This is a genomic window from Streptomyces sp. NPDC020490, from assembly GCF_044335305.1.
In the GTDB taxonomy this organism is placed as follows: domain Bacteria; phylum Actinomycetota; class Actinomycetes; order Streptomycetales; family Streptomycetaceae; genus Streptomyces.
This window is the reverse complement of record NZ_JBIRUY010000041.1, coordinates 1-57,372: the sequence shown is the minus strand read 5'-3', so window position 1 is coordinate 57,372 and position 57,372 is coordinate 1. Positions and strand designations below refer to the sequence as shown.

The 57,372-nt window shown below is 72.5% G+C and carries 49 protein-coding genes, 2 tRNA genes and 1 pseudogene (1 of these 52 only partly in view); 38 read left to right on the top strand and 14 right to left on the bottom strand.

Annotation, left to right across the window (positions count from 1 at the left end):
• The 4 genes from ACH4ZX_RS33335 to ACH4ZX_RS33320 all read left to right on the top strand — a co-directional run.
• Positions 1-620, top strand: partial view of a TIM-barrel domain-containing protein gene (locus ACH4ZX_RS33335; protein WP_398281072.1) — the 3' portion only. It extends 1,618 nt beyond the left edge of the window; the window shows 620 of its 2,238 coding nt (coding positions 1,619-2,238); the start codon falls outside the window, past its left edge; it ends in the stop codon at positions 618-620.
• Positions 621-1,157: 537 nt separating this feature from the next.
• Positions 1,158-1,601 (top strand): ribosome silencing factor, encoded by a 444-nt coding sequence (gene rsfS / locus ACH4ZX_RS33330; protein WP_324785665.1) that lies wholly within the window; start codon positions 1,158-1,160, stop codon positions 1,599-1,601.
• The gene (locus tag ACH4ZX_RS33325) at positions 1,601-2,269 is read left to right on the top strand and encodes a histidine phosphatase family protein (RefSeq protein ID WP_398281067.1); all 669 of its coding nucleotides are present in this window, start codon (positions 1,601-1,603) and stop codon (positions 2,267-2,269) included. Before rsfS ends, ACH4ZX_RS33325 begins: the two co-directional genes overlap by 1 nt.
• A gap of 117 nt (positions 2,270-2,386) precedes the next feature.
• A tRNA-Ala gene (locus ACH4ZX_RS33320) sits at positions 2,387-2,459 on the top strand.
• Positions 2,460-2,544: 85 nt separating this feature from the next.
• Here the strand turns inward: ACH4ZX_RS33320 and ACH4ZX_RS33315 are convergent.
• Entirely contained in the window at positions 2,545-3,465 is a 921-nt protein-coding gene (locus ACH4ZX_RS33315) for a helix-turn-helix transcriptional regulator (protein ID WP_398281064.1), read from the bottom strand.
• Between the two features lie 237 nt (positions 3,466-3,702).
• Here ACH4ZX_RS33315 and ACH4ZX_RS33310 point away from each other — a divergent pair, with 237 nt between their 5' ends.
• From ACH4ZX_RS33310 to ACH4ZX_RS33295, 4 genes are all read left to right on the top strand, one after another.
• Positions 3,703-5,061: an MFS transporter gene (locus ACH4ZX_RS33310; RefSeq protein WP_398281140.1), complete on the top strand. Its 1,359-nt coding sequence runs from the start codon at positions 3,703-3,705 to the stop codon at positions 5,059-5,061.
• Positions 5,062-5,130: 69 nt separating this feature from the next.
• Positions 5,131-5,304 (top strand): hypothetical protein, encoded by a 174-nt coding sequence (locus tag ACH4ZX_RS33305; RefSeq protein ID WP_107057459.1) that lies wholly within the window; start codon positions 5,131-5,133, stop codon positions 5,302-5,304.
• Positions 5,305-5,307: 3 nt separating this feature from the next.
• Positions 5,308-5,541 carry a hypothetical protein gene (locus ACH4ZX_RS33300; RefSeq protein WP_003976229.1) on the top strand — a complete coding sequence of 78 codons (234 nt, stop codon included), beginning with the start codon at positions 5,308-5,310 and terminating at the stop codon, positions 5,539-5,541.
• A gap of 108 nt (positions 5,542-5,649) precedes the next feature.
• A tRNA-Ala gene (locus ACH4ZX_RS33295) sits at positions 5,650-5,722 on the top strand.
• A gap of 175 nt (positions 5,723-5,897) precedes the next feature.
• Here the strand turns inward: ACH4ZX_RS33295 and ACH4ZX_RS33290 are convergent.
• Positions 5,898-7,511: an NADH-ubiquinone oxidoreductase-F iron-sulfur binding region domain-containing protein gene (locus ACH4ZX_RS33290; protein WP_360745924.1), complete on the bottom strand. Its 1,614-nt coding sequence runs from the start codon at positions 7,509-7,511 to the stop codon at positions 5,898-5,900.
• Positions 7,508-8,842 (bottom strand): cytochrome b/b6 domain-containing protein, encoded by a 1,335-nt coding sequence (locus ACH4ZX_RS33285; RefSeq protein WP_398281059.1) that lies wholly within the window; start codon positions 8,840-8,842, stop codon positions 7,508-7,510. Before ACH4ZX_RS33285 ends, ACH4ZX_RS33290 begins: the two co-directional genes overlap by 4 nt.
• Before the next feature lie 407 nt (positions 8,843-9,249).
• Here ACH4ZX_RS33285 and leuS point away from each other — a divergent pair, with 407 nt between their 5' ends.
• The 8 genes from leuS to holA all read left to right on the top strand — a co-directional run bounded on the left by leuS (position 9,250) and on the right by holA (position 19,538).
• Complete coding sequence (gene leuS / locus ACH4ZX_RS33280) at positions 9,250-12,138, top strand: leucine--tRNA ligase (protein ID WP_398281056.1); 2,889 nt, start codon at positions 9,250-9,252, stop codon at positions 12,136-12,138.
• Positions 12,139-12,339: 201 nt separating this feature from the next.
• On the top strand, positions 12,340-13,080 hold the full coding sequence (locus tag ACH4ZX_RS33275; protein WP_398281053.1) for a hypothetical protein: 741 nt from the start codon (positions 12,340-12,342) through the stop codon (positions 13,078-13,080).
• Between the two features lie 72 nt (positions 13,081-13,152).
• Positions 13,153-13,998, top strand: coding sequence for a DegV family protein (locus ACH4ZX_RS33270; RefSeq protein ID WP_398281050.1), 846 nt, complete (start codon positions 13,153-13,155; stop codon positions 13,996-13,998).
• A 356-nt stretch (positions 13,999-14,354) separates the two neighbouring features.
• Complete coding sequence (locus ACH4ZX_RS33265; protein WP_398281047.1) at positions 14,355-15,260, top strand: helix-hairpin-helix domain-containing protein; 906 nt, start codon at positions 14,355-14,357, stop codon at positions 15,258-15,260.
• 44 nt (positions 15,261-15,304) lie between these two features.
• On the top strand, positions 15,305-17,872 hold the full coding sequence (locus ACH4ZX_RS33260; protein ID WP_398281137.1) for a ComEC/Rec2 family competence protein: 2,568 nt from the start codon (positions 15,305-15,307) through the stop codon (positions 17,870-17,872).
• Positions 17,873-17,941: 69 nt separating this feature from the next.
• A complete protein-coding gene (locus ACH4ZX_RS33255; RefSeq protein WP_360745943.1) occupies positions 17,942-18,187 on the top strand; it encodes a hypothetical protein in 246 nt (81 codons plus the stop codon).
• A gap of 40 nt (positions 18,188-18,227) precedes the next feature.
• Complete coding sequence (locus ACH4ZX_RS33250) at positions 18,228-18,410, top strand: hypothetical protein (RefSeq protein WP_398281044.1); 183 nt, start codon at positions 18,228-18,230, stop codon at positions 18,408-18,410.
• Between the two features lie 144 nt (positions 18,411-18,554).
• The gene (holA, locus tag ACH4ZX_RS33245; protein ID WP_360745946.1) at positions 18,555-19,538 is read left to right on the top strand and encodes a DNA polymerase III subunit delta; all 984 of its coding nucleotides are present in this window, start codon (positions 18,555-18,557) and stop codon (positions 19,536-19,538) included.
• Positions 19,539-19,783: 245 nt separating this feature from the next.
• Here the strand turns inward: holA and rpsT are convergent, their stop codons facing one another.
• Positions 19,784-20,050 (bottom strand): 30S ribosomal protein S20, encoded by a 267-nt coding sequence (gene rpsT, locus ACH4ZX_RS33240; protein WP_086168781.1) that lies wholly within the window; start codon positions 20,048-20,050, stop codon positions 19,784-19,786.
• A gap of 220 nt (positions 20,051-20,270) precedes the next feature.
• Here rpsT and lepA point away from each other — a divergent pair, with 220 nt between their 5' ends.
• From lepA to ACH4ZX_RS33215, 5 genes are all read left to right on the top strand, one after another.
• Positions 20,271-22,139, top strand: coding sequence for a translation elongation factor 4 (gene lepA / locus ACH4ZX_RS33235; RefSeq protein ID WP_398281039.1), 1,869 nt, complete (start codon positions 20,271-20,273; stop codon positions 22,137-22,139).
• Positions 22,140-22,432: 293 nt separating this feature from the next.
• A complete protein-coding gene (locus ACH4ZX_RS33230) occupies positions 22,433-24,307 on the top strand; it encodes an AMP-dependent synthetase/ligase (protein ID WP_398281036.1) in 1,875 nt (624 codons plus the stop codon).
• Between the two features lie 266 nt (positions 24,308-24,573).
• Positions 24,574-26,634, top strand: a complete 2,061-nt coding sequence (locus ACH4ZX_RS33225; protein ID WP_398281033.1) for a SpoIIE family protein phosphatase — start codon at positions 24,574-24,576, stop codon at positions 26,632-26,634.
• Positions 26,635-26,922: 288 nt separating this feature from the next.
• The gene (hemW, locus tag ACH4ZX_RS33220) at positions 26,923-28,155 is read left to right on the top strand and encodes a radical SAM family heme chaperone HemW (protein ID WP_398281030.1); all 1,233 of its coding nucleotides are present in this window, start codon (positions 26,923-26,925) and stop codon (positions 28,153-28,155) included.
• 100 nt (positions 28,156-28,255) lie between these two features.
• Positions 28,256-28,840 (top strand): Uma2 family endonuclease, encoded by a 585-nt coding sequence (locus ACH4ZX_RS33215; protein WP_398281027.1) that lies wholly within the window; start codon positions 28,256-28,258, stop codon positions 28,838-28,840.
• Here the strand turns inward: ACH4ZX_RS33215 and ACH4ZX_RS33210 are convergent.
• The gene (locus ACH4ZX_RS33210; protein WP_398281024.1) at positions 28,812-29,630 is read right to left on the bottom strand and encodes a DUF3097 domain-containing protein; all 819 of its coding nucleotides are present in this window, start codon (positions 29,628-29,630) and stop codon (positions 28,812-28,814) included. The genes ACH4ZX_RS33215 and ACH4ZX_RS33210 overlap by 29 nt on opposite strands.
• A gap of 31 nt (positions 29,631-29,661) precedes the next feature.
• Positions 29,662-30,393 carry an MBL fold metallo-hydrolase gene (locus ACH4ZX_RS33205; RefSeq protein ID WP_398281021.1) on the bottom strand — a complete coding sequence of 244 codons (732 nt, stop codon included), beginning with the start codon at positions 30,391-30,393 and terminating at the stop codon, positions 29,662-29,664.
• Between the two features lie 189 nt (positions 30,394-30,582).
• On the opposite strand from ACH4ZX_RS33205, the gene hrcA reads away from it, so the two are divergent.
• The 10 genes from hrcA to ACH4ZX_RS33155 all read left to right on the top strand — a co-directional run bounded on the left by hrcA (position 30,583) and on the right by ACH4ZX_RS33155 (position 41,378).
• Positions 30,583-31,599, top strand: a complete 1,017-nt coding sequence (gene hrcA, locus ACH4ZX_RS33200) for a heat-inducible transcriptional repressor HrcA (RefSeq protein ID WP_360745971.1) — start codon at positions 30,583-30,585, stop codon at positions 31,597-31,599.
• A complete protein-coding gene (gene dnaJ, locus ACH4ZX_RS33195; RefSeq protein ID WP_324784318.1) occupies positions 31,600-32,736 on the top strand; it encodes a molecular chaperone DnaJ in 1,137 nt (378 codons plus the stop codon).
• Between the two features lie 78 nt (positions 32,737-32,814).
• Positions 32,815-33,888, top strand: coding sequence for a nitronate monooxygenase (locus ACH4ZX_RS33190; RefSeq protein ID WP_398281016.1), 1,074 nt, complete (start codon positions 32,815-32,817; stop codon positions 33,886-33,888).
• Complete coding sequence (locus ACH4ZX_RS33185; RefSeq protein WP_398281013.1) at positions 33,885-34,643, top strand: 16S rRNA (uracil(1498)-N(3))-methyltransferase; 759 nt, start codon at positions 33,885-33,887, stop codon at positions 34,641-34,643. The genes ACH4ZX_RS33190 and ACH4ZX_RS33185 overlap by 4 nt, the downstream gene beginning before the upstream one ends.
• 32 nt (positions 34,644-34,675) lie before the next feature.
• Entirely contained in the window at positions 34,676-35,068 is a 393-nt protein-coding gene (locus ACH4ZX_RS33180; protein WP_398281010.1) for a VOC family protein, read from the top strand.
• A 121-nt stretch (positions 35,069-35,189) separates the two neighbouring features.
• The gene (locus ACH4ZX_RS33175) at positions 35,190-35,735 is read left to right on the top strand and encodes a hypothetical protein (RefSeq protein WP_398281007.1); all 546 of its coding nucleotides are present in this window, start codon (positions 35,190-35,192) and stop codon (positions 35,733-35,735) included.
• 76 nt (positions 35,736-35,811) lie between these two features.
• Positions 35,812-39,009, top strand: a complete 3,198-nt coding sequence (locus ACH4ZX_RS33170) for a S41 family peptidase (RefSeq protein WP_398281004.1) — start codon at positions 35,812-35,814, stop codon at positions 39,007-39,009.
• A 93-nt stretch (positions 39,010-39,102) separates the two neighbouring features.
• Positions 39,103-39,456, top strand: coding sequence for a histidine triad nucleotide-binding protein (locus ACH4ZX_RS33165; protein WP_398281001.1), 354 nt, complete (start codon positions 39,103-39,105; stop codon positions 39,454-39,456).
• A 6-nt stretch (positions 39,457-39,462) separates the two neighbouring features.
• Positions 39,463-40,368, top strand: coding sequence for a ribonuclease Z (locus ACH4ZX_RS33160; protein ID WP_398280998.1), 906 nt, complete (start codon positions 39,463-39,465; stop codon positions 40,366-40,368).
• A gap of 20 nt (positions 40,369-40,388) precedes the next feature.
• Entirely contained in the window at positions 40,389-41,378 is a 990-nt protein-coding gene (locus ACH4ZX_RS33155; RefSeq protein ID WP_398280995.1) for an adenosine deaminase, read from the top strand.
• Positions 41,379-41,435: 57 nt separating this feature from the next.
• Here ACH4ZX_RS33155 and ACH4ZX_RS33150 read toward each other — a convergent pair whose 3' ends face one another.
• Entirely contained in the window at positions 41,436-42,239 is an 804-nt protein-coding gene (locus tag ACH4ZX_RS33150) for an IclR family transcriptional regulator (protein ID WP_398280992.1), read from the bottom strand.
• 108 nt (positions 42,240-42,347) lie between these two features.
• Here ACH4ZX_RS33150 and ACH4ZX_RS33145 point away from each other — a divergent pair, with 108 nt between their 5' ends.
• Entirely contained in the window at positions 42,348-43,637 is a 1,290-nt protein-coding gene (locus tag ACH4ZX_RS33145; RefSeq protein ID WP_398280988.1) for a glucarate dehydratase family protein, read from the top strand.
• A gap of 112 nt (positions 43,638-43,749) precedes the next feature.
• Positions 43,750-44,880: a carbohydrate kinase family protein gene (locus tag ACH4ZX_RS33140; RefSeq protein ID WP_398280985.1), complete on the top strand. Its 1,131-nt coding sequence runs from the start codon at positions 43,750-43,752 to the stop codon at positions 44,878-44,880.
• Between the two features lie 653 nt (positions 44,881-45,533).
• Here ACH4ZX_RS33140 and ACH4ZX_RS33135 read toward each other — a convergent pair.
• From ACH4ZX_RS33135 to ACH4ZX_RS33115, 5 genes are all read right to left on the bottom strand, one after another.
• Positions 45,534-45,887, bottom strand: coding sequence for a cytidine deaminase (locus ACH4ZX_RS33135; RefSeq protein WP_398280982.1), 354 nt, complete (start codon positions 45,885-45,887; stop codon positions 45,534-45,536).
• Positions 45,888-45,957: 70 nt separating this feature from the next.
• The gene (locus ACH4ZX_RS33130) at positions 45,958-46,317 is read right to left on the bottom strand and encodes an MmcQ/YjbR family DNA-binding protein (RefSeq protein WP_360746006.1); all 360 of its coding nucleotides are present in this window, start codon (positions 46,315-46,317) and stop codon (positions 45,958-45,960) included.
• On the bottom strand, positions 46,314-47,618 hold the full coding sequence (locus ACH4ZX_RS33125; RefSeq protein ID WP_398280979.1) for a hemolysin family protein: 1,305 nt from the start codon (positions 47,616-47,618) through the stop codon (positions 46,314-46,316). Before ACH4ZX_RS33125 ends, ACH4ZX_RS33130 begins: the two co-directional genes overlap by 4 nt.
• A complete protein-coding gene (ybeY, locus tag ACH4ZX_RS33120) occupies positions 47,615-48,112 on the bottom strand; it encodes an rRNA maturation RNase YbeY (RefSeq protein WP_324784306.1) in 498 nt (165 codons plus the stop codon). The genes ACH4ZX_RS33125 and ybeY overlap by 4 nt, the downstream gene beginning before the upstream one ends.
• A gap of 13 nt (positions 48,113-48,125) precedes the next feature.
• A complete protein-coding gene (locus tag ACH4ZX_RS33115; RefSeq protein ID WP_398280976.1) occupies positions 48,126-50,279 on the bottom strand; it encodes a PhoH family protein in 2,154 nt (717 codons plus the stop codon).
• A 395-nt stretch (positions 50,280-50,674) separates the two neighbouring features.
• Here ACH4ZX_RS33115 and ACH4ZX_RS33110 point away from each other — a divergent pair, with 395 nt between their 5' ends.
• The 3 genes from ACH4ZX_RS33110 (at position 50,675) to ACH4ZX_RS33100 (ending at position 54,103) form a co-directional block, all read left to right on the top strand.
• Positions 50,675-51,151, top strand: a complete 477-nt coding sequence (locus ACH4ZX_RS33110) for a hypothetical protein (protein ID WP_398280973.1) — start codon at positions 50,675-50,677, stop codon at positions 51,149-51,151.
• Positions 51,152-51,494: 343 nt separating this feature from the next.
• A complete protein-coding gene (locus ACH4ZX_RS33105; protein WP_398280970.1) occupies positions 51,495-52,841 on the top strand; it encodes a beta-xylosidase in 1,347 nt (448 codons plus the stop codon).
• Positions 52,842-52,996: 155 nt separating this feature from the next.
• Positions 52,997-54,103 (top strand): WxL protein peptidoglycan domain-containing protein, encoded by a 1,107-nt coding sequence (locus ACH4ZX_RS33100; RefSeq protein ID WP_398280967.1) that lies wholly within the window; start codon positions 52,997-52,999, stop codon positions 54,101-54,103.
• Here ACH4ZX_RS33100 and ACH4ZX_RS33095 read toward each other — a convergent pair.
• Positions 53,997-54,335, bottom strand: coding sequence for a P-II family nitrogen regulator (locus ACH4ZX_RS33095; protein WP_398280964.1), 339 nt, complete (start codon positions 54,333-54,335; stop codon positions 53,997-53,999). The genes ACH4ZX_RS33100 and ACH4ZX_RS33095 overlap by 107 nt on opposite strands.
• 182 nt (positions 54,336-54,517) lie before the next feature.
• Between ACH4ZX_RS33095 and ACH4ZX_RS33090 the strand changes: the two are divergent.
• Together ACH4ZX_RS33090 and ACH4ZX_RS33085 are read left to right on the top strand one after the other, a co-directional pair.
• A pseudogene (locus ACH4ZX_RS33090) lies at positions 54,518-54,787 on the top strand (helix-turn-helix domain-containing protein); the annotation flags it as partial.
• A 176-nt stretch (positions 54,788-54,963) separates the two neighbouring features.
• Positions 54,964-55,923: a helix-turn-helix domain-containing protein gene (locus ACH4ZX_RS33085; protein WP_398280961.1), complete on the top strand. Its 960-nt coding sequence runs from the start codon at positions 54,964-54,966 to the stop codon at positions 55,921-55,923.
• Between the two features lie 190 nt (positions 55,924-56,113).
• Here ACH4ZX_RS33085 and ACH4ZX_RS33080 read toward each other — a convergent pair whose 3' ends face one another.
• Positions 56,114-57,178: a serine hydrolase domain-containing protein gene (locus tag ACH4ZX_RS33080; RefSeq protein ID WP_398280958.1), complete on the bottom strand. Its 1,065-nt coding sequence runs from the start codon at positions 57,176-57,178 to the stop codon at positions 56,114-56,116.
• Positions 57,179-57,372: the final 194 nt, after the last annotated feature.

Genomic DNA, 57,372 nt, shown 5'->3' with positions numbered 1-57,372 from the left:
CCTACCGGCATTCCCTCAACGCCGGCATCACCGCCTCGGCCTGCGGGATCGTCTACTGGGGCTGGGACATCGCGGGCTTCTCCGGCGACGTCCCGGACGCCGAACTGTACGTCCGGGCCATGGCGGCGTCGTGCTTCATGCCGATCATGCAATACCACTCGGAGTTCAACCACCACCGGCTGCCGCTGCGCGACCGCACCCCGTGGAACATCGCGGACCGCTCCGGCGACCCGCGCGTCCTGGAGATCTCCCGCAAGTACGCACGCCTGCGCGAGCGCTTGGTGCCGTACCTGGCGCAGGAGACGCGCACCGGCCTGGCACAGGGCAGGCCGCTGATGCGGGGGCTCTTCTTCGACGACGCCGCGGACGACCGCATCTGGGACTTTCCCGACCAGTTCCGGCTCGGCTCGGCCCTGCTGGTGGCGCCGGTCACCACGCCCGGCGCCGGCAGCAGGACCGTGTATCTGCCCGACGGCGAGTGGGTCGACGTCTGGACCGGCCAACGGCACACGGGCGGGCGGGTCGTGGAACGGGCCACCCCGCTGGATGTCATCCCCGTGTTCGCGACCGCGGACCGGTGGGCCGGCCTCGAAGCGGTCTTCGCCGACACCGGCGACTGAGCCGGGGACCAGCTGCCGCACGCCCCGGGCCTGCGTCCGTGCGCCTGTCCTGCCCCCCGGGGCAGCGCAGCACCTGTGGATCTGCCAGGCAGGTGCCGCGCCGGGCCGCTCGGTGCTCACCGCCGCGTGCCGCCCACGTCGGCGCGGAGCCCGGGCCATCCCCCATCCGGTGGGTTGCGGCCGTGTCGGGTGCGGAACAACCGGGCCCGCAACCAGGCCTTCCCACCCTCGACGATGGTGACCACCGTGACCGCGGTGCCGCCGAACATCGGTCGGTCGGCTGAGGGACCGGCGCGGCATCGCCGCCCGCTTCGACGAGACGTCCGAGGGCCACCTCGCCGGCCCCGGACTGCGCGCCCCGGCGATCCGGCTCGGAGGTCTCCGGCCGGCAGCCGGTTGATCGCGACATCACACAGGCTCTGGCAGGCCGTGCCGAGAACGGCGGCGCCCCACGTGATGCGTGCATATCACGTGGGGCGCCGAGGCCGGTCCGTGAGACCCTTGGGTGCCAAGTGACCACCGACCGAAAGCCACGTAGTGACCGCCACTGACCGCTCTCTGGAGCTCATCAACACCGCCGCGCAGGCGGCCGCCGACAAGCTGGCGCACGACATCATCGCCTACGACGTCAGCGACGTGCTGTCGATCACGGACGCCTTCCTGCTGGCCTCCGCCCCCAGCGACCGCCAGGTCAAGTCGATCGTCGACGAGATCGAGGAGCGGCTGCTGAAGGAGCTCGGCGCCAAGCCGGTGCGCCGCGAGGGCGACCGCGAGGCCCGCTGGGTCCTGCTCGACTACGTCGACATCGTCGTCCACGTGCAGCACAGCGAGGAGCGCGTCTTCTACGCCCTGGAGCGGCTGTGGAAGGACTGCCCCGAGATCGAACTGCCCGAGGACGCCAAGGCCACCCGCGGCAAGGCCGAGGAGCACGCGAAGCTGAAGGCGGCCGAGGAGGCGGCGGAGCCGGGCGGTGAGTGGTGATGAGCACCACCGACGAGGTGCCCGGCGACAAGAGCCGGGGCCGTCGCCTCATCCTGTGGCGGCACGGCCAGACCTCATGGAACGTGGAGCGGCGGTTCCAGGGCACCACGGACGTACCGCTCACCGAGACCGGTGTCGCCCAGGCCCGCCGCGCCGCCCGGCTGCTCGTCTCCCTCAGGCCCGACGCGATCGTCGCCTCCGACCTGCAGCGGGCCGCCCGGACGGCCGGCGAGCTCGCCGCGCTCACCGGTCTGGAGGTCACCCACGACGAGGGGCTGCGCGAGACCTACGCGGGCAAGTGGCAGGGCCTGACGCACGAGGAGATCCTCGAACGGTACGGCGAGGAGTACGGCGCGTGGAAGCGCGGCGAGCCGGTCCGCCGCGGCGGCGGCGAACTGGAGACCGAGGTGGCCGAGCGCGCCGCCCCGGTCGTGCTGCGGCACGCCGAGAAGCTCCCCGACGACGGCACGCTCGTCGTGGTCAGCCACGGCGGCACGATCCGCACCACCATCGGGCGCCTCCTGGGCCTGGAGGCCCGCCACTGGGAGAGCCTCGGCGGTCTGTCCAACTGCTGCTGGTCCGTGCTCGGCGAGGGAGCCCGCGGCTGGCGCCTGCTGGAGCACAACGCCGGCACCCTGCCGGAGCCGGTCCTCGGCGACGACGACTGAGCCGCGGTCGGGCCGTCGTCCGGGCCGTCGTCCCGGGCCCGGACCCGGATTTCACTTTCCGGCAGGTCGCAGGCTAAAGTTCTTCTTGTTCGCCCCGCCGAGCGGGAAGAACAGCAAGGGGCTATAGCTCAGTTGGTAGAGCGCCTGCATGGCATGCAGGAGGTCAGGAGTTCAATTCTCCTTAGCTCCACGGATCGGCAACTCCGCGGGTCGACACACTGTCGAGTTGTCAAGGATCGTCGATGAGATCCCGTCCCCTCAAGGGCGGGATCTTTTCATTGCGCCCGCACCTGCGTCCGCACCTGCGTCCGGACCTGCGCCCGCGCCGTCGCTGCGGCCGACGCCGTGGGCGGCCACAGGGCCTCCCTGCGCTCCAGCAGCACCGCCGTGCGCCGCGCCGTCTCCTCGTCGTCCGGCGTGTAGACGACGATCCGGCACTCCGGCATGCCGTTGACCGACAGCGACACCGACGTCATCCGCAGCTCGCCCACGTCCGCGTGCCGGAAGACCTTCACCCGCCGTCCCGGCTGCGCCACGTCGCCGGTCTCCCACAGGCCCGCGAACAGCGGGCTCGCCGCGGACAGGTCGCGTATGAAGTCCTCCCAGGCCGGCTCCCCGGCGTGCAGCCCGTAGGCGGCGCGCAGGGTCGCCACCATCACCGGCAGCTCCCGCTCCCGGTACAGCAGCGGGCAGCTCTCCTCGTCCGCCGTGAACAGCCTCCACAGCGCGTTGGGAGGATGACCGGCCGGTATCGGCTCCGGATAGAACAGGTCCCGGTAGACGGAGTTGGCGGCCAGGATGTCGTACCGCGAGTTGTAGACCACCGCCGGGCGCGGGACCAGGGCGTCGATGATGCCCCGGATCTCCGGTCCCACCGTCTGCGCGAGCTCCTCCGGCGCGGGCGTGTACGGCACCTCCGCCAGGTGGTAGAGGTGCTCGCGCTCCGGCGGGTCCAGCCGCAGGGTGCGCGCCACGGCGTCCAGGACCTGCCCGGAGGCGTTGATCGGCCGGCCCTGCTCCAGCCACGTGTACCAGGTGACGCCGACGCCCGAGAGCTGGGCGACCTCCTCGCGGCGCAGCCCCGGCGTGCGGCGCCGCAGCCCCGGCGGCATCCCCACGTCGGCCGGTGTCACCCGGGCCCGCCTGCTGCGCAGGAACGCGGCCAGCTCGGGTCGCCGTCGCTGTGCCGTCCCCATCCTCACACCCCCCTCGTCACGACCATCGTCGGTGCCCGCCGCGTCGGCTGCCAGGTGCTGTCAGTACCAGCATCGGCGGGCTCTCGGCACCCGTACCGGAGTCTCGCCAGGCTCAGCGGCATGACGACGACTCCCAGGACCACCTCCGGGACGGATACCGGTACGCGGCCGGATCCCCGTCCCGCACCCAGTAAAGCCCCCGCCACTGACAACCGGCCCCGGGCGGTGCTCGCGCTCGTGCTCGCGGCCCAGTTCATGGCGCTGCTCGACGTGTTCATCGTGAACGTCGCGGCCCCCACCATCGGCACGGAACTGCGGGCCTCCGGAGCCGACCTGCAGCTGGTGATCGCCGGATACGCCATCACGTACTCGGTCCTGCTGATCACCGGCGCCCGGCTCGGCGACCGTCTCGGGCACGGCCGGGTGCACCTCGCCGGGCTCGCCCTGTTCACCGCCGCCTCGCTCGCCTGCGGGCTGGCCCAGGGATCCACCGAACTGATCGTCTTCCGGCTGGTGCAGGGAGCCGGCTCGGCGCTGATGATCCCGCAGGTGCTCAGCCTCATCCAGCGCACCTTCACCGGCGAGGCCCGGGCCCGGGCGCTCGGCGCGTACTCGGCGGTCCTCGCGGTCGGCGCCGCCGCCGGGCAGGTGGTCGGCGGGATCCTGGTCAGCGCCGACCTGTTCGGCACCAGCTGGCGGCCGGTGTTCCTGGTCAACGTGCCGGTGGGCCTCGTCCTGCTCGCCGTCGGCCGGCGCGTCCTGCCGCGCGGCGCGGGAGCCGAGCGGGCGCGCGGGCTGGACCTGCCGGGCCTGGTGCTGCTCGGCGCGGCCGTGTCGCTGTTCACGGTGCCGCTGGTGCTCGGCCAGGAGGAGGACTGGCCGCTGTGGTCCTGGCTGTCGCTGGCCGCCGCGGCCGTCCTGTTCGCCGCGTTCTGCCGCTACGAGTCCCGGCTCGCCCGGCGCGGCGGCGCTCCGCTGATCGCTCCCCGGGTGCTGCGCCACCCCGGCATGAGCCTGGCGGTCTTCCGCGTCTTCGCCGTGATGGCCGTCAACGGCGGCTTCCTGTTCGCGCTCACCCTGCACGTCCAGGGCGGCCTCGGCTACAGCGCCCTGCGCTCCGGTCTCACCTTCGCGCCGACCGCGGTGGTCTTCGGGCTGGTCGGGCTGACCTGGCGGTCCTGGCCGGCGTCCTGGCAGCGCCTGCTGATCCCCGCCGGGTTCGTGGTCACGGCGCTGTCCGTGGCGGGCGCGGGGCTGGTGCTCAAGGGCGGCGACGACGGCGGCGCGCCGCTGTACGTCGCGTACGCCGGCGTCGGCGCGGGACTCGCGCTCGGTTTCAGCCCCACCCTGACCCGCGCGCTGGCGACCGTACGGCAGGAGGACGCTGCGGACGCCAGCGGACTGCTGGCGACGGTCACCCAGCTCGGACAGCTGACCGGAGTCGCCGCGTTCGGCACACTGTTCCTGAACCGGCTTGAGTCACTCGGGGCCTTCACGGCGTATACCTCTGCGGAGGCGCTTCTGGCGTGCATGTTCGCGCTGGCCGGGACGGCCGCGGCGGGTGCCGTGTCCGGACTGGTACTGAGGCGTCGCTGACCGTATCGGTCCGGCCGTGGCAGAATCAAACGGCCGGAAGGGGGCGCGACCCGACGGGAGGGAGCAGTGATGCCTGCGAGCATCCTCGAGGAGGTCGGCCACCTACTCGAAGCGGCGTCGACACGGGACACGGTCACCCGGCTCAGCTGCCCTTCCTGCGGTTCCGTGCACGTCGCCCAGGTCCTCGGCGACAACGGCGGGATCTCCTACGTGTGCACGGCCTGCGGCCACAGCTGGAGCTGAGCGATGGGTGCACACCGACGGAAGTGCGACTGGTGCGGCAGCGGTACGCCGATCGTCCGCGACATGGAGCCGGTCAACCCCGACTACCAGTACTGGTGCGAGGAGTGCGCGCGGGCGCTGATCATAAAAGGCGACCCGATCGAGACGTACCGCGAACTCGAGGGCGAGCCGATCTACGGCCGGCTCCTGGAGGAGCACTGCACCCTCAAACGCTTCTACTCGTTCGTCACCGCCTGACCCCGGCGGGCGTCCGAAGGGGTGCCGACGGAAACGATTTGGTGTTGGCCGGGGTCGACCGTGTAATGTTGGCGTCGCCGCCGGGGAAACCCGGTGGGACACCGGCAAGGGGCTATAGCTCAGTTGGTAGAGCGCCTGCATGGCATGCAGGAGGTCAGGAGTTCAATTCTCCTTAGCTCCACAGCGATCGAGGGCGGGTCATCCGATGGATGGCCCGCCCTCGGTGCGTCTCAGCGCATTTCCGTCGTCTCAGTGCGTCTCAGCGCGTCTCAGCGCGTCTCCGTGCGTGCGGGAAACGAGACGGGACGGCGGGCCGGCACCAGCAGGGGTGGCCCGCCGTCCCGTTCGCGTCCGCCTCAGCGGCCCAGCGCCCGCCGCCCCCGGCCCTGCGAGAGCACCGGCAGGTTGCGGGAGGGGGCCCGGTCGCGCGGGGCCTCCTCCTCGATGCGCAGGGCGAGCGCGGGGCAGCGGCGCACCGCGCGCAGCGCCTTGGCCTCCGCGTAACGCGGCACCTGCGCCTGCGCCACGGTGGGGAAGCCGTCGGCGCCGAGCTCGAACACCTCCGGGAGGATGTCCGCGCACAGGCCGTGCCCCCGGCACAGCGTCCAGTCGACGTAGATCTTCTGACGGCTCGGGCCGGTCTCCTCGGGCTCCGCGCCGCCCGGGATGCCCGTGGGGGCCCTGCCCCCCTCGAACAGCGGCAGGACGCCCTCCACCGGCCGTCCGCAGCCGTTGCCGAGGACGTGCGCGGCGAGGTCGTCGGTGAACGCCTTGATGGTCGACTCCAGGAACATCGCGGAGCCGTCGGGATGCGAGCACGCCCCGCGCCGCTTGACGTTCTTGGCGACCTGCCTCAGCGCCTCCAGGGCGGCCGGGCCGCCGCCGTTGATGATGTCCTCCATGCCGCGCGCGGCCGCGGGCAGGCCGAGGTAGCAGGGACCGCACTGCCCCGCGCTCTCCTCCGCCAGCCACTGCGCCACCCGCAGCGACTCGCCCAGCGGACAGGTCTCCTGGCTGATCGGCAGGATCGCCCCGGCGCCCAGCGAGCCGCCCACCGCGTCCAGGGAGTTGCGGGAGACGATCGCCTCGTCGACGGTGGCCGCGTCGATCCACTTGCCGTGGTAGCCGCCGGTCAGCACGCCCTGCGGTACCGGCGGCGCGCCGGCCAGCTGCAGCACGTAGCGCAGCGGAACGCCCGTGGGGACCTCGATCACCATCGGGCGGGCGACCGCGCCGGAGACGGTCAGCATGACGGTGCCCGGCTCGTCGTACAGGCCGGTGTTGCCGTAGCGCTCCGGGCCGATGCGGGCGGCGATGGCGAGCTGCGCGAACGTCTCGGCGTTCGACAGCAGGGTGGGCGCTCCGCCGACGCCGTTCTGCGAGGCGCTGACCTTGCGGCCGGGCGGGATCGCCGGGCCGCCGTCGATGGAGCGGATCAGCGACGCGGCGGCGCCGGTGACCATCCGCACGGGGTTGCGCTGCACGAACGCGCGCAGCGCCGAGCGGCGGCTGTTGCTCAGCCCGCGTTCGGCGAGCGCGGCCTCCATGGAGCGCTGGGTGGACTCCCGGGTGACACCCACCACCAGCGTGCGGGCGCCCAGGGCCTCGGCGCACAGCAGCGCGCCGTCCAGGATGAGGTGCGGGGCACGGTTGATGAGCACCGTGTCCTTGCGGCAGGCCGGCTCGTCCTCGCTGCCGTTGACGACCACGACCGGCCGTACGCCGCGCTTGATCGCCGACTCGGCGACCGAGCGCAGCTTCTTGTGGAAGGGGAAGCCCGCGCCGCCGCGGCCCTTGAGGTTGATGCTCTCGGAGAGCTGCGCGAGCTGCTCGCCGCCCAGGGGTTCGAGCGGCCCGTGCACCTTCAGGTGCATGGGCAGGTCGAGCCGCTCGACAAGGTCGAAGCCCGAAGTGAGCTGCGGAAGGCCGACCACGCGGACTTCCGGGACGTCGGGCAGGGCCTCGTTCACCTATAGCCTCCGGAAGGCGTGTTCCAGGGTTCGCCCGAACCCGGTGCGTCGAACGACGCGCCGGGAGCCGGTTCGCCTGCGGGACCGCTGTTGTACGTGTTGTTGCTGTTGTACGTGTCGTACCGGGCGTTCGTCTCACCGGTGTCGTACACATCACTGCCCTGGTAGGCGGCCGTGCCCGCGCTGCCGTAGGCGGGGATGTTGAACCCGGTGTCCTGGAGCGGGTCGTAGGCCGACGGCGGCGCCTCGCCGACCGGCGGCGGCGACGGGACCGGCCAGCTGCCCGAGGTGCTGCCGCCGGTGTCCGCGCGGGGCATCGCCTGCGTCGGCTGCATGTCCGCCGACAGGTCCATGCGGGCGGTCTGGTCGGCCGGGAAGGACTGCGCCCCGCGCGGGGTGGAGACGGCGCGGTAGGCGGCCGCGAAGCCGTTCGCCGGCTCCGGGGTCATGGTGCGCGAGGCCGGGGCCTCGTACTGGGGAGTCTCGTACTGGGGAGTCTCGTACCGGGGGGCCGAGGCGGACGCCGCCGTCTCCGCGCGGGACGACGACCTCGGCACGCGCGCGTTGCCGTAGCCCGGCAGCGCGGAGGCCGCCTCGGCCATCCGGGCCCGGCTCGCGTCCAGCTCGTCGCGGCCCGCGCGCTCCTCGGTGCCCAGGAAGGCGGCGATCCGGTCGGCGACCCTGCGCTTGAAGGGGCGCGGGGCCGCGCGCAGGGCCAGCGCCGCGGCGACCGCGACCAGGCACAGCTCGTAGGACACCATGAAGAACGTCTTGGCCGGGCGGCCCGCGAACAGGCCGTGGATCAGCGCCGCGCACCAGGCGGGGTAGGCCAGCATGTGCATCGCGCGCCAGCGTGCGGCCACCGGCGCGGGGGAGGCGAACTGGTTGCGCAGGGCGCCGGTGACGCCCACGAAGATCATGAGCAGGCCGGCCAGGGAGCCGAGGCCGATGAGTCCGGCGCTGCCCTGGACGCCGAGGCTGAAGGGGATCAGCGCGGCGATCAGCTGGGTGTGGTCGAGCGCCAGCTTGATGGTGATGTGCACGAGCAGGAACGCGATGGAGGCGACGGCGGTCACCCGGTGGATGCCCTGTGCCACGATGCGCTGGCGGATGTTCAGGACGAGCCGGTCCTGGGCCACCAGCCCCCAGATCACCGAGCAGGTGAGGCTCACCAGGGACAGGACGCCCGCGCCGAAGTTGAGGAAGTCCTGGAGCCAGCCGCCTCCGAACAGCACGACGACGGGTATGAGCAGCAGTACGACAGCGGTCGCCATCCCGTAGGCCGACCGGCCCGGTTTGGGGAGCGAGCTGTTGCTACGACGAGGGTTCATGGGGGCAACTCCGAGCAGTTTCGGGAAAGCGGTCCCGCTGCCGAACTTTAAGTGGCGCCATACCGGTGGGTACGAGGTTTGGGCTATTGCGTTGTCGTGCGGGCGGTGGGTGGTCGCTGTGATGTCCTGTAGTTGTCGTTACGCGAAGTAACCTCTGGCTCCGGCGCCGGGCGGCACGGGGGCCAAGGAGGCATACGTATGTACGTCGCAGTCTGCTCAAGGGCTGCGGTACCCTAACGCCATGCGTGCCGTACGCCTTCTGCTTAGCGAGCCGCGCTGATCAGTCCCGACCGCCGGGCGAATCGGATGGTCGGCATCGGCGCGGCGTCCCCTCCTGTGCGAGGGGATTTTTCGTTTCCTGGGAAGCGCAGCCGCCGGCAGAGACGATCGATGGAGCTTTGAGGATCATGAGCGAGACGAACCCCGCTGCCACCGCTGCGACGTCAGCGGAGGTCGCGCCACACCGCTACACGGCCGCCATGGCCGCGGAGATCGAGGCACGCTGGCAGGACTTCTGGGACGCCGAGGGCACCTACGCGGCGCCGAACCCCGAGGGCGACCTGGCCGGCGACCCCGAGGTCGTCGCCCGGCCCAAGAAGTTCATCATGGACATGTTCCCCTACCCGTCCGGCGCCGGCCTGCACGTCGGCCACCCGCTGGGCTACATCGCCACCGACGTCTTCGCCCGCTTCCAGCGGATGACCGGCCACAACGTCCTGCACACCCTGGGCTTCGACGCCTTCGGCCTGCCCGCCGAGCAGTACGCCGTGCAGACCGGCACGCACCCGCGCGTGTCCACCGAGGCCAACATCGAGAACATGAAGGCCCAGCTGCGCCGGCTGGGCCTGGGCCACGACAAGCGCCGGTCGTTCGCCACGATCGACCCGGACTACTACAAGTGGACCCAGTGGATCTTCCTGCAGATCTACAACTCCTGGTACGACGACGAGGCGGACAAGGCCCGCCCGATCTCCGAGCTGATCGCCCAGTTCGAGACCGGTGAGCGCACCGTGCCCGGCCACACCCGCGCGTGGCACGAACTGAGCGCCGCCGAGCGCGCCGACGTCCTGGGCGAGTTCCGGCTGGCCTACGCCTCCGACGCGCCGGTCAACTGGTGCCCCGGCCTGGGCACCGTGCTGGCCAACGAGGAGGTCACCGCCGACGGCCGCTCCGAGCGCGGCAACTTCCCAGTCTTCAAGGCCAAGCTGCGCCAGTGGAACATGCGGATCACCGCGTACGCCGACCGGCTGCTGGACGACCTGGAGGAGCTGGACTGGCCCGAGGCCATCAAGCTGCAGCAGCGCAACTGGATCGGCCGCTCCGAGGGCGCCCGCGTCGACTTCCCCGTGGACGGCGAGCGGATCACCGTCTTCACCACCCGCCCCGACACCCTGTTCGGCGCGACCTACATGGTCCTGGCGCCCGAGCACCCCCTGGTGGAGAAGTTCACCCCGGAGGCCTGGCCGGAGGGCACCCACCAGGTGTGGACGGGCGGTCACGCCACGCCCGCCGAGGCCGTCGCCGCCTACCGCGCGCAGGCCGCGTCCAAGTCGGACGTGGAGCGGCAGGCCGAGGCCAAGGACAAGACCGGCGTCTTCATCGGCGCGTACGCGACCAACCCGGTCAACGGCGAGCGGATCCCCGTCTTCATCGCCGACTACGTCCTGATGGGCTACGGCACCGGCGCGATCATGGCCGTGCCCGCGGGCGACCAGCGCGACTTCGAGTTCGCGCGCGCCTTCGAGCTGCCGGTCCACTGCATCGTCGAGCCGACCGACGGCCGCGGCACCGACACCTCGACGTGGCAGGACGCCGTCGCCTCCTACGACGCGAAGATCATCAACTCGTCCAACGACGAGATCTCCCTGGACGGCCTGGGCGTCGCCGACGCCAAGGCCCGCGTCACCGAGTGGCTGGAGCGCCGCGGCATCGGCGAGGGCACCGTCAACTTCCGGCTGCGCGACTGGCTGTTCAGCCGCCAGCGCTACTGGGGCGAGCCCTTCCCGATCGTCTACGACGAGGACGGCGTCGCCCACGCGCTGCCCGAGTCGATGCTGCCGCTGGAGCTGCCCGAGGTCGAGGACTACAGCCCGCGCACCTTCGACCCGGACGACGCCGACACCCAGCCCGAGACCCCGCTGTCGCGCAACGAGGAATGGGTCCACGTCACCCTGGACCTGGGCGACGGGCGCGGCCCGCGCAAGTACCGCCGCGAGACCAACACCATGCCCAACTGGGCCGGCTCCTGCTGGTACGAGCTGCGCTACCTGGACCCGCACAACGAGCGCGAGCTGGTCGACCCCGAGATCGAGCGGTACTGGATGGGCCCGCGGGAGGGGCAGCCGCACGGCGGCGTCGACCTGTACGTCGGCGGCGCCGAGCACGCCGTGCTGCACCTGCTGTACGCCCGCTTCTGGTCCAAGGTGCTGTACGACCTGGGGCACGTCTCCTCCGCGGAGCCGTTCCACAAGCTGTTCAACCAGGGCATGATCCAGGCCTACGTCTACCGCGACAGCCGCGGCATCGCGGTGCCGGCGGCCGAGGTGGAGGAGCGCGACGGCGCGTACTACTACCAGGGCGAGAAGGTCTCCCGGCTGCTGGGCAAGATGGGCAAGTCCCTGAAGAACGCGGTCACCCCGGACGAGATCTGCGCCGAGTACGGCGCCGACACGCTGCGCCTGTACGAGATGGCGATGGGCCCGCTGGACGTCTCCCGGCCGTGGGACACGCGCGCGGTGGTCGGCCAGTTCCGGCTGCTGCAGCGGCTGTGGCGCAACATCGTCGACGAGACCACCGGCGAGACGACGGTCGTCGACGCCGAGGCCGACGAGGAGACCCTGCGCGCCCTGCACAAGGCGATCGACGGCGTGCGCCAGGACCTGGAGGGCCTGCGCTTCAACACCGCCATCGCCAAGGTCACGGAGCTGAACAACCACCTGACCAAGGCGGGCGGAGCGGTGCCGCGCCCGGTCGCCGAGCCGCTGGTGCTGATGGTCGCCCCGCTGGCCCCGCACATCGCCGAGGAGCTGTGGCGCCGCCTGGGCCACACCGACTCCGTCGTCCACCAGGACTTCCCGGTGGCCGACCCGGCGTACGTCGTCGACGAGACCGTGACCTGCGTGGTGCAGATCAAGGGCAAGGTCAAGGCGCGGCTGGAGGTCTCGCCGGCCATCTCCGAGGAGGAGCTGGAGAAGGTCGCGCTGGCCGACGACAAGGTCGTGGCGGCGCTGGGCGGCGCCGGGATCCGCAAGGTCATCGTGCGGGCGCCGAAGCTGGTGAACATCGTTCCCGCGTGACCGTTCCCGCGTGATGGTCCGTGCGTGACCGTTCCCGCGTGGTCTTCCTCGCGTGATCTTCGGCTGGTGATCGGCCGAACGCCTCATCCGGGTGGTCCCCTACGGGCAGGTTCGGGGTTCTTCTGGAACTCCGGGCCTGCCCGTAGCGTTTACCGTGGAAGAGCGGCGCGGTGCGCGCCGTGACGCCGGAGGAGGAGCGCAGTGGAAGCAGTGATCGCAGTCTTCGCCCTGCTTTTCGTGCTCCTCGTGGTGCTCGGCGCCTACGCCACGGTGAAGGCGGTCGGCGCCGCCAAGCGGGGCGTGGACCGCACCCTCACCCAGGCCCGGCGCACGGTCGAGGACCACGCGCTGCGGGCCAAATCCTTCGCTCAGCCCGGTCCGGCCGGCGAGCTGGCCCAACTCCGGCTGAAGCTGCGGGCGTCGATGCGCGCCACCCGGGACGCGCTGCAGGCGGGCGTGCCCGAGGACGCGTCACTCAAGGAGGCCCTGGGCCTCTTCGAGCGTCTCAGCGCGTACGGGCACGAGCTGGACGACGAGCTGAGGCGCCTGGAGTCCGAGCCGGACCGCAAGCGGCTCGTCGAGCGACTTCCCGCCCTGCGCGAGCGCGCCGAACGCGTCATCGGCTCGGCGGACTCCCTGCGTTGGGCGGCCCGCGACCGGGCCCGCCGCTTCGCCGACGACGAACTGGACGCGCTGAGCGCGCAGATCGACGTCGAGGCGGGCGCCCTGCGCCACTGGACCGAGCCGGAACAGACCCCCGCCTCCGCTCCCGCCTCCCGGCCCCGGACCCCGGCCGCCGACGGCCCGTCGGCCCGGCAGACCTCCGCCGAGCCGCCCGCCCCGGCCCAGGCCCAGGAGTCGGCCCGGCCCGCCATCACCCCTCCGGTACGGCCTCCCGTCCACCCCTGGCAGAAGAAGGCCCGCCCGGAGACGACGACGTGATCCGGTCAAGGTACGCCCAGGTGAAAAGGGTCGAGCTGCCGCTCGGGCAGCACGCCAGGTAACCTCCAGCTCATGTCCCGCCATGTCGCGATCGTCACCGATTCAACGGCCTACCTGCCGCCGCGGACGATGGAGCGCCACGGCATCACAGCGGTCCCCCTGACGGTGGTCCTGGGCGACCGGGCGCTGGAGGAGGGTACGGAGATCTCCACCCGCTCCCTGGCCCTGGCGCTGCAGAAGCGACGCCCCGTCACCACCTCGAGGCCCAGCCCGCAGGTCTTCGCCGAGACCTACCGCAAGGTCGCCGAGTCCGGGGCCACCGGTATCGTCTCCCTCCACCTGTCCGCCGAACTGTCCGGCACCTACGACGCGGCCGTCCTCGCGGCGCGCGAGGCGCCGGTCCCGGTGCGGGTGGTGGACACCGGCATGATCGCGATGGCGCTGGGCTTCTGCGCGCTCGCCGCGGCGAGGACCGCGGAGGGTGGCGGCACGGTGGACGAGGCGGTCACGGCCGCGGAGAAGCGGGCCTCGGGCACGTCCGCCTTCTTCTACGTCGACACCCTCGACTACCTGCGCCGCGGCGGACGGATCGGCGCCGCCCGAGCCCTGCTCGGCTCCGCGCTCGCCGTGAAACCGCTGCTTCAGCTGCGGGACGGCCGTATCGAGCCGCTGGAGAAGGTGCGGACGGCGTCGAGGGCGATCGCCCGCCTGGAGGAGATCGTGACCGACCGCGCCGCCGGCGCCGAGGTCGACATCGCCGTCCACCACCTCGCCGCCCACGACCGGGCGGAGGCCCTGGCGGACCGCCTTCGGGCGCGGGTGCCCGGCCTGGCCGACCTGCATGTGAGCGAGGTCGGAGCGGTGATCGGGGCGCACACGGGGCCCGGACTGCTGGGGGCCGTGGTCTCGCCCCGGTGATCGGGCCGCGTCACCGCCTCCGCCGACGCCGCTGCCGCTCCCTTTCACCCACGTGGGTGGCCGAGTTGTCCACAACCGGGCGGTAGTCCACGGATTCCGGGCAAGATCATCGCGCGGTGGGGGAGGTGCCCGATCCTCGACGCATGGCACTTCGATCACGTTCACGCACAGCGACCGCGACCAGTGGCCCGGGGCGGAGCCCTGCCTCCGACGGCCGGGTCCGCCATCGCCGAGCACCCGGCCCCGGCGCCGCCCGGCACCGGCGCGCCTCGGCGGACGAACTCCGCCGACGTGCCGGGGCGCTCTTTCCCGAACGCGCCGGCGCGGCAGGGGAGTCGGGGAGCGGACCGCCGGGCGTGCGGGGGTGGGGAGGGGACGCCCGGAGCGGTGAGGCGCCTGCGGATGCGCCACCAGGGGCACCTGGGGAGGGCCCGCCGACACCGGTCGCGCCCGCGGAGACGAAGGCGGAGGCGGACACGGAGAACGCGGCGGACGCGGCGGAGGCGGCGGAGGCGGACGCGGGCGGGGACTGGCGGGGGCGGGCCGGGGCGGCGCTGCGGGAGCGGATGCCGCTGTGGGTGCAGACGCGGTGCGGGCTGGAGCGGCGCAGCGTGTTCGCGCTCGCGGCGTTGCTCGTCCTCACGGCCGTGCTCGCCGTCCAGCACTTCTGGGCCGGCCGTACGCAGTCCGTGCGGGCGCCCGAGGTGGTGCGGGCGGTGGCTGCCGCCGGGGAACGGGCCACCGGAGGCGTACGCGCGTCCGGCGGCCCGGCGGGGGCGGCGCCGAGTGCCCGGGGACCGGCCGGCGCCGAGATCGTGGTGGACGTCAGCGGCAAGGTGCGCGACCCGGGAATCCACCGATTGCCCGCCGGCGCGCGGGTCGTGGACGCTCTGCGGGCGGCGGGCGGGGTACGCCCGGGCACGAGGACCGAAGGGCTCAACCAGGCCCGCTTCCTGGTGGACGGCGAGCAGGTCGTCGTCGGCGGGCCCGGCGGGCCGGTCCCCGCGCCGGTGCCGGGCGGCGGTCCGGCCGGGCCGGTGGGGGCGGCAGCGGGGACGGGGGCGGCCGGTGCGCCGGTGTCCCTCAACACGGCCACGGCGGACCAGTTCGACGCCCTGCCGGGCGTGGGACCGGTGCTGGCCCGGCACATCGTCGACTACCGCACCCAGCACGGCGGCTTCCGCTCGGTCGACGAACTGCGCGAGGTCAACGGCATCGGCGACCGCCGCTTCGCCGATCTGCGCAACCTCGTACGGCCATGAGCCCCGCCCCTGACATCCCGCCCGGGTGCGCTTCCGGCGCCGGGATGGGCGGCCGCCGGCGCCCGGTGTCCCGTCGAGCCGTTCACGCCGGTTCCGGGCGACGGCTCGGGGACGCCCACCCGCGCCAGGAAGGGCCCGCGGACCTGCGGCTCGTACCGCCCGCGGTCACGGTCTGGGCCACGGCCGCGCTGCTGCTGGACGCCCGGTGGGGGTGGGTCGTCGGCGTCGTGGCCGTCTGCCTCGTGGCGGCCGGTCTGCTGCTGCCGACACGGAACGCCGTCCGAGCACGTGCCCGGACTTCGCGTGGTGCCTGGCCGCGCGTCTCGCTCGCCGCCGTTCTGCTCTCTGCCGCCGCGGCCGCCGTCTCGGCCGGGTCGCACGGCGCCGATCCGCGGCGCGGGCCGGTGCCCGCGCTGGCGCGGCAGTACGCCACGGTGACCGCCGAGGTGGAGGTCGCCTCCGATCCCCGGCTCACCCGGCCCCGGATCACCGGGGACCGTGCCGCTCCGGCCGCCGTGCTGATCGAGGCCGACCTGCGGCGGGTGACCGAGGCGGACGGGACGGCGATGACGACGCGGACACCGGTGCTGCTCGTCGTCGACGTCCGAACGGGAGGCATCCGAACGGGAGGCATCCGAACGGGCAGCAGAAGCATGGGAGCCGCCGACGCCGCTCACGCGTCGCCGTGGCTGGGCCTGCTGCCCTCCACCCGCGTCCGTGTCACGGCGCGGGTGGTGCCCCCGCTGGCGGGCGGCGGCAGAGTAGCGGGCGTGCTGCGGGTACGGGGGCAGACCGTGCCGGACGTGGTGGGGGAGCCGTCGCGGGCGCAGCGGTTCGCCGGGCGGCTGCGCGCCGGGTTGCGCGAGGCGACCGACGCGCTGCCGGCGGACGCCCGGGCGCTGCTGCCGGGACTGGTCGTCGGGGACACCTCGCGGATCACCCCGGAACTCGACGTGGCGTTCAAGGAGACCGACCTGGCGCACATGCTCGCCGTGTCCGGGAGCAACCTCACGATCATCCTCGCTCTGCTCGTCGGGCCGCCCGGCCTGGCCCGGCTGGCGGAGCGGCGCGGGCTCGCGCCCCGCCTCGGCATCCCCCTGCGGACGACCGCGCTGCTCGGCGGGGCGCTCACGCTCGGATTCGTCGTCGTGTGCCGGCCGGACCCGAGCGTGCTGCGGGCGGCGGCCTGCGGAGCGGTCGCGCTGCTCGCGCTGGCGACCGGCCGCCGCAGGTCCCTGATCCCCGCGCTGGCGACGGCCGTTCTGCTGCTGCTGCTGTACGACCCGTGGCTGGCCCGCAGTTACGGCTTCCTGCTCTCCGTGCTGGCCACCGGCGCCCTGCTCACCCTCGCGCCGCGCTGGAGCGAGGCACTGCGGCGACGCGGACTCCCGCCGAGAGCGGCCGAGGCGCTGGCCGCGGCGGGCGCCGCGCAGGCCCTGTGCGCACCGGTCGTCGCCGTGCTGTCGGCGCGCGTGAGCCTGGTGGCGGTGCCGTGCAACCTGATCGCGGAGCTCGCGGTGGCGCCGGCCACGGTACTGGGGTTCGCCGCGCTGGCGGTGGCACCGGTGGCGTTGCCCGTCGCCAAGGTGCTGGCGTGGTGTGCGAGTTGGCCGGCCGGGTGGATCGCGGGCGTGGCCCGTACGGGGGCGGCGCTGCCCGGCGGGGGAGTGGACTGGCCGGGGACCTGGGGCGGTGCGGCGCTGCTCGGCCTGGTCACGCTGGGCGTCCTGGTCCTCGGCCGGCGGCTGCTGAGGCATCCGTGGTGGTGCGGGGCCCTGGGGCTGCTGCTCGCCCTGGTGGTGGTGCAACCGCCGCCGCTGACCAGGGTGATCACGGGCTGGCCGCCGCCGGGATGGCGGCTGGTGATGTGCGACGTGGGGCAGGGGGACGCGATGGTGCTCGCGGCGGGAGCGGGCAGCGGCGTCGTCGTGGACGCCGGGCCCGACCCCACGCTCGTCGACCGCTGTCTGCGCACGCTCGGCATCACGAGGATCCCGCTGGTGGTGCTGACCCACTTTCACGCGGACCACGTCGCCGGGCTGCCGGGCGTGTTGCGTGGCCGGTCGGTGGGCGGGATCGAGACGACCGGCTTGGAACAGCCCGCCGATCAGGTGGAGTTCGTGCGGAAGGAGGCGGATGCCGGGCGCATCCCGCTGAGCCGCGCCGTCGCCGGGGAACGGCGGCGCACGGGACCGCTGTCCTGGCAGGTGCTGTGGCCCCCGGCCGGCCCCATGCCCGACCCGGACGGGCCGAACGACTCCAGTGTCACGCTGCTGGTCCGTTCGGCGGGGCTGCGTCTGCTGCTGCTCGGCGACCTCGAACCCCCGGCGCAGCAGGCGCTGTCGAGGTCGCCGGAGGGCGCGCTGCTGGACGGGGTGGACGTGCTGAAGGTCGCGCACCACGGTTCGGCGTACCAGGACCCGGAGCTGATACGCCGGGTGGCGCCGCGGCTGGCGCTCATCTCCTGCGGCGCGGACAACCCGTACGGGCATCCGGCGCCCAGCACGGTGGCGGCGCTGCGGGCCGGGGGCGCGGTGGTGGTACGGACGGACCGGGACGGGGCGCTCGCGGTGGCCGGGACCGGCACGGGGCTGCGGGTCGCGGAAGACTGACGGCATGTCGCTCTCGCCCCTGTGCCGCGTCCCGGCCGTGCGCCGGGCGGGGTGGCGGAGAATGGGCTCGTGAGCGACGTGAGACATGTGCTGGTGCTGCCCGACCGCGACGCCGCGCAGGAGGCGGCCCGGGCGTTGGGGGAGCGGTTCGGGACCGACGAGGAGCCGGAACTGGTACGGGACGCCCTGGCCGGCGAGGACGATGCCGAGGACGCGCAGTGGCTCGTCGTTCTGCGGGACGCGGAGTCGCGGCTGGACGCGGCGGAGCTGGACGCGTTCGCCGGGGAGTGGGACGGCTGGCGCGAGGAGCCGTAGGCCGCCGGGCCGCGGCGCGGACACGGGCCATGGCGACGACGTGGACCATGACGACGACGTGGACCATGGCGACGACGTGGACCATGGCGACGACGTGGACCATGGCGACGACGTGGACCACGGTGACGACGTGGACCACGGTGACGACGTGGGCCGCGAGGCGGACGCGGGCCCTGGGGCCGACACGGGCCGGGGGGTGGTGCGGGTCACGGGGTGGACGTGAGCTGCAGGGCGGTGCGGGCCGCGAGGCGGACCCGGGTCCCGGGGCCGACACGGGCCAACACGGGCCGCGAGGCGGACGCAGGCCATGGGGCAGTGACACAGTGCCCCGACCTCGATGTCGGTGCCGCGTGACATGCTTGTCGCGATGGCCAGGAAGACTGCGAACGACGACCCTCTCGCCCCGGTGACCCTTGCCGTGGGCCAGGAGGACCTGCTGCTCGACCGTGCCGTGCAGGAGGTGGTGGCCGCTGCCCGGGCCGCCGACGCCGACACGGACGTACGGGACCTCACCTCGGACCAGCTGCAGCCCGGCACGCTCGCCGAGCTGACCAGCCCCTCGCTCTTCGCGGAGCGCAAGGTCGTGGTCGTGCGCAATGCGCAGGACCTGTCCGCCGACACGGTCAAGGACGTCAAGGGGTACCTCGGAGCGCCCGCCGAGGAGATCACCCTCGTGCTGTTGCACGCGGGCGGTGCCAAGGGCAAGGGCCTGCTCGACGCGGCCCGCAAGGCGGGCGCGCGGGAGGTGGCGTGCCCGAAGATGACGAAGCCGGCCGACCGGCTGGCCTTCGTCCGGGGGGAGTTCCGGGCGACCGGCAGGTCCGCCACACCCGAGGCGTGCCAGGCGCTCGTCGACGCGATCGGAAGCGACCTGCGCGAGCTGGCGTCCGCGGTCTCCCAACTGGTCGCCGACGTGGAGGGGACCATCGACGAGGCGGTCGTCGGGCGGTACTACACCGGGCGGGCCGAGGCGTCGAGCTTCACGGTCGCCGACCGCGCAGTGGAAGGGCGGGCGGCCGAGGCCCTGGAGGCGCTGCGCTGGGCGCTGGCGACGGGCGTCGCGCCGGTGATGATCACCAGCGCCCTCGCGCAGGGCGTGCGGGCGATCGGCAAGCTGTCCTCCGCGCGCGGGGGACGGCCCGCCGATCTGGCGCGGGAGCTGGGCATGCCGCCGTGGAAGATCGACCGGGTGCGCCAGCAGATGCGGGGCTGGACCCCGGACGGGGTCGCGGTCGCCCTGCGCGCGGTCGCCGACGCCGACGCCGGGGTCAAGGGCGGCGGCGACGACCCCGGCTACGCCCTGGAGAAGGCGGTGGTCACCATCGCCCGCGCCGCGCGCAGCCGACGGTAGAAGCCCGGGCCCACCGCCGAGCCGAAGCCGCCGAGCCGCAGCCGCCGAGCCGCAGCCTCCGGGACGGACGAAGGCCCCGCCTCCCTGCCCCTGGGGAAGGGGAGAGGAGGCGGGGCCTTCGGTGAAGCCGGTGAGTCCGTACCCGCGTGGCGAACGCAGGCCGCGTACGGACTCGGGATGCCGGACGGGAGCGGATGAGAGAGGGCCCGCTCGATTCCCTCCGGCGGTCAGATCAAGAGTTGGTGTCAGCCCTTGAGGGACGCGACCTTGGCAGCCAGCGCCGACTTCTTGTTGGCGGCCTGGTTCTTGTGGATGACGCCCTTCGAGACGGCCTTGTCGAGCTGACGCGCGGCAGCGCGCTGGTACTCGGTGGCCTTCTCGACGTCACCCGCGGCAGCGGCCTCGCGGGCCTTGCGGATCGCGGTCTTCAGGGAGGACTTGACGGCCTTGTTGCGCAGCCGGGCCTTCTCGTTGGTCTTGATCCGCTTGATCTGGGACTTGATGTTCGCCACGAATGAGCCTTTTCAGGTTCAGGCACGGGGCCGCAGGGGTCCCGTGCCAGGTGATTTCTTGGGAGTGCCTCGCGCTGAGAGGGCATGAGACACAGCGACCCAGGCTACCAGCGGCCGCCCGAGTGGCCCAAACCGGTCGTCGGTCCGCGCGCGTGGGACCATGGAGGCTACGTATCGATCCGACCCGAGGCATAAGGCGCCTCAAGAGACAGGACCCTGCGTGCCCGCGACCCCTAACAATGTGCCCGAGCCGAGCCGTACCGCCCCGGCTCTGATCCGCAATTTCTGCATCATCGCGCACATCGACCACGGCAAGTCCACGCTCGCCGACCGGATGCTCCAGCTGACCGGCGTCGTCGAGCAGCGGCAGATGCGCGCCCAGTACCTCGACCGCATGGACATCGAGCGCGAGCGCGGCATCACGATCAAGTCCCAGGCCGTGCGCCTGCCCTGGGCTCCCACCGACGACCCGGGCAACACGCACATCCTCAACATGATCGACACCCCGGGGCACGTCGACTTCACCTACGAGGTCTCGCGGTCGCTCGCCGCCTGCGAGGGGACCGTCCTCCTCGTCGACGCCGCCCAGGGCATCGAGGCGCAGACCCTCGCCAACCTCTACCTGGCGATGGAGAACGACCTCACGATCATCCCGGTGCTCAACAAGATCGACCTGCCGGCCGCGCAGCCGGAGAAGTTCGCCGAGGAGCTCGCCAACCTCGTCGGCTGCGAGCCCGGTGACGTGCTGAAGGTCTCCGCCAAGACCGGTCTGGGCGTCGAGGCGCTGCTCGACAAGGTGGTCGCCGAGATCCCGGCCCCGGTCGGCGTCGCGGACGCCCCCGCCCGCGCCATGATCTTCGACTCCGTGTACGACTCCTACCGCGGCGTCGTGACGTACGTCCGTGTCATCGACGGACAGCTCAACAAGCGCGAGCGCATCCGGATGATGTCGACGGGCGCCACCCACGAGCTGCTGGAGATCGGCACCAACTCGCCGGAGATGCTGCCCGCCGACGGCCTCGGCGTCGGCGAGGTGGGCTACCTGATCACCGGTGTGAAGGACGTCCGCCAGTCCAAGGTCGGCGACACCGTCACCAGCCAGCACAAGGGGGCCACCGAGGCGCTCGGCGGCTACAAGGACCCCAAGCCGATGGTCTTCTCCGGCCTGTATCCGCTGGACGGCTCCGACTACCCCGAGCTGCGCGAGGCGCTGGACAAGCTCCAGCTCAACGACGCCGCGCTGGTCTACGAGCCGGAGACCTCCGCCGCCCTCGGCTTCGGCTTCCGCGTCGGCTTCCTGGGTCTGCTGCACCTCGACGTCATCCGGGAGCGCCTGGAGCGCGAGTTCGGTCTCGACCTGATCGCCACCGCGCCCAACGTGGTCTACCGCGTGATCATGGAGGACGGCACCGAGACGGTCGTCACCAACCCGAGCGAGTTCCCCGAGGGCAAGATCGACGAGGTGTTCGAGCCGGTCGTGCGGGCCACGATCCTCGCGCCGACCGAGTTCATCGGCGCGATCATGGAGCTGTGCCAGACCCGGCGCGGCACCCTGCTCGGCATGGACTACCTCTCCGAGGACCGCGTCGAGATCCGCTACACCCTCCCGCTCGCCGAGATCGTCTTCGACTTCTTCGACCAGCTGAAGTCCAAGACGCGCGGTTACGCCTCGCTGGACTACGAGCCCACCGGCGAGCAGTCCAGCTCGCTCGTCAAGGTCGACATCCTGCTGCACGGCGACAAGGTGGACGCCTTCTCCGCGATCACCCACAAGGACCAGGCGTACGCCTACGGCGTCCGGCTCGTCGCCAAGCTCAAGGAGCTCATCCCGCGGCAGAACTTCGAGGTGCCGGTGCAGGCCGCCATCGGCTCGCGGGTCATCGCCCGCGAGACCATCCGCGCCATCCGCAAGGACGTCCTCGCCAAGTGCTACGGCGGCGACATCTCCCGCAAGCGCAAGCTGCTGGAGAAGCAGAAGGAGGGCAAGAAGCGGATGAAGATGGTGGGTTCGGTGGAAGTTCCGCAGGAGGCCTTCATCGCCGTGCTGAGCAGCGATGACAGCGCGGGGCCGGCCAAGGGCAAGAAGTAACCGCCGCCCGTCGCCGCCGACACGGCAAACCGGGCGCAACAGGGGCCCGCCGCACGAAAGCGCGGCGGGCCCCCGCGCGTGCGTGGCGTCGTTCTCCGTACGAAGTGACAGTCCGCCGCCCCTTACGAACCGGGCGGTCGGGCCGTACTCTGATCCCTGCTCAATAGTTACTCGTGAGTTAAACAACGCGTCGCGGGTAAGAACCAGCCGTACTGAGTCAGCCCTACTGAGCCGGCCCCACTGAGCCGGCCTGTACTGAGCCAGCCGCACCGTCGCGGGTCCCGGAGGATGTCGTGAGCGACACACAGACACTGATCGAGAACCGTCCGCCGTCCGTGGCGGCCCTCTTCCTGGAGCGTGTGGCGGCCACTCCGGACGCCGAGGCCTACCGCTACCCCGTTCCGTCCGCATCGGGCACGGGTCCCGACGACTGGAAGTCGCTGACCTGGGCGCAGTCCGCCGAGCGGGTGTACGCCATCGCGGCCGGGCTGATCGAACTCGGCGTGCAGCCCGAGCAGCGCGTCGCGCTCGCCTCCTCCACCCGCCTGGAGTGGATCCTCGCCGACCTCGGCATCATGTGCGCCGGGGCGGCCACGACGACCGTCTACCCGCAGACCAACGCCGAGGAGTCGGCGTTCATCCTCTCCGACTCCGAGAGCCGGGTGCTGATCGCGGAGAACGCCGAGCAGCTGGCCAAGGCGGAGCAGAAGCGTGCCGAGCTGCCCGAGCTGACCCACGTCGTGGTGATCGACGCGGACGGCGTCGAGACCGGCGACCGGGTGCTCACCCTCGCCGAGCTGGAGAGCCGCGGAGCGGCGTACCTGGAGAAGAACCCGAACCTGATCCGGGAGCGCGTCGGCAAGATCACCAAGGATCAGCTCGCCACCCTCATCTACACCTCCGGTACCACCGGCCGGCCCAAGGGCGTCCGCCTCCCGCACGACAACTGGTCGTACATGGCCAAGGCGATCTCCGCGACCGGGCTGATCAGCGCCGAGGACGTGCAGTACCTGTGGCTGCCGCTCGCGCACGTCTTCGGCAAGGTGCTGACCTCCGGCCAGATCGAGGCCGGCCACGTCACGGCCGTCGACGGCCGCGTCGACAAGATCATCGAGAATCTGCCGGTCGTGCAGCCGACGTACATGGCCGCCGTGCCGCGCATCTTCGAGAAGGTCTACAACGGGGTCGCCGCCAAGGCCCGCGCGGGCGGCGCCGCCAAGTACAAGATCTTCCAGTGGGCCGCCGAGGTCGCCCGCGAGTACGCCAGGACCGCCCAGGACAACTTCCGGCGCACCGGCACCGCCGCCGTCCCCTTCGGGCTCGGCGCCAAGCACAAGGTCGCCGACGCCCTCGTCTACGCCAAGATCCGCGAGGCCTTCGGTGGCAGGCTGCGCGCCTGCGTCTCCGGCTCCGCCGCCCTCGCCCCGGACATCGGCTACTTCTTCTCCGGCGCCGGTATCCACATCCTGGAGGGCTACGGCCTGACGGAGTCCTCCGCCGCCTCCTTCGTCAACCCCGGCGAGGCCTACCGCACCGGCACGGTCGGCAAGCCGCTGCCCGGCACGCAGGTGCGCATCGCGGACGACGGCGAGATCCTGCTGCGCGGCCCCGGCATCATGCAGGGCTACCACGGGCTGCCCGAGAAGACCGCCGAGGTGCTGGAGCCGGACGGCTGGTTCCACACCGGCGACATCGGCGAGCTGTCGCCCGACGGCTACCTGCGCATCACCGACCGCAAGAAGGACCTCATCAAGACGTCCGGCGGCAAGTACATCGCGCCCGCCGAGGTCGAGGGCCAGTTCAAGGCCGTGTGTCCGTACGTGTCCAACATCCTCGTGCACGGCGCCGACCGGAACTTCTGCACGGCGCTCATCGCCCTGGACGAGCCGTCCATCCTGGAGTGGGCGAAGGGCAACGGGCTGGAGGGCAAGCCGTACGCCGAGGTGGTGGCCGCGCCGGTCACCGTCGAGATGGTCCAGGGCTACGTCACGCAGCTCAACGAAGGGCTGCAGCGCTGGCAGACGATCAAGAAGTTCCGCCTGCTGCCGCGCGACCTCGACGTCGAGCACGGCGAGATCACGCCGAGCCTGAAGCTGAAGCGGCCGGTCGTCGAGCGGGAGTACAAGCACCTCATCGACGAGATGTACGCCGGCACGCGCGAGGCGTGAGACCGGCGCACGGCGGGGCGGGCGGAGCGTTCAGACGGTCCGCCCGCCCCGCCGTGACACGTCGATCACCTGATCGGGGCGGTCAGAAGGCGCGGCCCGGATGCTCGGACCCGCTCGGGATTGCGCTCCGCTTCGAGCACATGCGGAGCAGTTTCCGTACTCATGCCGACCTACTTCGGTAACCCGCTGCTTACGGACGCATTCGTTCTGTCACTCTGTCCGTGTCGACTGAGGCGTATGCGTGCTGATCGCTCGGGGAGCTGGACATGGAGGTCGTTCCGAGGCGACGGGAGACCGCTTCCGGTGTCCCCGATGTCTGCGGTGTCCCCGACGCGTCGGCGCGCCGCGGCGGGCGCCGGCCCGCGGAGGACGTCGCTGCGGGCGCGACCCTGCCCCCCGGCCCCGACGCGCCGCGCTCCGCCCGCGACCTCGTGCGCGCCGCGCTCACCGAAGCGGCCCGGGCCGGGCGGCCCGGCACCGGACACCTCACCGAGCGCCTCGTCGAGGACGTCCTCGTCGTCGTCAGCGAACTCGTCACCAACGCCGTCGTGCACGCGGGCACCGAGGTCGAGGTGGTCTGCCGGGCGGAGGAGGCGGCCGGCGCCGTCGTCGTGGAGGTCTCCGACCGCCACCCCTCCCGCGCCCCGCGCGACCCGGTCACCGAACCGGCGCACGAGACGGAGTACGGCCGCGGCCTGCACCTGGTCGCCACCCTCGCCGAATCCTGGGGCGTCACCTTCCGCAGGGGCACCAAGACGGTGTGGGCGCGGCTGCCCGCCGACGGCAGCGCCGCTGAGGGCCGGACCGGCGAGCCGGCCGACCGGCCCGCCCCGCAGCACGATCTCGCCGTCGCCGGTTTCCTCGCCCCCGAGCCGCCCCTGTTCCCCATCCCGCTCCGGATCCCGCTCCCGGCGCGGTTCCAGGTGCAGCTCCCGGCCGCGTCCCCGCCCCCGCTGCCGGCCGCGCCCCCGCTGCCGGCGGCGCTCCGGGCGGTGGACGTCCGGCGCGCCGAGCGCGACCGGGACTGGCTGGGCCGCGGCGCCCTGTCGTTCCTCGCGGAGGCATCCGACCTGCTCGCCGGGCAGCTCGACGAGAACCTGGTCGCCGCGCTCGCCGGCCAGCTGATCGTGCCGCGGCTCGCCGACTGGTGCGCGGTCTGGCTGGAGGACGAGCTCACCGGCCGCGCGGGCCGGGCGGCCGACGGGACCCCCGGCGCCGGGCCGCGGCTCGCCCGTGTCTGGCACAGCAGCGAGAACCGCATCGAGGAACTGCGCCGGGTCCTGGAGAAGACCCCGCCCCGCCGCCGGGAGGCCCCCGGGAAGTCGGGGCCCGCGCCCTACGCCTGGCCCGGCGAGGCGCTCGGGCCGGGCGAGGCGGCCGGCACGGCACTCGCCCACCCCCTGATCGCGGGCGGCCGGCCGCTGGGCACCCTCGTGATCGGACGCGCCGGACTGCTCAGCTTCCCCGATGAGATCACCGGACTCGTCGAGGACTTCAGCCGCCGGGTGGCGCTGGCCGTCGGCGCCGCCCGCCAGTACGCCCGCCAGGCCACCATCAGCCGCGTGCTGCAGCGCGGCCTGCTGCCCACCGCCGTCGCCGAGATCCCCGGCGTGCGCAGCGCCCTCGTCTACGAGCCCTGCGACAAGGGCGGGCCCAGCGGCGACTTCTACGACCTCTTCCCGGCCGGCGACGGCCGATGGTGCTTCGCGGTCGGCGACGTGCAGGGCAAGGGCCCCGAGGCCGCCGTCGTCATCGGTCTCGTCCGGCCCTGGCTGCGGCTGCTCGCCCGTGAGGGCTACCGCGTCGCCGACGTGCTGGACCGGCTCAACCGGCTGCTCCTCGACGACACGATGGAGGCCGCCGACGCCGCCGCCCGGGCCCTGGTGCGGCCGCCCGGCCCCGGCGACGGCCCGCAGACCCGCTTCCTCTCCGTCCTGTACGGCGAGCTGATCCCCTTCGAAGGCGGCGTCCGCTGCACCCTCGCCTCCGCCGGGCACCCGCTGCCGCTGCTGCTCGGGCCCGACGGCGCCGTCCGCACCGTCGCCCGGCCGCAGACGCTCATCGGCGTCGTCGAGGACGAGACGTACACCAGCGAGACGTTCGAACTGCGGCCCGGCGACAGCCTGCTGTGCGTCACCGACGGCGTGACGGAGCGGCGCTGCGGCTCGCGCCAGTTCGACGACGCCGACGGGCTCGCGACGGCGCTCGCCGGGTGCGCCGGGCTGAGCGCCCACCTCATCGCCGAGCGCATCCGGCGGCTGGTGCACGAGTTCGGCGGCGGCGCCCCGGAGGACGACCTGGCGCTGCTGGTGCTCCAGGCGGAGTAGCGGAACCGAGCGGCACAACAGGCGAACAGCGGATGCCCGCGGCAACCGGCCCACGACCCGCGGCCCACGGCGTCGGCCCACGGCCCGCGGCAACCGGCCCACAGCGTCGGCCCACGACCCGCGGCCCACGGTCCGCGGCAAGCGGCCCACGGTCCGCGGCAACCGGCCCACGGCCCACGACCCACGGCGTCGGCCCACGACCCACGGCGTCGGCCCACGGCCCGCGGCAACCGGCCCACGGCCCGCGCACCGGACCGGCCCCCGCGCGGGTACGGGACAATGGAGCACATGCCTTCCGCACTCCCCGACGGCGAGCCCGTCCCCGCCGACGGCGCCCTGCCCGCGCCCGCGCTCGCCGGGGCCGCCGACCGCCCCCTCGGGTTCTACCTGCACGTCCCGTACTGCGCGACCCGCTGCGGCTACTGCGACTTCAACACCTACACCGCGACCGAGCTGCGCGGCACCGGCGGCGTCCTCGCCTCCCGCGACAACTACGCGGACACGCTGATCGACGAGATCCGGCTGGCCCGCAAGGTGCTCGGCGACGACCCCCGGGAGGTCCGCACGGTCTTCGTCGGCGGCGGCACCCCGACGCTGCTGGCCGCCGCCGACCTGGTACGGATGCTGGGCGCGATCCGCGACGAGTTCGGCCTCGCGGCGGACGCGGAGGTCACCACGGAGGCGAACCCGGAGTCCGTCGGCCCGGAGTACCTGGCCGCACTGCGGGAGGGCGGCTTCAACCGGGTCTCCTTCGGCATGCAGAGCGCCCGGCAGCACGTCCTGCGGGTCCTCGACCGCACCCACACCCCCGGCCGCCCGGAGGCCTGCGTCGCCGAGGCCCGCGCGGCCGGCTTCGCGCACGTCAACCTCGACCTGATCTACGGCACCCCGGGCGAGTCGGACGACGACTGGCGGGCCTCGCTCGACGCGGCGATCGGCGCGGGTCCCGACCACGTCTCGGCGTACGCCCTGATCGTCGAGGAGGGCACGCGGCTCGCCCACCGCATCCGTCGCGGCGAGGTCCCGATGACCGACGACGACGTGCACGCCGACCGCTACCTGATCGCGGAGGAGACCCTGTCGGCGGCCGGCTTCGGCTGGTACGAGGTCTCCAACTGGGCCACCTCCGAGCAGGCCCGCTGCCTGCACAACGAGCTGTACTGGCGTGGCGCCGACTGGTGGGGCGCGGGACCGGGGGCCCACTCGCACGTCGGCGGGGTGCGCTGGTGGAACGCCAAGCACCCCGGCGCCTACGCGGCGGCCCTGGCGGCCGGGCGCTCGCCGGGGGCCGGCCGCGAGCTGCTGTCCGACGAGGACCGGCGCGTGGAGCGGATCCTGCTGGAGCTGCGGCTGCGCGAGGGAGTCCCGCTGTCCCTGCTGAAGCAGGACGGCCTGGCGGCCTCCCGGCGCGCACTGGCGGACGGCCTGCTGGAGAGCGGGCCGTACGACGAGGGACGGGCGGCCCTCACCCTGCGGGGACGACTGCTGGCGGACGCGGTGGTCCGGGACCTGGTGGACTGATCAGCCGGCGGAGTGAATCACTGCGGAACGCCGGTCCGGTCCCTGACCTGGTTCGTAGGCTGCCGCTGACAGGACGCGGCGGATGTGGAGGGCCACGGGGATGACCGCTGTGGACGAGCGCGGGATGACCAGGTACTTCGAGGAGCTTGAGCCTCCCGAGGGCGTGAGAGCCGAGCTTCTCCGGGGGGAAATCGTGATGATGGCCAGCCCTGATCTGGTGCACAACATCATCGTGATGTTGATCGGCAGGCAGATCCCGGGCGACCGGTGGTATGCCATCCAGACCCAGCACGTCGACATCGTCGACGAGGCCAGCGAGCCCGTCCCGGACCTGGTGGTCGTGGAGCCCGAAGTGCTGCCCGCCTCGGGGCGACTGCTGCCGGCCCAGCTCATCAGCATGGTCGTGGAGGTCGTCTCGAAGACCAGTGTCGACAGGGACTTCAGGACGAAGCGGTCGATCTACGCGGCCGGCGGTGTGCCCGTCCACCTCATCGTCGATCCGGTCATGGCGCAGTGCGTCCTGCTCACGAAACCCGTCGGCGAGGGCGAGAAGGCAGACTACAAGGGGCAGGAGAAGACGAAGTTCGGCGATCCGCTGAGCATCAGCGCTCTGGGTATCGAACTCGACACGAGTGGGTTCGGCACGCTGCCCGACGTCAGGCCCCATCCGTGGCCGCTGCCGTGACGAAGTCGATCAGCTCCTCCACCCGCCCCAGCAGCTCCGGCTCCAGGTCCTTGTAGGACGTCACCCGCGCCAGGATCGCCTGCCACACGGCGCCCGTGTTGTCCGACGGCCAGCCCAGCGCCCGGCACACGCCCGTCTTCCAGTCCTGCCCGTGCGGCACGCGCGGCCAGCCCGCGATGCCCAGGGAGGACGGCTTCACCGCCTCCCAGACGTCGATGTACGGATGGCCGACGACCAGCGCGTGCTCGCTGGTCACCTGCTGTGCGATCCGCCACTCCTTCGACCCGGGGACCAGGTGGTCGACCAGGACGCCCAGCCGCGCGTCCGGGCCCGGCGCGAACCCGGCCACGATCGACGGCAGGTCGTCCACGCCCTCCAGGTACTCCACCACCACGCCCTCGACGCGCAGGTCGTCGCCCCACACCTTCTCCACCAGCTCCGCGTCGTGCCGTCCCTCGACGTAGATGCGCCCGGCGCGGGCCACGCGCGCGCGTGCGCCGGGCACGGCGACCGAACCGGACGCCGTACGGGTGGGCCGCAGCGGGCCGGAAGACGGCTTGACGAGGGTCACCGGGCGGCCCTCCAGCAGGAACCCGCGCGGCTCCATCGGGAACACCCGGTGCTTGCCGAAGCGGTCCTCCAGGGTCACCGTGCCCGCCTCGCAGCGGATCACCGCCCCGCAGAAGCCGCTCGCGGGCTCCTCGACCACCAGGCCCGGTTCCGCCGGGACCTCCGGCGCGGGCCCGGTCTTCTTCCACGGAGGGGTCAGGTCCGGAGAGTACTGGCGCATTCGAACGACGATAGGAGAACCGTCCCGCCGATCACCGCGACACGCCGAAACGGTCCGCCAGCGCGTCCCGCTGCGCCCGGACGAACGCCGCGTCGACCACCGCCCCGTGACCGGGCACGTACAGCGCGTCCTCGCCGCCGAGGTCGAGCAGCCGGTCCAGCGCGGCCGGCCAGTGCGACGGCACGGCGTCCGGACCCGCCTGCGGCTCGCCCGACTCCTCGACCAGGTCCCCGCAGAACACGACCTCCGGCGTGCCCGGGACCAGCACGACCAGGTCGTGGGCGGTGTGCGCCGGGCCCACGTTCGCCAGCAGCACCTGCCGGCCGCCGCCCAGGTCGAGCGTCCACTCGCCGCTGACGTGATGGCGGGGCGCGGCGAGCGCGTCCACCGCCTCCTCGGCCAGCCGCGCGTCCAGCCCGCACCGCACCGCGTCCGCGCGCAGCTCCTCGCGTCCGCGCCGCCCGGTGAACACCGCGTCGGCGCCGACCGCCCCGAACACCTCCGCGCCCGCGAACGCCGCCGCCCCGAAGACATGGTCGAAGTGGGGGTGGGTGAGAGCGAGATGGGTCACACGGTGACCGGCCAGCCGCTGCGCCTGCGCCCGCAGCCGCGCCCCCTCCGGCAGGCTCGACCCCGCGTCGACCACCAGCGCCGTGCCGGCCCCGACGACCAGCCCGGCCGTGCAGTCCCAGCCCGGAAGCCGGCACCGCCCGACCCCGGCCGCCAGCCGCTCCCACCCGAGCTCTTCCCAAGTCACCGTCATACCGCGACGCTAGTGCCTGTCTGACGACGGGGATCGTCGGACAGGCCCGGCCGTACGGACCCGCCCCGGCAGGACCGACCTTGCCCAGTCAGTACCCCGCCGCCGTACACTGGGCCGGGGAACGCTGGCACTCGGACACGCAGAGTGCCAGGCAAGGCGTCAGGGGACGACTTTCTGGAGGTGTGCGCCATGCTGAGTGAACGACGGCTCCAGGTATTGCGCGCCATCGTCCAGGACTACGTCGGCACCGAGGAGCCGGTCGGGTCGAAGGCCCTGACCGAGCGGCACAACCTCGGCGTGTCCCCGGCGACCGTGCGCAACGACATGGCGGCCCTGGAGGACGAGGGGTACATCGCCCAGCCGCACACCAGCGCCGGGCGCATCCCCACCGACAAGGGCTACCGGCTGTTCGTCGACAAGCTCGCGGGCGTCAAGCCGATGAGCGCCCCCGAGCGGCGCGCGATCCAGAACTTCCTCGACGGCGCCGTCGACCTCGACGACGTCGTGGCGCGCACGGTGCGGCTGCTCGCGCAGCTCACCCGGCAGGTCGCCGTCGTGCAGTACCCGTCGCTCACCCGGTCCACGGTCCGGCACGTCGAACTGCTCTCGCTCGCCCCCGCGCGCGTGATGCTCGTGCTGATCACCGACACCGGCCGGGTCGAGCAGCGTATGGTCGACTGCCCGGCGCCGTTCGGCGAGGCGTCCCTCGCGGACCTGCGGGCGCGGCTGAACAGCCGGGTCGCGGGCCGCCGGTTCGCGGACGTCCCGCGGCTGGTGGAAGACCTCCCCGAGGGCTTCGACGTCGAGGACCGCGGCACCGTCTCGACGGTGCTGTCCACCCTCCTGGAGACGCTCGTCGAGGAGAACGAGGAGCGGCTGATGATCGGCGGCACCGCCAATCTGACCCGCTTCGGACACGACTTCCCCCTCACCATCCGGCCCGTCCTGGAGGCCCTGGAGGAGCAGGTCGTCCTCCTCAAACTCCTCGGCGAGGCAGGCGATTCGGGCATGACCGTGCGCATCGGGCACGAGAACGCCTATGAAGGACTCAACTCCACGTCCGTGGTCTCGGTCGGCTACGGTTCGGGCGGCGAGGCAGTCGCCAAGCTCGGCGTGGTCGGACCGACCCGCATGGATTACCCGGGAACGATGGGAGCGGTACGCGCAGTGGCACGGTACGTCGGACAGATCCTGGCGGAGTCGTAAGTGGCCACGGACTACTACGCCGTTCTCGGCGTGCGCCGCGACGCGTCGCAGGAAGAGATCAAGAAGGCCTTCCGGCGGCTCGCACGCGAGCTGCACCCGGACGTCAACCCCGATCCGAAGACCCAGGAGCGGTTCAAGGAGATCAACGCCGCCTACGAGGTGCTGTCGGACCCGCAGAAGAAGCAGGTCTACGACCTCGGCGGCGACCCGCTCTCGCAGTCCGGCGGCGCCGGCGCGGGCGGCTTCGGCGCGGGCGGCTTCGGGAACTTCTCGGACATCATGGACGCCTTCTTCGGCACGGCGTCCCAGCGCGGCCCGCGCTCGCGCACCCGGCGCGGCCAGGACGCGATGATCCGCCTGGAGATCGACCTCGACGAGGCGGCCTTCGGCACCACCAAGGACATCCAGGTCGACACGGCGATCGTCTGCTCCACCTGCAACGGTGAGGGCGCCGCGCCGGGCACCTCCGCCCAGACCTGCGACATGTGCCGCGGCCGCGGTGAGGTCTCCCAGGTCACCCGGTCCTTCCTGGGCCAGGTCATGACCTCCCGCCCCTGCCCGCAGTGCCAGGGCTTCGGCACCGTCGTGCCCACCCCCTGCCCGGAGTGCGCGGGCGACGGCCGGATCCGCTCCCGCCGCACGCTGACCGTCAAGATCCCGGCCGGCGTCGACAACGGCACCCGCATCCAGCTCGCGGGCGAGGGCGAGGTCGGCCCCGGCGGCGGCCCGGCCGGCGACCTGTACGTCGAGATCCACGAACTGCCGCACCCGATGTTCCAGCGGCGCGGCGACGACCTGCACTGCACGGTCACCATCCCGATGACCGCGGCCGCCCTCGGCACCAAGGTCCCGCTGGAGACCCTCGACGGCCTCGAGGAGGTCGACATCCGCCCGGGCACCCAGTCCGGCCAGTCGATCCCGCTGCACGGCCGGGGCGTCACCCACCTGCGCGGCGGCGGCCGGGGCGACCTCATCGTCCACGTCGAGGTGCAGACCCCCACCAAGCTCGACGTCGAGCAGGAACGCCTGCTGCGCGAGCTCGCCAAGCTGCGCGGCGAGGAACGCCCGCAGGGCCAGTTCCAGCCGGGCCAGCAGGGCCTGTTCTCCCGGCTCAAGGACGCCTTCAACGGGCGCTGACCACACGGGACGCCCCTGGCCCCGGCCAGGGGCCCGTCCCGATTCGGACTTGCTCACGGGACGTGACAACATGCGGTCATGTCCTCCGCACTGACCGATCTCTGCCCCCATCCGATCGTGCAGGCCCCCATGGCGGGCGGCGTCTCCGTGCCCCACCTCGCCGCCGCCGTCTGCGCGGCCGGCGGGCTCGGTTTCCTCGCCGCCGGGTACAAGACCGCCGACGGCATGTACCAGGAGATCAAGCAGCTGCGGAGCATCACCGACCGGCCCTTCGGCGTGAACCTCTTCATGCCGCAGCCCGACCACTCCGACCCCGCCACGGTGGAGCTCTACGCCCACCAGCTGGCCGGCGAGGCCTCCTGGTACGACACCGAGCTCGGCGACCCCGACAACGGCCGCGACGACGGCTACGACGCCAAGCTCGCCGTGCTGCTCGACAACCCGGTGCCGGTGGTCTCCTTCCACTTCGGCGTGCCCACCCGCGACGTCCTCGACTCCCTGCGCCGCGTCGGCACCTTCACCATGGCCACCGCGACCACCGCGGAGGAGGCCCTCGCCGTGCAGCGGGCCGGCGCCGACGCGGTCATAGCCCAGGGCGTCGAGGCCGGCGGCCACCAGGGCACCCACCGCGACGTCCCGGAGAACGACCGCGCCGGCATCGGCCTGCTGTCCCTGGTCGCCCAGATCCGCGAGACCGTGAGCATCCCGGTCGTCGCCGCCGGCGGCATCATGCGCGGCAGCCAGATCGCCGCCGTCCTCGCCGCCGGCGCGTGTGCCGCCCAGCTCGGCACCGCGTTCCTGGTCACCCCGGAGTCCGGGGCGAACGCCGTGCACAAGCAGGCGCTGACCAACCCCCTGTTCGTCCGCACCGAGCTGACCCGCGCGTTCTCCGGCCGCCCGGCCCGCGGCCTGGTCAACCGCTTCCTGCGGGAACACGGCCCGTACGCGCCCGCCGCCTACCCCGACGTCCACCACCTCACCGCGCCGCTGCGGAAGGCGGCAGCGAAGGCCGGCGACGCGCAGGGCATGGCGCTGTGGGCCGGGCAGGGCCACCGGATGGCCCGGGAGCTGTCCGCGGGACAGCTGGTGGAGGTGCTGGCCGCCGAACTCGCGGAAGCGAGAGCGGCGCTGTCGGAAGGCGGTGTGCGATGACGGCTCCGGTGTTCGTGCTCGATCCGCTGGTCCTGCCGGACTTCCGCGGCGGGGAGTACGTCCTCGACGGCCCGGAGGGACGGCACGCCGTCTCCGTGAAGCGGATGCGGCCCGGCGAGGACGTCATCCTCACCGACGGCCGCGGACGCTGGACGGAGGGCGTCGTCAAGGCCGCCGAGGGCAAGGACCGCCTCGTCGTCATGGACCTGGAGAGCGTCTGCGAGGAGCCGCAGGAGCAGCCCCGCATCACCGTCGTGCAGGCCCTGCCCAAGGGCGACCGGGGCGAGCTGGCCGTGGAGACGATGACCGAGACCGGCGTCGACGCGATCGTGCCGTGGACGGCCTCCCGCTGCGTCACCCAGTGGAAGGGCGAGCGGGGCCTGAAGTCCCTCGCCAAGTGGCGCGCCACCGCCCGGGAGGCCGGCAAGCAGTCCCGCCGGGTCCGCTTCCCGGAGGTCGCGGACGCGGCGACGAGCAAGCAGGTTGCCGCACTTCTCGCCGAAGCCGACTTCGCCGCCGTGCTGCACGAGGACCGCGCCTACCCCAGCGAGCCGCTCGCCACCGCCGAACTCCCCGCCGAGGGCGAGATCGTGCTGGTCGTCGGCCCCGAAGGGGGCGTGTCCCCCGAGGAGTTGGCGCTGTTCGAGCAGGCCGGGGCGAAGACGTACCGGCTGGGCCGCAGCGTGCTGCGCACCTCCACCGCCGGCACGGCGGCGACCGCCCTGCTCCTCGGCCGCACCGGCCGCTGGTCCTGACCGCCCCCTCCTGACCGCCCCAGGGAGATCCCGTGGAACTCGCCCAAGTCCGGCTCCTCGTCAGCGACTTCCCCGCCTGCTACCGCTTCTACGCCGATGTCCTCGGGCTGAAGCCGCAGTCGGGGGCGAGCCGGGGACCGTACGAGAAGTTCAGCCCGGCCGCCGGCTCCGCGGGCATCGCCCTGCAGGACCGGGCGATGATGGCGGAGATCCTCGGCGAACTGGGCGGACCCGCGAACGGACACCGCTCCCTGGTGGTGCTGCGCGTCGACGACCTGAACGCCTACTGCGAACAGATCACCGTCCGCGGGGCGACCCTGCTGCACGGCCCGGCCCCCATGACGGACCGCATGCGCGTGGCCCATCTCAAGGACCCCGAGGGCAACGTGGTGGAACTTCAGGAGTGGCTCCTGCTGCGCACCTGACGGCCGCACTTCGGAGCGGCCGCGGGGCGACGCGCGGCCGCCCCGCAAGAGCCGCCCGGGGGCGCGTTCGTGGCCGTATGCGCTCTACCGCGCCGGCCCGGTCGGTGGCAGGCTGCCCTTCATGGGGGCATTGAGGCGTAACTGGCGCCGGCCACGCGGGTCGCGGGCGGCGGCCGTGGCCGGGATCGTGGTGGCGGGCGTCGGCGGGCTCGTGGCCTGCGATCCGGGCGGACTGAGCTCCGCGGCGGTCGCGTACACCACCGACCAGACGGCGACCAAGGCGCTGGAGCGGCAGAAACTCGACGTGCAGTGGCTGAGCTGCACGGCCAACTACGGCAACGACGCCAAGAGTTCCACGCCCACGGCGAGCCGGACCAGCGTCGCGAACGTCGACTGCCAGGGCCGGACCGAGGACGGCCGGGAGATCACCGTCACCGGCACCGTCACCCGCGCCGTGAACGGCGCCTGCGTGCGCGGCGACCTCACCGCCAAGGTGGGCGGCAAGGTGCGGTTCCACGTGAGCGGGCTCGGCAACTGCGACGCCACCCCGTCCCCCGTCGGCAACAACCCGGCGGGCGGACAGCCCGGGCCCACCGCCACCGTCACGGTCACCCGGACCATCTGGTGCGAGAGCGACCCGCAGTGCCGGCCGGTCGAGGGCAAGTGACGGCCCGGCCGGGCGCGCCGGCGAGTGATCCAACAACCCCCTGTCGCGCGGCGCCGCGGCTGCATAGAGTGATCGGGTGACACAGCCCGCAGCGCCCGCGTATCTCCGCCACCCCCATCTGCACGGCGATTCGGTCGCGTTCACCGCCGAGGACGACGTGTGGCTCGCCCCGCTCGACGGCGGCCGGGCGTGGCGGGTCAGCGCCGACAACATGCCGGTCGGCCAGCCGCGCATCTCGCCCGACGGCACGACCGTCGCCTGGACCTCCACCCGCGACGGCGCCCCCGAGGTACACGTCGCACCGGCCGACGGCGGCCCCTCCACCCGCCTGACGTACTGGGGCAGCTGGACCGCCGTGCGCGGCTGGACACCCGACGGGCGGATCCTCGCGATCAGCGCCGAGGGACAGGCGAGCGCGCGCCGCACCTGGGCCCGCGCGATCCCGCTCGACGGCGGACCGGCCACCACACTGCCGTACGGGCCGGTCGGCGACGTCGCGTACGGGCCGAGCACCGTGCTGCTGTCGGCGCCCATGGGCCTGGAGGCCGCCCGCTGGAAGCGCTACCGCGGCGGCACGGCGGGCAAGCTGTGGATCGACCGCGACGGCGACGGCCGGTTCGTGCGGCTGCACGAGGACCTCGACGGCAACATCGAGTGCCCGGTCTGGGCGGGGGACCGCATCGCCTTCCTGTCCGACCACGAAGGCGTCGGGGCGCTGTACTCCTCCCTCGCCGACGGCTCCGACCTGCGCCGCCACACCCCCGTCGAGCACGGCTTCTACGCCCGGCACGCCTCCGGCGACGGCACCCGCGTCGTCTACTGCTCCGCCGGCGAGCTGTGGATCCTGGACGACCTCGACGGCGCCGAGCCGCGCCGGCTCGACATCCGCCTCGGCGGGCAGCGCACCGACCTGCAGCCGTACGCCGTCAACGCCGCCCGCTGCTTCCGGTCCGCCGCCCCCGACCACACCGCGCGCGGCAGCGCGGTCTGCGTGCGCGGCGCGGTCCACTGGGTCACCCACCGCTCCGGCCCGGCCCGCGCGCTGGCCGCCGAACCCGGCGTCCGGGCCCGGCTGCCGCGCGCCTTCCGCACCGACGGCGAGGAATGGGCGGTGTGGGTGACGGACGCCGAGGGCGACGACGCCCTCGAGTTCGCCCCGGCCACCGGCCTCGCGCCCGGCGCCACCCCGCGCCGGCTCGCCGCCGGGCAGCTCGGCCGGGTCCTGGAGCTCGCGATGGCGCCCGACGGCAGCCGCGCCGCGGTCGCCTCGCACGACGGACGGCTGCTGCTCGTCGAACGCGACAGCGGCGAGGTGCGCGAGGTCGACCGCAGCGCGGACGGCGAGGTGTCCGGGCTGGCCTTCTCGCCGGACTCGGCGTGGCTCGCCTGGTCCCACCCCGGCCCGCGCCCGCTGTCCCAGCTCAAGCTCGCCAACACCGCCGACCTGTCGGTCACCGAGGCCACCCCGCTGCGCTTCCAGGACTACGCCCCCGCCTTCACCCTCGACGGCAGGCACCTCGCGTTCCTCTCCAGCCGCTCCTTCGACCCCGTCTACGACGAGCACGTCTTCGACCTGGCGTTCGTGGTCGGCTCCCGCCCGTACCTGATCACCCTGGCCGCGACCACGCCCTCGCCGTTCGGCCCGCAGCGGCACGGCCGCCCCTTCGACGCGCCCGACAAGGACGAGACCCCCGACAGCGAGGGCGTCCCCGCCACCCGCATAGACCTCGAGGGCCTCGCCGACCGCATCGTGCCCTTCCCGGTCGAGGCCGCCCGCTACTCCGGCCTGCGCGCGGCGAAGGACGGCGTGCTGTGGCTGCGCCACCCGGTGCAGGGCGTCCTCGGCGCCTCCCGCGCCACGCCCGAGGACACCGACCCCGGCAGCGACCTGGAGCGCTACGACCTGCTCCAGCAGCGCGTCGAGCACCTCGCCTCCGACGCCGAGGACTTCGAGGTCAGCGGGGACGGCAAGCGGGTCCTGCTGTGGACCGGCGACCGCCTGCGGGTCGTGCCCAGCGACCGGCGCGCCTCGGGCGACGAGGACAGCGACAGCAACGTCACCGTCGACCTCACCCGGATCAGGCAGACCGTCGACCCGGCCGCCGAGTGGCGGCAGATGTACGAGGAGACCGGCCGCGTCATGCGGGACCACTTCTGGCGGCCGGACATGGGCGGCGTCGACTGGGACGGCGTCCTCGGCCGCTACCGGCCCGTCCTGGACCGCGTCGCCACCCACAGCGACCTGGTGGACCTGCTGTGGGAGGTACAGGGCGAACTCGGCACCTCGCACGCCTACGTCGTGCCCCGCGGCGGCTCGGGCGGCCCCCGCCAGGGACTGCTCGGCGCGGACGTCTCCCGGCACGAGGACGGCAGCTGGCGCGTCGACCGCGTCCTGCCCGCGGAGACCTCCGACCCGGACGCCCGCTCCCCGCTCGCCGCGCCCGGCGTCGCGATCCGCGCGGGCGACGCGATCGTCGCGGTCGCCGGCCGCCCGGTGGACCCGGTCACCGGTCCCGGCCCGCTGCTGGTCGGCACGGCGGGCAAGCCCGTGGAGCTGACCGTCTCGCCGGCCGGCGGGGGCGAGCTGCGGCACGCGGTCGTGGTGCCGATCGCGGACGAGACGCCGCTGCGCTACCACGCCTGGGTGGCCGGCCGCCGCGCCCACGTCCACGAACGCTCCGACGGCCGCCTCGGCTACCTCCACGTCCCCGACATGATGGCCCCCGGCTGGGCGCAGATCCACCGCGACCTGCGGGTCGAGGTCGCCCGGGAGGGTCTCGTGGTGGACCTGCGGGAGAACGCCGGCGGTCACACCTCCCAGCTGGTCGTCGAGAAGCTGGCCCGGCGCGTCGTCGGCTGGGGCGTGCCGCGCGGCATGCGGCCCTACAGCTATCCCATGGACGCGCCCCGCGGCCCGGTCGTCGCCGTCGCCGACGAGTGGTCCGGCTCCGACGGCGACATCGTCAACGCGGCGATCAAGGCGCTGGGCATCGGCCCGGTGGTCGGCACCCGCACGTGGGGCGGCGTCATCGGCATCGACAGCCGCTACCGGCTGGTCGACGGCACGCTGATCACGCAGCCCAAGTACGCGATGTGGCTGGAGGGCTACGACTGGTCGGTGGAGAACCGCGGCGTCGACCCCGACATCGAGGTGGTGCAGCGCCCGCAGGACTGGCAGGAGGGCCGGGACGCCCAGCTCGACGAGGCGATCCGGACGGCGCTCCAGGCGCTGGAGACCAGCCCGGCGAAGACGCCGCCCGGCCTGCCGACATGACGGTGCCGGCGACCGCCCGGCGGGCGCCGGATCACCCGCAGCGGGCGACGATACGATGCCTCACGTAAAGCGCCGCCGACACCCGGAGGGACCATGGCAGGGGAGCCGCAGGACGACTGCCTGTTCTGCAAGATCGTCGCGGGGACCGTCCCCTCGACCGTCGTCCGCGAGACGGAGACGACCGTCGCCTTCCGGGACATAAACCCGCAGGCCCCCACGCACATCCTGGTGATCCCCAAGGCGCACTACCGGGACGCCGCCGCGCTCGCCGCCGGCGCGCCGCAGCTCGCCGCGGACGTGCTGCGCGAGACCCAGGCCGTCGCCGACGAGGAGAAGCTGGACAGCTACCGCGTCGTCTTCAACACCGGCAGCGGCGCCGGCCAGACCGTCTGGCACGCCCACGCCCACGTCCTCGGCGGCCGCGGCCTGCAGTGGCCCCCCGGGTGAGGCGTCGTGTCCGTCCGTGAACTGGTGGTCCTCGGCACCGCGAGCCAGGTCCCGACCCGGCACCGCAACCACAACGGCTATCTGCTGCGGTGGGACGGCGAGGGCCTCCTGTTCGACCCCGGCGAGGGCACGCAGCGCCAGATGCTGCGCGCCGGGGCCGCGGCGCACGACCTGAACCGGATCTGCGTCACGCACTTCCACGGTGACCACTCCCTCGGCCTCGCCGGCGTCATCCAGCGCATCAACCTCGACAAGGTCCCGCACCGCATCACCGCCCACTACCCGCGCTCCGGGCAGCGCTTCTTCGACCGGCTGCAGTACGCCACCGCCTACCGCGAGACCGTCGCCCTGACCCAGGCCCCCGTGGACGCGGACGGCGTCCTCGCGACGACACCGGCGTACACGCTCGAGGCGCGCAGGCTCTCGCACCCCGTCGAGTCCTACGGCTACCGGCTCGTCGAGCCCGACGCGCGCCGCATGCTGCCCGACCGGCTGGCCGCGCACGGCATCAAGGGCCCGGACGTCGGCCGCCTCCAGCGCGAGGGCGTGCTCGGCGGCGTCCGCGTCGAGGACGTCAGCGAGACGCGGCGCGGGCAGCGGTTCGCGTTCGTCATGGACACCCGGCTGTGCGACGGCGTGCACGCCCTGGCCGAGGGCTGCGACCTGCTCGTCATCGAGTCGACGTTCCTCGACGAGGACGCCGGCCTCGCCGCCGAGTACGGCCATCTGACCGCCGGGCAGGCGGCCCGGGTGGCGCGGGACGCGGGGGTGCGCCACCTCGTGCTCACCCACTTCAGCCAGCGGTACACCGATTCCGACGAGTTCGAACGCCAGGCCCGCGAGGCCGGCTTCGAGGGCGAGCTGACCGTGGCGCACGATCTGCTGCGTGTCCCGCTTCCGAAGCGCAGATGAAGCCCCCGTACGATGCTTTGATGCCCCTCCCGAAAGCAGAGCTGCACCTTCACATCGAAGGCACCCTGGAGCCCGAGCTGGCCTTCGAGCTCGCCGCCCGCAACGGCGTCGACCTGCCCTACGCGGACACCGACGAACTGCGCGAGGCGTACCGGTTCCAGGACCTCCAGTCCTTCCTGAACCTGTACTACGAGCTCATGACCGTCCTGCGCACCGAGCAGGACTTCGCCGACCTCGCCGACGCCTACCTGGCCCGCGCCGCGGCACAGGGCGTGCGGCACGCGGAGATCTTCTTCGACCCGCAGGCGCACCTGGCCCGGGGCGTGGAGATGGGCACGGTCGTCGAGGGGCTGTGGCGGGCGCTGGGCGGCAGCGAGGCGGCGCACGGCGTGTCGACCCGGCTCATCATGTGCTTCCTGCGCGACGAGCCGGCCGAGTCGGCCATGCGGACCCTGGAGGCCGCCCGGCCGTACCTCGACCGGATCACCGGCGTCGGCCTGGACTCCGCCGAGGTCGGCCACCCGCCGGCGAAGTTCCGCGAGGTGTACCGGGCCGCCGCCGCGCTGGGCCTGCGGCGCGTCGCGCACGCCGGCGAGGAGGGACCGCCGGAGTACATCACCGAGGCGCTGGACGTGCTCGGCGTGGAGCGCGTCGACCACGGCCTGCGCTGCGTGGAGGACCCGGCGCTGGTCGAGCGGCTGGTGCGGGAGCGGGTCCCGCTCACCCTGTGCCCGCTGTCCAACGTCCGCCTGCGCACCGTGCACACCCTCGCCGACCACCCGCTGCCGGCCATGCTCGACGCCGGCCTGCTGTGCACGGTCAACTCCGACGACCCGGCCTACTTCGGCGGCTACGTGGGCGACAACTTCGACGCCGTCCGCACCACTCTGGGCCTGCCCGAGGACCGGCTGCGCGAACTGGCCCGCAACTCCTTCCTCGCGTCCTTCCTGGACGACGACGAGGAGCGCCGGGCACGGTACCTGGCCGAGGTGGAGGCGTACCGGTTCTAGGGCCCGCGACATCGGGGTGATCCAGACGACAGGCCCTGGGTTCCTGCCCCTCGGGGCTCAGCGCCACTGCACGGTTCCGCCGCCCGCCGGGACCGTCGCCTCGATCTTCGTCCTGGTCTCCCGCATCACCGTCACGATCCGCGCCTCGTGCTCCGGCGTCAGCCGGGCCACCGGCACCGAGCAGCTGACCGCGTCCCGCGCGGGGGAGTCGTAGCGCAGGGCGAAGCCGAAACCCACGATGCCGGGGACGCCCTCCTCGCGGTCGATCGCGTATCCGCGGGCGCGGACCTCGGCGAGGTCGGCGGCCAGCGACTCGCGGCCGGTGTGCGTGCGCGCCGTCAGCGCCTCGTACGGCCCCCGGGGCAGCTCGGCGTCGGGGCGCTCGGCCAGCAGCGCCTTGCCCAGCGCGCCCGCGTGGGCCGGCAGCCTGCGGCCCACCCTGCTGATCGTCCTGAGGTACTCGTGCGACTCCCGGGTCGCGAGGTAGGCCACGTCCCGGCCGTCCAGCCGCCCCATGTGGATCGTCTCGCCGAGCGCCTCCGACGCCTCGTCGAGGTACGGGCGCACGGCGCGCACCCGCGGGTCGGAGTCGAGGTAGCCGGTGCCGGTGAGCAGGGCGCGGATGCCGATGCCGTAGAGCGAGCCGGTGACGTCGGTGCGCACCCAGCCCCGGCCGGCGAGGGTCTGCAGCAGCGCGTACATGGAGCTGCGCGGCACCTCCAGGGCGTCCGCCAGCTCCTGCAGCCGCGCCGGCCGGTCGCCGCGCGCGGCGAGCAGTTCCAGCAGCTCCACCGTCCGCGCCGCCGACTTCACCTCGCGGACGCCCCCGGCGCCTCCCGCGCCGCCTGCTGTCTCCGGCATGCGCCGATCGTAACGGGGCGGGACCGCGCCGTTGACGGCCGCTGTCCGGCTGTCTAGCCTTCATCTCCATACGTGGATGTCGTCTACATAGGGAGATGAAGCGCCCCGGTGAATCTCACCATCGCGGACGTCCGCCTCACCCCGGTCCTGGTCGCCGACCCGCCCCTGCTCAACACGCAGGGCGTGCACCAGCCGTACACGCCCCGGCTGATCGTCGAGGTCGAGACCGCCGACGGGATCACCGGCGTCGGCGAGACGTACGGCGACACCAAGTACCTGGAACTCGCCCGCCCGCTGGCCGCCCGGCTGACCGGCCGCCGGATCACCGACACCAACGGCCTGCCCGCCGTCGCCGACGCGGTCGCCGTGGACGCCTCCCGTGTCTCCGGCCGGGTCGACGTCGGCGGGCTGCGCGGCGTCCAGACCGCCGACAAGCTGCGCCTGTCCGTCGTCTCCGCCTTCGAGGTCGCCTGCCTCGACGCCCTCGGCAAGGCGCTCGGCCTGCCCGTGCACGCCCTGCTCGGCGGCAAGGTGCGGGACGCCGTCGAATACAGCGCCTACCTCTTCTACCGGTGGGCCGCCCACCCCGACGGCGTGGCCTGCGAGCAGGACGACTGGGGCGCCGCCGTCGATCCGGCCGGGGTGGTCGAGCAGGCCCGCCGGTTCACGGAGCGGTACGGGTTCACCTCCTTCAAGCTCAAGGGCGGCGTCTTCCCGCCGGACGAGGAGATCGCCGCCGTCCGCGCCCTGGCGGAGGCCTTCCCCGGGCACCCGCTGCGCCTCGACCCCAACGGCGCCTGGTCCGTGCCGACGGCCCTGCGGGTGGCGGACGAACTGGCCGATGTCCTCGAATACCTCGAGGACCCGGTGCTCGGCACGCCGGCCATGGCCGAGGTCGCCGCCCGCACCGGCGTGCCGCTCGCCACCAACATGTGCGTGACGACGTTCGACGAGATCAAGGAGGCGTTCACCGCGGGCGCCGTCCAGGTCGTCCTCTCCGACCACCACTACTGGGGCGGCCTGCGCGCCACCCGCCGGCTGGCCGCCGTCTGCCACGCCTTCGGCGTCGGCGTGTCCATGCACTCCAACACCCACCTGGGCATCAGCCTGGCCGCGATGACCCACGTCGCCTCCACCGTGCCCGGCCTGCACCACGCCTGCGACACCCACTACCCCTGGCAGTCGGAGGACGTCCTCACCGAGCGGCCGGCCTTCGACGGCGGCAAGGTCACCGTGCCGGACCTGCCCGGCCTCGGCGTCGAACTCGACCGCGACCGGCTGCGCTCGCTGCACCGGCGCTGGCTCGACGACGACGGCGCACTGCGCGACCGCGACGACGCGGCCGCCATGCGCGTCGCCGACCCCGGCTGGGCCGCCCCGTCCGTCCCCCGCTGGTGACCTTCCCCGCCGGTGACGCCGGCGGCGCCCGGCCCCGCGCGGCGCGCGCCGCCCTCACTGTCGGTCCCGTGGTGCACACTGTCCTGATCCGCACCATGCCAGGGAGTGCACCGTGACCGCGACCGACGGAAAGGGACCCTCGCCCTTCACCCGGGCGACGCAGAGCTGGGCCCACCTCGACCCCCTCGCCGCCCTGCGCACACCGGAGGACCCGCCCTGGGACGTGTACCTGACGGGCACCGTCTTCCTCGACATCATCTTCACCGGGCTCGACTCCGCGCCGGTGCGCGGCACGGAGTCCTGGGCGCGCGGGATGGGCTCCAGCCCCGGCGGCGTCGCCAACATGGCCACCGCGCTGGCCCGCCTCGGCCTGCGCACCTCCCTGGCGGCGGCCTTCGGTGACGACCACTACGGGGAGTACTGCTGGGACGTCCTGCAACAGGGCGAGGGCATCGACCTGTCCCCCTCCCGCACCGTGCCCGGCTGGCACTCCCCGGTCACCGTCTCGATGGCCTACGAGGGCGAACGCACGATGGTCTCCCACGGCCACGAACCGCCGCCGGAGGAACCCGCCCCCGACTGCCCGCCCCGCGCCCGTGCCGCCGTCGCCTCCCTCACCCCCGGCCGGAGCGCCCCCTGGATCGCGCAGGCCGCGCGCAAGGGCACCCGCGTCTTCGGCGACGTCGGCTGGGACGACACCGGCGCCTGGGACCTGGCCGGCCTGACCGACCTCCGGCACTGCGAGGCGTTCCTGCCGAACGCGGAGGAGGCCATGCGCTACACCGGCACCGGCTGCCCGCGCGCCGCCGCGCACGCCCTCACCGAATACGTGCCGGTCGCCGTCGTCACCCTCGGCGCGGAGGGCGCGTACGCGGTGGACCGGCGCACCGGCGAGAGCGCCGAGGTGCCCGCCATCGCCGTGGAGGCCCTCGACCCCACCGGCGCGGGGGACGTCTTCGTGGCCGGCTTCGTCACCGGCTCGCTGGCGGGCTGGCCGCTGGCCGACCGGCTCGCCTTCGCCGGCCTGACCGCGGCCCTGTCGGTCCAGGATTTCGGCGGCTCCCTGTCGGCCCCCGGCTGGTCGGAGATCGGGGCCTGGTGGCGCAAGGTCCAGTCGGTCGAGGGCCAGGACCCGGCGGCCCTGCGCCGGTACGCCTTCCTGGAACGCCTCCTGCCGGCGGCGGCGAGGCCCTGGCCGCTGCAACGGGCGGTACCGACAATCGGCTTCGGCCGCTCGGGCTGACGCCGCGAGGGGTGCCGTCCGGCGGGGGTGCGGCGCGGGGCGGGTGCCGTCCGCCCGGCGGGGCCGCGGTGCGGGGTGCCGCCTGCCCGCCCAGGCGGGGTGGCGTCGCGGGGTGCCGTCTGGCCAGGCGGGAGCACGGCGTGCGGCGGAGCATCGACCGCCTGTCCGGGGAGGGCCAAGCCCATTGCGGGGTGCCGCCTGCCTGGATGAGGGCGAGGCGTCGTCGGGGTGTCGTCCGCCCGGGCAAGGGCGCGGCTTGCGGCGGAGTGCCGTCCGCCCAGGCGGGGACGCGGCGTGTCGCGGGGCGCCGTCCGCCTGCCCGGGTAGGGCCAGGCGCGTCGTGCGGCGCTGATTGCGCGGGTGCGGGCGAGGCGTCGTGGGGGTGCGGGCGAGGCGTCGTGGGGGTGCCGTCCGGCCCGGGCAGGGACGAGGTGTGGGGCGGGGCGCCGTTCACCCGGGCGGGACGCGGCGCGGCGCGTGGGGTGCCGCTTGCACGGTGAGGGCCAGGGGGCGCGGGGTGTCGTCCGCCCGAGCGGGGACGCGGCGTGTCGCGAGCTGCTGTCCGCCCGGGCGGGGGCGGCGCGTGGGGTGCCGCCTGCCCGGGTGACGCGGTGTGTCGTGGGATTGTGCCCGCGTGGGGCGGGGGCGCGGGCTCAGCCCGCGGTGACCGTCGCGCGCAGGGAGCCGTCCGGTGCGGCGACCAGTACCGGCGTCGCCGCCCCGCCCAGATCCCGGACCGCGGCCAGATCCGCGGCCGACGCGGTCTCCGCCTCCGTCACCACGGCCGCCGCCTCCAGGGACTTCGCCCCGGACGCCACCGCCATCGCCACCGCCGTCTGCAGCGCGCTCAGCTTCAGCGACGCCAGATCCACCGTCCCGGCGACATAGGTACGGCCGGTCTCGTCCCGCACGGCCGCCCCCTCGGGCACACCGTTGCGGGCCCGCGCGGAACGGGCCAGGGTGACGATCTTGCGGTCCTCGGGGTCAAGCGCGTTGCTGTCGGTCATGCCCCGAGCATACGAACAACCCCGCCGGTCATCAGCCCACGGGGTGGCCACCGGCCCGCGCCGCCGCCGCTCAGGGGCGGTCGAGGCGGAGCCGGTCCGCGCGCGGCAGCCCCGCCACCACCAGGTCGTAGGAGTCCTCCACGAGCTCCCGGACCAGGCGGTCGGGCAGGCCGCCGTCGGCCGTGACCGTGTTCCAGTGGCGCTTGTTCATGTGGTAGCCGGGAACGACCAGGCCCTCGTGCTCGGCGCGCAGCCGGACCGCGTCCTCCGGGTCGCACTTCAGGTTCACCGTCAGCGGCCGCGCGTCCAGGCTGGACAGGGCGAACATCTTGCCCAGCACCTTGAAGACCGACGTGTCCGGGCCGAACGGGAAGTCCTCCACGGCGGCGTTGAAGGACAGGCACAGGGTGCGCAGCTGCCGCGGGGTCACTCCGGCTTCTCCTCCTCGGTCGGCCCGGCCGGGCCGACCGGCTCCACCAGCACGGTCACGATCTTGTTCCGGCGTCCGGCCGCCGCCTCCGCGGTCAGCCGCAGCCCCCGGCCGTCCGGCAGCTCGACCACGCTCGACGCGCCCGCGATCGGCACCCGGCCCAGCGCCTTGGCGAGCAGGCCGCCGACCGTCTCCACGTCCTCGTCGTCGTACTCGTCGAGGCCGTACAGCTCGCCGAGGTCGGTGATGTCGAGGCGGGCGGTGACCCGGTAGCGGTCGTCGCCGAGGTCCTCCACCGGCGGCAGCTCACGGTCGTACTCGTCGGTGATCTCGCCGACGATCTCCTCGAGGATGTCCTCGATGGTGACGATGCCCGCCGTGCCGCCGTACTCGTCGACGACGACGGCGACGTGGTTGCGCTCCTTCTGCATCTCCCGCAGCAGATCGCCCGCGTTCTTGGTGTCCGGCACGAAGAACGCCGGCCGCATGGCCGTGGACACCAGCTCGTTCTCGGCGTCGCGGCTGATGTGCGTCTTGCGGGCCAGGTCCTTCAGGTACACGATCCCGACGATGTCGTCCTCGCTCTCGCCGGTGACCGGTATGCGCGAGAAGCCGGAGCGCAGCGCCAGGCTCAGCGCCTGGCGGATCGTCTTGTACCGCTCGATCACCACCAGGTCGGTGCGCGGGACCATGACCTCCCGCACGAGCGTGTCGCCGAGTTCGAAGACCGAGTGCACCATCCGGCGCTCCTCGTCCTCGATCAGGGACTCCTTCTCCGCCAGGTCCACCAGCGCCCGCAGCTCCGCCTCGGAGGCGAAGGGGCCGCGGCGGAAGCCCTTGCCGGGGGTGAGCGCGTTGCCGATGAGGATCAGCAGCGACGGGATCGGGCCCATGATCCGGGCCAGCGGCACCAGCACGTACGCCGCCGCCGTCGCCGTGTTCAGCGGATGCTGGCGGCCGATGGTGCGCGGGGAGACGCCGACGGCGACGTACGACACCAGGACCATCACGCCGATCGCGGCCAGCAGGGCGCTGGTCGTGCCCCGTATCTCCCGGAGGCAGGCGTACGTCACCAGGGCGGCCGCCGCCATCTCGCAGGCGACGCGGACCAGCAGCGCCACGTTGAGGTAGCGGGTGGGGTCGGCGGCGACCTGCGCCAGCTTGGCGCTGCCCCGCCGGCCCGAGCGCACGGCCTCCTCGGCGCGGAAACTGGACACGCGGGCCAGGCCCGCCTCCGCGCAGGCGGCCAGCCAGGCGACGACGACCAGCGCGATCGCGCCCGCGACGATCTGTGGGCTCATGACACGGTCGGGGCCGGGGACGGGCCGGTCAGGCCCCTCTCCGCGCGCCACCCGTCCACGATGGCGGCCTGCAGGCCGAACATCTCGGCCTTCTCGTCCGGCTCCTCGTGGTCGTACCCGAGGAGGTGCAGCACGCCGTGGACGGTGAGCAGGTGCAGTTCCTCGTCCATGGAGTGCTGCGTGGGCGCCTCGGCGCCCTGCTTGGCGGCGACCTCGGGACACAGCACGATGTCGCCGAGCAGGCCCTGCGGGGGCTCGTCGTCGTCCTTCGACGGCGGACGCAGCTCGTCCATCGGGAAGGACATGACGTCCGTCGGCCCCGGCAGGTCCATCCACTGCATGTGCAGCTGCTCCATGGCGTCGGCGTCCACGACGATCACCGAGAGCTCGGAGAGCGGGTGGATGCGCATCCGCGCGAGTGCGTAGCGGGCGATGTCGAGGATCGCCTGCTCGTCGACCTCGGTTCCGGACTCGTTGTTGACGTCGATCGACATGGTGCTGCTCGGTCTACTTCCCCTTGTGCCCGGACTGCCTGCCCCGGCCGCCCTTCTGGGTGCCGTTCTCGGTGCCGTGCTTGCTGTCGTACTTCTCGTAGGCGTCGACGATACGGCCCACCAGCTTGTGCCGTACGACGTCGTGCGACGTCAGCCGGGAGAAGTGGACGTCCTCGACGCCCTCCAGGATCTCCTGCACCTGACGCAGACCCGACTTGGTGCCGTCCGGGAGGTCGACCTGCGTCACGTCACCCGTGATCACGATCTTCGAGTCGAACCCGAGCCGGGTGAGGAACATCTTCATCTGCTCGGGGGAGGTGTTCTGCGCCTCGTCCAGAATGATGAAGGCGTCGTTGAGCGTGTTGTGGGTCAGCAGGTAGTCCTGGGTTACGTACAGGGAATCCTCGGCGGCCACCTGAATGCAGACGGTCTCCTCCCGGCCCGCGGGTTCGATCGAGTCGATGAAACGCATGGGGCGTCCACCGCCACCGGCCGCCAGGTACTTGTCGCGCTTGCGGGCGAGCCGGAAGGGTTCGATGCCTTCGGGCAGGCGGATGTCGACGACGTGGGCGTCGCGTCGGTGCTCGACCTCTCGGCCGTTCGCCAGCCCCGGCCTGCGGCCCTCCGCCGCCCTGCGGCGGCTGTACGCGACGCCACCCAGCGACCGTACCAGCGAGATCACGTCGTCGCGGAGCAGGATCGAGGTGGTCGTGTACTGGATCCGGCAGGTGCGGTCCTTCTGCGTGACCGGGCCGCCGTCGGAGTCGAGCAGGCCCTGAAGCACGGCCAGCCGGACCTCGGCGGAGTTGTTCAGGTAGTCGTCGGGCACGAACTTGGTGTGCGAACGGGTGCGCAGGAGATCCAGCTCGCGCAGGACGCGCGTGACGGGGTTCTCCAGGGTGATCACATCCCCGTCGGACCTGGTCCGGTTCAGGACGTAGTCGGGGCCGCCCGTGTGCCGCACGGTGACGTCGGGCAGCGCGGTCGCAAGCGCCTCTGCCAGCTCCGGATCCTCCGTCGCGAAGGACGGCGTCGTGGAACCGGTGAGGCACCCGTCGCCCAGCAGCAGTCCCAGGGCGTACGGGTCCATGGGGACTTCTCGCTCGGGGAGGCAGACAGGCGCCGTCAGCAGGGGCAGTTCGTAGCGGCGGGCATGCGCCGCGCGGAGGTTGCCGATCATGTCCTGTGTCTCCAGGACTCGCCACGGCTTGTCGCGACGCCTGTCCGAGGCCGTGCGGACCGTCCACAGGTGCTCGCCGCAGCACAGAGTCCAGGCCCCGTCCTGTGCGGTGACGCGGTAGATCGCCTTCTCGCCCTGCGGGTAGACGCCGAGGACCGGTGTCGGATCGCCGTTGGAGCCGATGACAAGGTCACCGACCTGAAGATCGCCGATGGGGCGCCAACCGTCCGGGGTGAGGACGTTCGTGAAGACCGGCTGCGCTCTGCCGCGCATATAAGCCAGCGGGGCCACCTCGATCGTGCCCGCGGCCATCAGGCGGGGGATCGAGTCCGGGTCCAGCATGTCGTGCAGCGCGTCGTACAGCGGGCGCAGGTAGGGGTCGATCTTCTCGTAGAGGGTGCCGGGCAGGAAGCCCAGGCGCTCGCCCGCCTCGACCGCGGGGCGGGTCAGGATGATGCGGTTGACCTGCTTGGACTGCAGGGCCTGCACCGCCTTGGCCATGGCGAGGTAGGTCTTGCCGGTGCCGGCGGGGCCGATGCCGAAGACGATCGTGTGCTTGTCGATCGCGTCGACGTACCGCTTCTGGTTGAGGGTCTTGGGGCGGATGGTGCGGCCGCGGGAGGACAGGATGTTCTGCGTCAGTACCTCGGCCGGGGTCTCGTGGCCGTCGCTCGTCCCGTTCTCGCTCGCCTTCAGCATGGCGATCGAGCGTTCCACTGCGTCCTCCGTCATCGGCTGCCCCGTGCGGAGCACCAGCATCATCTCGTCGAACACGCGTGAGACGAGGGCGACCTCCACCGGATCCCCGACCACGCTGATCTCATTGCCCCGGACGTGGATGTCGGCCGCCGGGAAGGCTTTCTCGATCACGCGCAGGAGGACGTCGCCGGATCCCAGGACCGTCACCATGGGGTGCTGGGCGGGGACGGTGAACTGTGCTCGTGCCTGTTCCTGCGCGGAGGTGTGAGCTGTGGGTGTCTCAGTCATGGGCCGGCTCTGTAGGCCTGCGATTCCTCCTCGTCACGGCCGCCTGGCTGAGGGCGGCCTCGCGATTCCAAGGGTACGACGCGCTACTGACAACGCCGTAGGGCTTTTCGGCACCGGAACGGCGGCCGGCGGCCCGGGCCGCCGGCCGCGGTGTGCCGGGTCCCCGTCCGGGCGGAAGTGGTCCGGAATCCGCCCTTGCCGTACTCGGCCCCGGGCGCATCAATGGGGACGACAGTTCCGGCGGGCCGTCAGGTCCGCCCCGGCGGTCACCCCCGCGGTCACCGCCGACGGCCACCGCCCGCGCAGCGTCCCGCACCACGCTCGCCGACGGCCCGGCCGGATTCCTCCCGTCCATCCCCATGGCATTCCCAGACTCGGGAAGGGAACCGGATCCCATGAGAGCGAAACGAATCGGAACAGGTGCGGCACTGACGGCGGGGGCCCTCGCGGTCGCCGGACTGGCGTTCGCGCCCGGCGCGATGGCGGTCACCCCGGGGTCGGCGACGATCACCGCCGACTGCGGCGCCTTCGGCGGCGGCGACGCCACCCTCACGGCCACCCAGAGCGGCACCTCGGCCACCCTCACCCTCTCGTCCACGGCGATCACCACCCCGCTCGCGCTGTCGGCGAACTCGATCAAGTCCACGCTCACCATGACCAAGGCGGGCGGCGGCACGTCCGTCTTCAGCGGCACCGTGAACCCGGCCATGGCCGCCGGTTCCGCGGTCACCGTCGGTCCGCTCCCCGGCACCGTGGCCTCCGGCGACACCCTGGAGGCCTACGGCGGCTCGCTGAAGATGGTGATCTTCGGCATCACCGTCACCTGCACGGCGACCGCCAACCAGTCACCCGGCCCGTTCGTGTTCGACTGACGTCCGGCTGATCCGCGACTGACGTCCGCGACTGACGTCCGCGACTGACGTCCGCGACTGACGTCCGCGACTGACGTCCGCGACTGACGTCCGCGACTGACGTCCGCGACTGACGTCGGGCTGATCTCCGGGTGATACCCCGGGCCCCCGCACCGGCCTCCCGATGCGGCAGGAGAACGCGAGACGGCGACGCGTCCGACGACGCGTCCGACGGACGTATCTGACAGCTCGTCAGTTTTCCTGCCGTATCTCCATTGACTTCTCACCTCGTCTCCACATCAATGGCCCCCTGCCCGGGTGCAGACGAGCCGCTGCGCCCGCATCCCTTCAGGAGGGGGCAAGGATGGGTTCCAAGGGTCGAAGCCCCTGGAGGTCCAGGGGATCCCGAAGACGGCGTCTGGTCCCGCTGCTCGGCGCGGCCGCCCTCGCGGTCACGGCGAACGGCGCGCTGGCCTGCCCGGCCGGCGCGGCGGGCACCGACGTGGACTACGCGACGCACTGCATCCCGCCGGCGATCGCGGGACTTCCGCCGATCGACGGCACCACCACCGCGAACGTCTCGGTGGACAAGGAGAACGCCGAGGTGGGCGACACGGTCACCGTGACCTACACGGTGGTCGCGCCGGCCGCCGGCAACCCCACCGACCTGGCCCTGCCGGCCGACATCATGACGCCCACCGGCAAGGTGACCCTCGGCGGCGCCCAGAGCGGCGACGTCACGGTCACCGGCCCCAAGAAGAACGACCCGGTACCGGGCAAGGGGGCCTTCCCCTCCTTCTCGATGACCGGGACGTTCACCGTGACCCACGCGGGCACGATCACGCTCTCGCCCGGTGACTACAACATCCACACCAGCTACATCATGGAGCTGGACACCCCGTGCACGGTGACGAACCCGCCGGCGCCGGTCTCGGAGAGCGTCACCGCGACCGACGCGACACAGCCCAACACCCGTGCCATCAGCCTGGGTTCGGCGTCCGGCAGGCCCGGCGACAGCGTGACCGTCACCGGCAGCGACTTCACGCCGGGCGCCACCGTCACCCTCGCCGGGCGGTCCGGGGCGGCCCAGACCGCGGACACGGCGACGGTGACCGCCGGCGCCACGGGCACCTTCAGCGGTTCGCTCACCGTCAACGACAGGACCACGACGGGGATCGTGGCGTACGAGGGCAGCGCGTGGAGCGACGACAAGGGCGCGGGACCCGCCGCGTACACCGTCGTCGACGACACCCCGGTGCCCGCCGGGAGCCAGAAGCTGACCACCACCGTGAAGGCGGGGACACTGTCCATGTCCCAGGCCGGGGACGCCGTGTCCCTCTCGGCGGTCGACTTCGGCCGGGGCGGGGCCTCCACCGGGAGCCTGCGGACGGTGACCGTCAAGGACTTCCGCGGCGGGCCCGCGGGCTGGTCCCTGACCGGCAAGGTCACCGACTTCACCGGGCCCGGCGCCAGGATCGACGCCGGGAAACTGAGCTGGACACCCGCCTGCGCCACCAAGGCGGGCAGCCCGAGCACCTGCCAGGCCGGTTCCGCGGGCACGGTGGGCGGTTCGGGGGCGACCCTGGCCTCGACGCCCGACTCCAGGCTCACCGGCGGTGAGTTCACGGCGGACGCCCGGATCTCCCTGGACGTACCGGCGTTCACACCCCCGGGGACGTACTCCGGCGTGCTCACGCTCACGCTCACCTGACCGTACGCACCGTCCGCCGTACGCACCGTCCGAGCACCGTCGTGGGGGGGGGGGGGGGGGGGGGGGCCGGCCGGCCCCCCCCCCCCCCCCCCCCCCCCCCCCCCCCCCCCCCCCCACCGCCGCACCCGTCGCGACGTCCGTGGGGGTCCGCACCCATGCGCAAGCCGTACGACCGCCTCCTGCCGCTCCTGCCGCTCCTGTCCCTGCTGCTGAGCGTGCCGCTCCTGACCGTGACGGCCGCCGTCCCCGCCCGCGCCGCGGACAACGGGAGCTGGTCGGTCCACCCCGCCGCCTCCGCCGTCGCCGCGCGGCCGTACTTCTATCTCTCCGCCGACCCCGGACAGACCCTCGAGGACGAGGTCGTCGTCGCCAACAGGACGGGCCGGCCCCTGACCTTCCGGCTCTACGCCGCCGACGCCTACAACACCGCCCGCGACGGCGGGTTCGCGGTGCGCACGGTGAAGGAGCGGATGCGGGGCGTGGGCGCGTGGGCGAGGCCCGCTGAGTCCCGGGTGACGGTCCCCGGGCACAGGTCCGTCACCGTGCCGTTCACGCTGCGGGTGCCCGAGGGCGCCGAGCCGGGCGACCACCCCGGGGCGATCGTCGCGCTGGACGAGAGGGTGGAGAAGGGCGGCGGCTCCCTGGCGCTCGGGGTGCAGCGGGCCGTCGGCGCCCGGATCTACCTCAGAGTCGGCGGCCCCACGTTCCCCGCGATCGCCGTGGAGGACGTGCGCGTCAGCCACCACCAGCCGCTCGTGCCCGGCCTCGGTGACAGCACCGCGACGATCTCCTACACCCTCCACAACACCGGCAACGTCACCCTCCGCCCCGAGGTGGAGCTGAAGGCGCGCGGCCTGTTCGGCCGGACGCTGCTGACGCGGAAGGCGACCCGCGTCCCCGCCGAGCTGCTGCCGGGCCGGCGGGTCCGGCTCACCGAGCCCTGGCGCGGGGCGCCGCAGCTGGACTGGGGCGACGTCACGCTGACGGCGCGCGCGAACGGCACCCGGGAGTCCGGCGGCGCGTCGTTCCTGGCGCTGCCCTGGCTGGTGGTGGCGCTGGCGTTCGCCGCGGCGGTGGCGGGCGGCGCGCTGCTGGCGCGGGCCCGCCGGGGCGGCGGCCCGACCCGGCCGGCGCTCCGGCGCCTCGCCGCGCCGCTCAGAGGGCGTCGGGGCCGCGCTCGCCCGTCCGCACCCGCACGACCGTCTCCACCGGCACCGCCCACACCTTCCCGTCCCCGATCTTCCCCGTCTGCGCGGCCTTGACGATCGCCTCGATCACCGCGTCGGACTCCGCGTCCTCGACGACGACCTCGATGCGGACCTTGGGCACCAGGTCGACCTGGTACTCGGCGCCGCGGTAGACCTCGGTGTGGCCGCGCTGACGGCCGTACCCGCTGGCCTCGGTCACGGTCAGCCCGTGCACGCCGAGCTCCTGCAGGGCGGTCTTCACCTCGTCGAGGCGGTACGGCTTGACGACCGCGGTGATCAGCTTCATCGGGATTCCTCCGTGGACACCCCGGCCTTCGGGCCGGGGTGGGGGTACCTCCCGCTTGCGGGGGAGAATCGGACTCCTGCGGAGCATGGCAGGGAAAGCCGGTTCGCCGCCAGGGCGGACCGGCGTCCACCGTCCACCGGCCGACATCCGCCGCTCACACGAAATCTGATACCGGGTGAGACGTGACGCAGCAGGTCAAGCGGGCGTTCAAGTACCGCTTCTACCCCACCGGCGGGCAGGCGGCCGAGCTGTCGCGCACGTTCGGCTGCGTCCGCCTCGTGTACAACAAGGCGCTGGAGGAGCGCACCCGGGCCTGGTACGGCGAGCAGCGCCGGATCTCCTACGTGCAGTCGTCGGCCGCGCTGACGCAGTGGAAGAAGACCGGGGAACTGGCCTTCCTGACGGAGATGTCCTCCGTCCCGCTCCAGCAGGCGCTGCGCCATCTGCAGACCCGCACCACACCGGTCACCGGAGAAACAGCACGCTCCGCCACAAAGTCGGCATCCATGTGACAAACACAACTACCGCACGCAGAACCAAGTGCGGCCCTCCGGCCAACACCATCACCACAGGCGACAACCCAACCAAAGGAGCGGCTCGGCTGGCAAATCGGGCGCAGGAGGTGCCGATGCGTGACGTCATTCAGTTCTCGGACGTTCCGACTGAATACCAATTCGACGGGTGGCGCCAGGCCGTGTCCGAGACCTGTGTGCCGCCGGAGGCCACCACATCAGTGGGAAAGTCGTTCTCCGGCACCCTCACTTCTCGGGCGTTCGGCCCGACCCACATCAGCCAGGTGGGGGGCAACGCGGTCACCGTGCGACGTACTTCGCGTGCGATCGCGAGCAGCGACCCGGGTCATTACGAACTCGGACTGCAGGTGGAGGACTGCGGACTCGTCGGTCAGGACGGCCGCGTCGCGGAGCTTAACCCTGGAGACTTCACCGTCTATGACACCAGCCGACCTTACCAACTGGTCTTCGGCGGCAGCTGGCGCATTCTCGTCGTTATGTTCCCGCGGGAACTACTCGCAGTGCGCCCTATCATCGTGAACGAGCTGACCGCCCGTCAACTGTCTGGGCACGCCGGGATGGGATCGGTCGCCTTGTCATTCCTCGGTGCGCTCGGCCGGCAACTGCAGACGAACGCCATTCATGGCAGCATCCACATCTCCGACGCCATCCTGGACATGCTGGCGGCGACGTTCACCGAGTTCCACGGCGACAAGACCGGACCCGCTCACCAAGGCACGCCGCGGACCCTGCTGATGCGGATCGAAACCTATATCAACGCCCGGCTGAAGGACCCCACTCTCACGATTTCCCAGATCGCTGCTGCTCATCATGTATCGGTTCGCTACGTGCAGAAACTGTTCGAGAGTAAGGGAACCACGGTCAGTGAGTGGATCCGCAGCCGACGTCTCGACAAGTGCCGACGGGATCTGTTCGATCCCGCCCTGCACACACGGCCGGTCAGCGCCATCGCGGCCGGCTGGGGCATGACCGATGCGGCGCACTTCTCACGCGTATTCAAAGCCGCCTACGGTTGCAGTCCACGCGACTACCGGCTACGACTGCCTGGCGACTGAACGGGGCAGAGACCACCCACCCCAACGCACGTGCAGGTCGTGATTGACGTCAGCAACCGCCGAGGGCACCGGCCGACCGATTTTCGATGTACCGATTTCTGGCTGACTATGGAAGAGAGTATTCTATCGTTCCCGGGCCTCGGTGTCCGCGAGCCGGCGAGGCGGCCTGACTACCGCCCACCCAGTGCTTTCATCGGAAATTCAACGCCAGGTCGGCAATCGCGTCAATGTCATATTTGGTGGAATTTCCCATCACCAGCGCGCCCACACGTTGCGACGGGTACATGCGCATCAAATTGAAGAATCCTGCCCCGCTTCCAAGATGTTCGACGAACGGTACATCCGAAGCCCGGCGACGTGCCGGAGCGAGCCACCCCAAGCCAGAATCGAAACGTCGGCCATGGATTGCAATCCGACGCATCTCTGCTGTCATTTCTGCAGAAATGACGCGCACGCCATCTATCATTCCGTCCGATAGATGCATTCTAAGCAACCTGGCGGCATCTTCAGCATTTCCCAAAAGTCCCCCATATGCTGCCCCATCTACAAGGAACGGATTGAGGCTCACCCAACGACCCGTTGCCGCGCCGAGCACCCACCGAGGCAAGAGAAGGTGCATGGGGTTCAAACGATCATGGTATCCAGTAGCTGCGGTGCCACTGGATCCGTACGAGAATCTAGTGGAAGGCATTCCGATAGGCCGTATCACTTGCCCGTGAACGGCATCTTCGAAAGGCAATCCGGTGGCTCGGGTGATTACCGAGCCCAGTATGAGCGCACCAATGTTAGAATAACTTGACTTACTTCCCGGCTCAAAGCGCAACTTGTCATTTCTCGCCAGAATCCGGTTCAGGAGAATCTCAGGCTTTGGCCCCTCTTGTTCAGCTCGATGAATCCACTTGATGGGGATTGGGTTGGGTAGTCCCGCACTATGCTGGAGCAGGTGGCGAATGGTGATTTTCCTCGCCCAGTTCACCGGCTGCAAGGACTCCAATGCCGGCACCAGGGGGAAAACTGGACCATCCAACTCTATGGCGCCCGCCTCAATCAATCGGATTATCGCTGTGGCAGTGGCCACCTTGGTCATTGAAAACCACGGGAACTCTGCACTGGTCGTCATCTCTCTGGACTCGGCCAAACTTGCCATTCCCACGGCCGACCGGGCGCGAATCCCTTCGGGTCCAACCACGATCAACACTAGTCCCGGCGATCGCCCCCTTAGCGCAACCCTCACCATCTGATCAAGTTCAGTCATTTCGGTTTCCCTTCATGCAAAGCTAGCCCGAGTCATCACCCTAACGACGGCAAATACCGGCAAAAGTCGGAGTTCCGACAATTGTAGTTTTCGCAAGAGTGAGCCGTTTCCAACTTGGCTGAGCGGCTGACCAGTTGGCGTGGGGGTGATGTTCCGGAAGAGGTGAAGCTCCTGGTAGATGGGTTGTCGACCAA

What these genes read in the sequence shown, in the direction of transcription:
- ACH4ZX_RS33325 (WP_398281067.1), top strand. Translation starts at nt 1,601, where the DNA reads ATGAGCACCACCGACGAGGTGCCCGGCGACAAGAGCCGGGGCCGTCGC.
- ACH4ZX_RS33315 (WP_398281064.1), bottom strand. Translation starts at nt 3,465, where the DNA reads ATGGGGACGGCACAGCGACGGCGACCCGAGCTGGCCGCGTTCCTGCGC.
- ACH4ZX_RS33305 (WP_107057459.1), top strand. Translation starts at nt 5,131, where the DNA reads ATGCCTGCGAGCATCCTCGAGGAGGTCGGCCACCTACTCGAAGCGGCG.
- ACH4ZX_RS33300 (WP_003976229.1), top strand. Translation starts at nt 5,308, where the DNA reads ATGGGTGCACACCGACGGAAGTGCGACTGGTGCGGCAGCGGTACGCCG.
- ACH4ZX_RS33285 (WP_398281059.1), bottom strand. Translation starts at nt 8,842, where the DNA reads ATGAACCCTCGTCGTAGCAACAGCTCGCTCCCCAAACCGGGCCGGTCG.
- leuS (WP_398281056.1), top strand. Translation starts at nt 9,250, where the DNA reads ATGAGCGAGACGAACCCCGCTGCCACCGCTGCGACGTCAGCGGAGGTC.
- ACH4ZX_RS33270 (WP_398281050.1), top strand. Translation starts at nt 13,153, where the DNA reads ATGTCCCGCCATGTCGCGATCGTCACCGATTCAACGGCCTACCTGCCG.
- ACH4ZX_RS33260 (WP_398281137.1), top strand. Translation starts at nt 15,305, where the DNA reads ATGGGCGGCCGCCGGCGCCCGGTGTCCCGTCGAGCCGTTCACGCCGGT.
- holA (WP_360745946.1), top strand. Translation starts at nt 18,555, where the DNA reads ATGGCCAGGAAGACTGCGAACGACGACCCTCTCGCCCCGGTGACCCTT.
- ACH4ZX_RS33225 (WP_398281033.1), top strand. Translation starts at nt 24,574, where the DNA reads ATGGAGGTCGTTCCGAGGCGACGGGAGACCGCTTCCGGTGTCCCCGAT.
- hemW (WP_398281030.1), top strand. Translation starts at nt 26,923, where the DNA reads ATGCCTTCCGCACTCCCCGACGGCGAGCCCGTCCCCGCCGACGGCGCC.
- ACH4ZX_RS33215 (WP_398281027.1), top strand. Translation starts at nt 28,256, where the DNA reads ATGACCGCTGTGGACGAGCGCGGGATGACCAGGTACTTCGAGGAGCTT.
- ACH4ZX_RS33210 (WP_398281024.1), bottom strand. Translation starts at nt 29,630, where the DNA reads ATGCGCCAGTACTCTCCGGACCTGACCCCTCCGTGGAAGAAGACCGGG.
- ACH4ZX_RS33205 (WP_398281021.1), bottom strand. Translation starts at nt 30,393, where the DNA reads ATGACGGTGACTTGGGAAGAGCTCGGGTGGGAGCGGCTGGCGGCCGGG.
- hrcA (WP_360745971.1), top strand. Translation starts at nt 30,583, where the DNA reads ATGCTGAGTGAACGACGGCTCCAGGTATTGCGCGCCATCGTCCAGGAC.
- ACH4ZX_RS33190 (WP_398281016.1), top strand. Translation starts at nt 32,815, where the DNA reads ATGTCCTCCGCACTGACCGATCTCTGCCCCCATCCGATCGTGCAGGCC.
- ACH4ZX_RS33185 (WP_398281013.1), top strand. Translation starts at nt 33,885, where the DNA reads ATGACGGCTCCGGTGTTCGTGCTCGATCCGCTGGTCCTGCCGGACTTC.
- ACH4ZX_RS33175 (WP_398281007.1), top strand. Translation starts at nt 35,190, where the DNA reads ATGGGGGCATTGAGGCGTAACTGGCGCCGGCCACGCGGGTCGCGGGCG.
- ACH4ZX_RS33165 (WP_398281001.1), top strand. Translation starts at nt 39,103, where the DNA reads ATGGCAGGGGAGCCGCAGGACGACTGCCTGTTCTGCAAGATCGTCGCG.
- ACH4ZX_RS33155 (WP_398280995.1), top strand. Translation starts at nt 40,389, where the DNA reads ATGCCCCTCCCGAAAGCAGAGCTGCACCTTCACATCGAAGGCACCCTG.
- ACH4ZX_RS33150 (WP_398280992.1), bottom strand. Translation starts at nt 42,239, where the DNA reads ATGCCGGAGACAGCAGGCGGCGCGGGAGGCGCCGGGGGCGTCCGCGAG.
- ACH4ZX_RS33135 (WP_398280982.1), bottom strand. Translation starts at nt 45,887, where the DNA reads ATGACCGACAGCAACGCGCTTGACCCCGAGGACCGCAAGATCGTCACC.
- ACH4ZX_RS33125 (WP_398280979.1), bottom strand. Translation starts at nt 47,618, where the DNA reads ATGAGCCCACAGATCGTCGCGGGCGCGATCGCGCTGGTCGTCGTCGCC.
- ybeY (WP_324784306.1), bottom strand. Translation starts at nt 48,112, where the DNA reads ATGTCGATCGACGTCAACAACGAGTCCGGAACCGAGGTCGACGAGCAG.
- ACH4ZX_RS33115 (WP_398280976.1), bottom strand. Translation starts at nt 50,279, where the DNA reads ATGACTGAGACACCCACAGCTCACACCTCCGCGCAGGAACAGGCACGA.
- ACH4ZX_RS33110 (WP_398280973.1), top strand. Translation starts at nt 50,675, where the DNA reads ATGAGAGCGAAACGAATCGGAACAGGTGCGGCACTGACGGCGGGGGCC.
- ACH4ZX_RS33105 (WP_398280970.1), top strand. Translation starts at nt 51,495, where the DNA reads ATGGGTTCCAAGGGTCGAAGCCCCTGGAGGTCCAGGGGATCCCGAAGA.
- ACH4ZX_RS33100 (WP_398280967.1), top strand. Translation starts at nt 52,997, where the DNA reads ATGCGCAAGCCGTACGACCGCCTCCTGCCGCTCCTGCCGCTCCTGTCC.
- ACH4ZX_RS33095 (WP_398280964.1), bottom strand. Translation starts at nt 54,335, where the DNA reads ATGAAGCTGATCACCGCGGTCGTCAAGCCGTACCGCCTCGACGAGGTG.
- ACH4ZX_RS33085 (WP_398280961.1), top strand. Translation starts at nt 54,964, where the DNA reads ATGCGTGACGTCATTCAGTTCTCGGACGTTCCGACTGAATACCAATTC.
- ACH4ZX_RS33080 (WP_398280958.1), bottom strand. Translation starts at nt 57,178, where the DNA reads ATGACTGAACTTGATCAGATGGTGAGGGTTGCGCTAAGGGGGCGATCG.